Origin of the sequence: Arthrobacter sp. FX8 (genome assembly GCF_026723805.1) — a bacterium.
Classification (GTDB): Bacteria; Actinomycetota; Actinomycetes; order Actinomycetales; family Micrococcaceae; genus Arthrobacter.
This window is the reverse complement of sequence record NZ_CP113505.1, coordinates 3842207-3899877: the sequence shown is the minus strand read 5'-3', so window position 1 is coordinate 3899877 and position 57671 is coordinate 3842207. Positions and strand designations below refer to the sequence as shown.

The 57671-nt window shown below is 62.0% G+C and carries 48 protein-coding genes and 6 pseudogenes (2 of these 54 running past the window's edge); 20 read left to right on the top strand and 34 right to left on the bottom strand.

Annotated features, from left to right (window positions below):
- From OUO20_RS18255 to OUO20_RS18245, 3 genes are all read right to left on the bottom strand, one after another.
- A protein-coding gene (locus OUO20_RS18255) for an MFS transporter (protein ID WP_268002342.1) crosses the window boundary here: on the bottom strand, positions 1-7 show its 5' end (the start). Its footprint begins 1490 nt before the window's first position; only the first 7 of its 1497 coding nucleotides appear in the window; the start codon lies at positions 5-7; its stop codon lies beyond the left edge, outside the window.
- A 172-nt stretch (positions 8-179) separates the two neighbouring features.
- The gene (locus tag OUO20_RS18250) at positions 180-974 is read right to left on the bottom strand and encodes a hypothetical protein (RefSeq protein WP_268002341.1); all 795 of its coding nucleotides are present in this window, start codon (positions 972-974) and stop codon (positions 180-182) included.
- Positions 971-1816 carry a Gfo/Idh/MocA family protein gene (locus OUO20_RS18245; RefSeq protein ID WP_268002340.1) on the bottom strand — a complete coding sequence of 282 codons (846 nt, stop codon included), beginning with the start codon at positions 1814-1816 and terminating at the stop codon, positions 971-973. Before OUO20_RS18245 ends, OUO20_RS18250 begins: the two co-directional genes overlap by 4 nt.
- 299 nt (positions 1817-2115) lie before the next feature.
- Between OUO20_RS18245 and OUO20_RS18240 the strand changes: the two genes are divergently transcribed.
- Together OUO20_RS18240 and OUO20_RS18235 are read left to right on the top strand one after the other, a co-directional pair.
- Positions 2116-2418: a hypothetical protein gene (locus tag OUO20_RS18240; RefSeq protein ID WP_268002339.1), complete on the top strand. Its 303-nt coding sequence runs from the start codon at positions 2116-2118 to the stop codon at positions 2416-2418.
- Positions 2379-3377: an ROK family protein gene (locus OUO20_RS18235; protein WP_268002338.1), complete on the top strand. Its 999-nt coding sequence runs from the start codon at positions 2379-2381 to the stop codon at positions 3375-3377. Before OUO20_RS18240 ends, OUO20_RS18235 begins: the two co-directional genes overlap by 40 nt.
- Before the next feature lie 25 nt (positions 3378-3402).
- Here the strand turns inward: OUO20_RS18235 and OUO20_RS18230 are convergent, their stop codons facing one another.
- Positions 3403-3819, bottom strand: a complete 417-nt coding sequence (locus tag OUO20_RS18230; protein WP_268002337.1) for a C-glycoside deglycosidase beta subunit domain-containing protein — start codon at positions 3817-3819, stop codon at positions 3403-3405.
- A 68-nt stretch (positions 3820-3887) separates the two neighbouring features.
- Between OUO20_RS18230 and OUO20_RS18225 the strand changes: the two genes are divergently transcribed.
- On the top strand, positions 3888-4880 hold the full coding sequence (locus OUO20_RS18225; RefSeq protein ID WP_268002336.1) for a restriction endonuclease subunit R: 993 nt from the start codon (positions 3888-3890) through the stop codon (positions 4878-4880).
- 71 nt (positions 4881-4951) lie between these two features.
- Here the strand turns inward: OUO20_RS18225 and OUO20_RS18220 are convergent, their stop codons facing one another.
- The 11 genes from OUO20_RS18220 to OUO20_RS18170 all read right to left on the bottom strand — a co-directional run bounded on the left by OUO20_RS18220 (position 4952) and on the right by OUO20_RS18170 (position 15698).
- A complete protein-coding gene (locus tag OUO20_RS18220; RefSeq protein WP_268002335.1) occupies positions 4952-5956 on the bottom strand; it encodes a sugar phosphate isomerase/epimerase family protein in 1005 nt (334 codons plus the stop codon).
- Positions 5957-5970: 14 nt separating this feature from the next.
- Entirely contained in the window at positions 5971-7158 is a 1188-nt protein-coding gene (locus OUO20_RS18215) for a Gfo/Idh/MocA family protein (protein ID WP_268002334.1), read from the bottom strand.
- The gene (locus OUO20_RS18210; protein ID WP_268002333.1) at positions 7155-7553 is read right to left on the bottom strand and encodes a C-glycoside deglycosidase beta subunit domain-containing protein; all 399 of its coding nucleotides are present in this window, start codon (positions 7551-7553) and stop codon (positions 7155-7157) included. The genes OUO20_RS18215 and OUO20_RS18210 overlap by 4 nt, the downstream gene beginning before the upstream one ends.
- 8 nt (positions 7554-7561) lie before the next feature.
- Positions 7562-8620, bottom strand: a complete 1059-nt coding sequence (locus OUO20_RS18205) for a sugar phosphate isomerase/epimerase family protein (RefSeq protein WP_268002332.1) — start codon at positions 8618-8620, stop codon at positions 7562-7564.
- Positions 8621-8640: 20 nt separating this feature from the next.
- A complete protein-coding gene (locus OUO20_RS18200; RefSeq protein WP_268002331.1) occupies positions 8641-9744 on the bottom strand; it encodes a sugar phosphate isomerase/epimerase family protein in 1104 nt (367 codons plus the stop codon).
- Positions 9741-10136, bottom strand: coding sequence for a C-glycoside deglycosidase beta subunit domain-containing protein (locus OUO20_RS18195; protein ID WP_268002330.1), 396 nt, complete (start codon positions 10134-10136; stop codon positions 9741-9743). The genes OUO20_RS18200 and OUO20_RS18195 overlap by 4 nt, the downstream gene beginning before the upstream one ends.
- An 87-nt stretch (positions 10137-10223) precedes the next feature.
- Positions 10224-11783, bottom strand: coding sequence for a GMC oxidoreductase (locus OUO20_RS18190; protein WP_268002329.1), 1560 nt, complete (start codon positions 11781-11783; stop codon positions 10224-10226).
- A complete protein-coding gene (locus tag OUO20_RS18185; RefSeq protein ID WP_268002328.1) occupies positions 11780-12553 on the bottom strand; it encodes a TIM barrel protein in 774 nt (257 codons plus the stop codon). The genes OUO20_RS18190 and OUO20_RS18185 overlap by 4 nt, the downstream gene beginning before the upstream one ends.
- Before the next feature lie 139 nt (positions 12554-12692).
- Positions 12693-13529: a carbohydrate ABC transporter permease gene (locus tag OUO20_RS18180; protein ID WP_268002327.1), complete on the bottom strand. Its 837-nt coding sequence runs from the start codon at positions 13527-13529 to the stop codon at positions 12693-12695.
- A 3-nt stretch (positions 13530-13532) separates the two neighbouring features.
- A complete protein-coding gene (locus tag OUO20_RS18175; protein WP_268002326.1) occupies positions 13533-14345 on the bottom strand; it encodes a carbohydrate ABC transporter permease in 813 nt (270 codons plus the stop codon).
- Positions 14346-14546: 201 nt separating this feature from the next.
- A complete protein-coding gene (locus OUO20_RS18170) occupies positions 14547-15698 on the bottom strand; it encodes an ABC transporter substrate-binding protein (RefSeq protein ID WP_268002325.1) in 1152 nt (383 codons plus the stop codon).
- Between the two features lie 377 nt (positions 15699-16075).
- On the opposite strand from OUO20_RS18170, the gene OUO20_RS21595 reads away from it, so the two are divergent.
- Positions 16076-16543 (top strand): LysR family transcriptional regulator, encoded by a 468-nt coding sequence (locus tag OUO20_RS21595; protein ID WP_326498052.1) that lies wholly within the window; start codon positions 16076-16078, stop codon positions 16541-16543.
- Complete coding sequence (locus tag OUO20_RS21590) at positions 16495-17022, top strand: LysR substrate-binding domain-containing protein (RefSeq protein WP_326498051.1); 528 nt, start codon at positions 16495-16497, stop codon at positions 17020-17022. Before OUO20_RS21595 ends, OUO20_RS21590 begins: the two co-directional genes overlap by 49 nt.
- Before the next feature lie 57 nt (positions 17023-17079).
- Here the strand turns inward: OUO20_RS21590 and OUO20_RS18160 are convergent, their stop codons facing one another.
- Entirely contained in the window at positions 17080-18558 is a 1479-nt protein-coding gene (locus tag OUO20_RS18160; protein ID WP_268002324.1) for a C-glycoside deglycosidase beta subunit domain-containing protein, read from the bottom strand.
- Between the two features lie 32 nt (positions 18559-18590).
- Complete coding sequence (locus OUO20_RS18155) at positions 18591-19883, bottom strand: C-glycoside deglycosidase beta subunit domain-containing protein (protein ID WP_268002323.1); 1293 nt, start codon at positions 19881-19883, stop codon at positions 18591-18593.
- 116 nt (positions 19884-19999) lie between these two features.
- Here OUO20_RS18155 and OUO20_RS18150 point away from each other — a divergent pair, with 116 nt between their 5' ends.
- A complete protein-coding gene (locus tag OUO20_RS18150; protein WP_268002322.1) occupies positions 20000-20869 on the top strand; it encodes a ThuA domain-containing protein in 870 nt (289 codons plus the stop codon).
- A gap of 16 nt (positions 20870-20885) precedes the next feature.
- Here the strand turns inward: OUO20_RS18150 and OUO20_RS18145 are convergent, their stop codons facing one another.
- The 5 genes from OUO20_RS18145 to OUO20_RS18125 all read right to left on the bottom strand — a co-directional run bounded on the left by OUO20_RS18145 (position 20886) and on the right by OUO20_RS18125 (position 25929).
- Complete coding sequence (locus tag OUO20_RS18145; RefSeq protein ID WP_268002321.1) at positions 20886-21062, bottom strand: hypothetical protein; 177 nt, start codon at positions 21060-21062, stop codon at positions 20886-20888.
- 545 nt (positions 21063-21607) lie between these two features.
- Positions 21608-21742, bottom strand: a complete 135-nt coding sequence (locus OUO20_RS18140; protein ID WP_268002320.1) for a hypothetical protein — start codon at positions 21740-21742, stop codon at positions 21608-21610.
- 165 nt (positions 21743-21907) lie between these two features.
- The gene (locus OUO20_RS18135) at positions 21908-23413 is read right to left on the bottom strand and encodes a glycoside hydrolase family 32 protein (protein WP_268002319.1); all 1506 of its coding nucleotides are present in this window, start codon (positions 23411-23413) and stop codon (positions 21908-21910) included.
- A gap of 206 nt (positions 23414-23619) precedes the next feature.
- Positions 23620-24675: a LacI family DNA-binding transcriptional regulator gene (locus OUO20_RS18130; RefSeq protein WP_268002318.1), complete on the bottom strand. Its 1056-nt coding sequence runs from the start codon at positions 24673-24675 to the stop codon at positions 23620-23622.
- A gap of 21 nt (positions 24676-24696) precedes the next feature.
- Positions 24697-25929 carry a Gfo/Idh/MocA family protein gene (locus OUO20_RS18125; protein ID WP_268002317.1) on the bottom strand — a complete coding sequence of 411 codons (1233 nt, stop codon included), beginning with the start codon at positions 25927-25929 and terminating at the stop codon, positions 24697-24699.
- A 153-nt stretch (positions 25930-26082) separates the two neighbouring features.
- Here OUO20_RS18125 and OUO20_RS18120 point away from each other — a divergent pair.
- From OUO20_RS18120 to OUO20_RS18055, 14 genes and pseudogenes are all read left to right on the top strand, one after another.
- A pseudogene (locus OUO20_RS18120) lies at positions 26083-27026 on the top strand (carbohydrate ABC transporter permease).
- Between the two features lie 12 nt (positions 27027-27038).
- Positions 27039-27944: a carbohydrate ABC transporter permease gene (locus OUO20_RS18115; RefSeq protein ID WP_268002316.1), complete on the top strand. Its 906-nt coding sequence runs from the start codon at positions 27039-27041 to the stop codon at positions 27942-27944.
- 74 nt (positions 27945-28018) lie between these two features.
- Positions 28019-29356, top strand: a complete 1338-nt coding sequence (locus tag OUO20_RS18110; protein ID WP_268002315.1) for an ABC transporter substrate-binding protein — start codon at positions 28019-28021, stop codon at positions 29354-29356.
- Positions 29357-29444: 88 nt separating this feature from the next.
- Positions 29445-31637: an alpha-galactosidase gene (locus tag OUO20_RS18105; RefSeq protein WP_268002314.1), complete on the top strand. Its 2193-nt coding sequence runs from the start codon at positions 29445-29447 to the stop codon at positions 31635-31637.
- Between the two features lie 82 nt (positions 31638-31719).
- Positions 31720-32041: pseudogene (locus OUO20_RS18100) on the top strand (NAD-dependent epimerase/dehydratase family protein); the annotation flags it as partial.
- 972 nt (positions 32042-33013) lie between these two features.
- Positions 33014-33292, top strand: a pseudogene (locus OUO20_RS18095) (Mu transposase domain-containing protein); the annotation flags it as partial.
- Positions 33293-33499: 207 nt separating this feature from the next.
- On the top strand, positions 33500-34117 hold the full coding sequence (locus tag OUO20_RS18090) for a PadR family transcriptional regulator (protein WP_268002312.1): 618 nt from the start codon (positions 33500-33502) through the stop codon (positions 34115-34117).
- Positions 34118-34119: 2 nt separating this feature from the next.
- Positions 34120-35085 carry a sulfatase-like hydrolase/transferase gene (locus tag OUO20_RS18085; protein ID WP_268002311.1) on the top strand — a complete coding sequence of 322 codons (966 nt, stop codon included), beginning with the start codon at positions 34120-34122 and terminating at the stop codon, positions 35083-35085.
- Positions 34971-35909, top strand: coding sequence for a sulfatase/phosphatase domain-containing protein (locus OUO20_RS18080; protein ID WP_326498050.1), 939 nt, complete (start codon positions 34971-34973; stop codon positions 35907-35909). The genes OUO20_RS18085 and OUO20_RS18080 overlap by 115 nt, the downstream gene beginning before the upstream one ends.
- A gap of 114 nt (positions 35910-36023) precedes the next feature.
- Positions 36024-37355: an MFS transporter gene (locus OUO20_RS18075; RefSeq protein WP_268002309.1), complete on the top strand. Its 1332-nt coding sequence runs from the start codon at positions 36024-36026 to the stop codon at positions 37353-37355.
- Positions 37356-37432: 77 nt separating this feature from the next.
- Positions 37433-39882, top strand: a pseudogene (locus tag OUO20_RS18070) (beta-glucosidase H).
- Positions 39883-40175: 293 nt separating this feature from the next.
- A pseudogene (locus OUO20_RS18065) lies at positions 40176-41158 on the top strand (formylglycine-generating enzyme family protein).
- Positions 41158-41561, top strand: a pseudogene (locus OUO20_RS21585) (YidH family protein). The pseudogenes OUO20_RS18065 and OUO20_RS21585 overlap by 1 nt, the downstream one beginning before the upstream one ends.
- 4 nt (positions 41562-41565) lie before the next feature.
- The gene (locus tag OUO20_RS18055; RefSeq protein ID WP_268002308.1) at positions 41566-41904 is read left to right on the top strand and encodes a DUF202 domain-containing protein; all 339 of its coding nucleotides are present in this window, start codon (positions 41566-41568) and stop codon (positions 41902-41904) included.
- Between the two features lie 74 nt (positions 41905-41978).
- Here the strand turns inward: OUO20_RS18055 and OUO20_RS18050 are convergent, their stop codons facing one another.
- From OUO20_RS18050 to OUO20_RS17995, 12 genes are all read right to left on the bottom strand, one after another.
- Positions 41979-42833, bottom strand: coding sequence for an IS3 family transposase (locus tag OUO20_RS18050; RefSeq protein ID WP_268002307.1), 855 nt, complete (start codon positions 42831-42833; stop codon positions 41979-41981).
- Entirely contained in the window at positions 42830-43318 is a 489-nt protein-coding gene (locus OUO20_RS18045; protein WP_268002306.1) for a helix-turn-helix domain-containing protein, read from the bottom strand. Before OUO20_RS18045 ends, OUO20_RS18050 begins: the two co-directional genes overlap by 4 nt.
- A 1238-nt stretch (positions 43319-44556) precedes the next feature.
- Positions 44557-45438 (bottom strand): MFS transporter, encoded by an 882-nt coding sequence (locus OUO20_RS18040; protein WP_268002305.1) that lies wholly within the window; start codon positions 45436-45438, stop codon positions 44557-44559.
- 104 nt (positions 45439-45542) lie between these two features.
- Entirely contained in the window at positions 45543-46253 is a 711-nt protein-coding gene (locus OUO20_RS18035; RefSeq protein ID WP_268002304.1) for a TetR/AcrR family transcriptional regulator, read from the bottom strand.
- Between the two features lie 91 nt (positions 46254-46344).
- Entirely contained in the window at positions 46345-47781 is a 1437-nt protein-coding gene (locus tag OUO20_RS18030) for an APC family permease (RefSeq protein WP_268002303.1), read from the bottom strand.
- Between the two features lie 200 nt (positions 47782-47981).
- Entirely contained in the window at positions 47982-49076 is a 1095-nt protein-coding gene (locus tag OUO20_RS18025) for an aromatic ring-hydroxylating oxygenase subunit alpha (protein WP_268002302.1), read from the bottom strand.
- Between the two features lie 338 nt (positions 49077-49414).
- A complete protein-coding gene (locus tag OUO20_RS18020; RefSeq protein ID WP_326498049.1) occupies positions 49415-50707 on the bottom strand; it encodes a flavin monoamine oxidase family protein in 1293 nt (430 codons plus the stop codon).
- Positions 50704-51066, bottom strand: a complete 363-nt coding sequence (locus OUO20_RS18015; protein ID WP_268002301.1) for a cupin domain-containing protein — start codon at positions 51064-51066, stop codon at positions 50704-50706. Before OUO20_RS18015 ends, OUO20_RS18020 begins: the two co-directional genes overlap by 4 nt.
- Before the next feature lie 60 nt (positions 51067-51126).
- Complete coding sequence (locus OUO20_RS18010) at positions 51127-52584, bottom strand: aldehyde dehydrogenase family protein (RefSeq protein ID WP_268002300.1); 1458 nt, start codon at positions 52582-52584, stop codon at positions 51127-51129.
- A gap of 199 nt (positions 52585-52783) precedes the next feature.
- Positions 52784-54616: a glycoside hydrolase family 15 protein gene (locus OUO20_RS18005; protein WP_268002299.1), complete on the bottom strand. Its 1833-nt coding sequence runs from the start codon at positions 54614-54616 to the stop codon at positions 52784-52786.
- A gap of 697 nt (positions 54617-55313) precedes the next feature.
- Positions 55314-56114 (bottom strand): hypothetical protein, encoded by an 801-nt coding sequence (locus OUO20_RS18000; RefSeq protein WP_268002298.1) that lies wholly within the window; start codon positions 56112-56114, stop codon positions 55314-55316.
- Positions 56115-56293: 179 nt separating this feature from the next.
- Positions 56294-57671: the 3' portion of an ATP-binding protein gene (locus OUO20_RS17995; RefSeq protein WP_268002297.1), read on the bottom strand. Its footprint extends 959 nt past the window's final position; the window shows 1378 of its 2337 coding nt (coding positions 960-2337); its start codon lies beyond the right edge, outside the window; the stop codon is at positions 56294-56296.

The window sequence follows — 57671 nt, the reverse complement described above, 5'->3', positions numbered from 1 at the left end:
GTGGCATAGTGATCTACCCGAACGATCGGGTCGTCGACGCGACGTGGTGTGCCTCCGGTGCACCATCACGCCGGAGAACGGGTCCGGAAGGAACCCCGGCGCCACTATCCATAGTACTGCACTTTAGTCGAAAAGCAACATAAGCGTGCCGGAAACCGACGCCTAGGCCTGGCAGCGTTCTACGCATCAAGCAGCGCCTGGGTCAATGCCATGTCCTTCAGCAGCTCCTCCAGATCAGCTGGCGGTCGGTCCGACAAGCAAGCGTCGATCGCCCGGCGGAGGGCCAGACGGGCTGAGGACTCATATCGCACTGGAGTCCGAAACGCCCCCTCACCCGTGAAGCTCTCCACCTTGGCGAGCCCGGCTGGCTGGTCGACCGTCACTTCCGTCCGCACCTCCCCCAGGGCCAGCACCTGGAGCAGGCCTCCCCTGTGGTGACCCCCGATGGCGGTTGCCGAAAGGGTGGCGGGAACAGCCTCACCCGTGTACTCGCCTGAATTCAGGAGTGCGATCCTGCTGTGTGCAGTGGCCACGCTTGACTGGAGCGCCAGGGAACCGCCGGCAAGGGAGCGCATCCAGCCGAAACCGTCGCGGATGAGCGCACCAACGCCTGCAGCGGGGGCGGCACACTCAACCGTGATGATCCGGGCGGGGCTGCCGCCCCTTGCCTGGGTCGCATCAGCGACAACGTCGGGGCGCAGGCGGGGGCGTTCAACGATCACCGGGATGCCCCCGGGCCACCGCTCGGACTCAACGGTTCTCCGCGGAAGGACTGCAGGATCAGCCAGCACCACCGCTGACGCTCCGCCGGCGCGGGCGGCCAGCAGCCCCTGCCACCAATCGCCGGTTCCGGGCACCACCGCCACCGCACCACGCAAATCCTCCGTGAGTACGGCACTCACGGGCAGCTCGGCGACAGCGGCCGTGTAGGCGGGCAAAGCCGGGACGATGCTGAACGCCCGATCCTGATTCAATGCGGCGCCCCTTCAAGAACTTTCGCCGCGGCGGCATCGGCCAGGTCGATTGCATACTGTGCGTCAGCCAGCAGTTTGTCGTACTCCACGAGGGCATCCCCTTGAAGGAGCGCGGCGAGCAGGCGCCACTCAGCCACATAGCCGTCTTCGTCTTCACGCGGATACTCTGTCCACTTCCCGTCCACGCTCCGCACCCGGATGGCGGCGCTGCCAGCATGGACAAAGGCGGGCGGAAAATTCACCTCGATCCGGTCATGGGAGGTGGCGATGCTCATTCGCCACAGCGCATCCGGCCCCTCCGGGAGCATGGTGAGCGCCAGCTGGACCAGGACCCCTCCGGCCCGGTACCCCACCAGGTAGCCGATCGGGGAAACGATCCGCGCGTAGACCACTTCGTCGATGCCCGGCGCAATGTCCCTCACCGCTGGCAGATCATGGATTGCGAGACCGGTGAGCAGCTGCCGCAAAACGCCCGCCGCCTCAGCTGGGTTGCCAAGGTCCGGGCGTCCGCGCCGGGCTGTTTGCAAAGGGCCGCCTTCGCCAACCAGGCGGTGGTACCTGTCATTCGGCGGAAGCGCGAGCGTCACCGAGATGGCCTGCACCCTGCCCTCCAGCGCCACAAGGTGGTGCTTGGCGCGCCCCCATGCGGCGTCGAACAGATGATTCGTCCCCAGCAGCAGGGTGGCCCCTGCCTCACGGCATGCGGAGACAATGAGATCAGCTTCCTCCGTGCTGGTGGCCAGCGGCTTCTCGCAGAAAATGGCGCGCTTGCCCGCGGTGAGTGCCGCCAGGATTTGACGGAAGTGCTCACGGGGCGGGCTGCAGATGGCCACCACGTCCACGGCCGGATCTGCCAGCAGGTCCGCCTCCCCTCCGACCAGCGTGCACCATGCCGTTCGGCCAGGGCCCGGGCGCGCCCGCTGCCGGCATCCGCAACGTGCACCACGCTGAACAGGTCAGCAAGCCGCCCCAGTACCGGCAGGTGCAGGGCCGCGACACCCGGCCCCGCCCCGAGAATCCCTACATTCCAAGGCATCGTCGCCCCTTTCTTATGTCTTTATTATTCATAAGTACGGAATGTTTTAGCTATAGTCCCGCATAACTGTACGTTAGTGCGCCCCTCTGTGTGAGAATTGTTGCCATGACGACAGACTCCACCCTCCGCTTTGGAGCACAGACGGACGAAGTGACCAGCCTGCTGCGGATCGTCAATTTGGTGCGCACGGGTGAAGCCACTACCCGCCCGGAAATCGGAAAGGTCACGGGCCTGGGCAGGGGCGTAGTGAGTCAGCGCGTTGACCAGGCCATCTCGATCGGCTTCCTCGGCGAGGGGAATTCGGCGCTTCGTCCGGCGGCCGCGCGCCGCGCACGCTGCGCTTCCGGGCCGAGCAGGGGCGGATCATCGTGTGTGCCCTCGGGGCGGCCCATATCAGGGTGGGTATAGCGGCGCTCGACGGCGACATCGTGGACCACGAGCACCGCACCTGGGACATCGCCCAGGGACCTGAGAACACCATCGACGCCGTACTTGCCCTCGTGGACGACGTGCTCAAGAAACATCCAAAAGTGCCAACGTGGGCCGTGGTGGTGGGGCTTCCCGGGCCGGTCGACTTCGCCACGGGACAACCCGTAGCGCCGCCGATCATGCCCGGCTGGAACGGCTTCGATGTCCGGACGCCGTTTGAGGAGCGTTTCAATGCCCCCGTGTGGGTGGACAACGATTCCAATCTGCTGGCCCTTGGTGAACGCGCCCGGCGGCGAGACTCCCTCGTGGACCTCATCTACTGCAAAATCGGCTCGGGCATCGGAGCGGGCCTGCTCTCCAAGGGCAGGATCCACCGTGGCGCAAACGGTGCGGCAGGTGATATCGGCCATGTCAGGGTTTCGGATTCCGATGCCCAATGCCGCTGCGGCAAGATCGGCTGCCTGGAGGCGGTGGCCGGCGGCTGGGCCCTGGTGCGGGACGCAGAAGCGGCCATCAAGGACGGGGCCAACACCAAACTTGCCGCGGCGGCCAGGAAGGGCGGGCTATCGCTTGAGGAGATCACTCTCGCAGCGCAGGCCGGGGACGCCCTGGCTATCTCCCTCGTCCAGAAATCGGCCCGGGTAGCCGGCGAGACGATATCTGCGCTGGTCAACATGTTCAACCCGGGAGTGATCGTCATCGGCGGGGCTATGGGATCTGCCGGTGAGGTCTTCCTGGCGGAGGTGCGGCAGCGGGTCTACGAACTGTCACTGCCCCTTGCCACCCGCGATCTCACCATCACTCTCTCCGTAAATGACGAGAGGGAGCCGTTGCGCGGCGGCGCCGAACTGGCCCGCGAGCAGCTGTTCGATGTCACCTTCCCGCGCTGGTTCGGCGAGGGCCGCCCGTCACCGGAACGGGTTGCCGTTCCCGCCTAATATTCCACGGCTCGGGGCGCGCCGCTCAGGCGACGTCGCGGGAGACGCTGGGCACCGGCGCCCGGTCAAGCTCCAGCCGGGCCTCCAGATGGAGCGGCAAGACCAGGGGAGTGCCGGGCCGTGCCTGCAGGTACGGCACCATCAGCTGGAAGTCTACGGCGACAGCGTGCGTCCCGCCTGAAAGCCTGCGCCCGCCTGCCAGCACAAGCCTGTCCTGCACGAACCACCAGGCCCGCTCTTCCTGCAGCGACCCCGGGGAAACGCATCGGGACCCGAGCATCACCGCCAACTCCCCCGGGGCCAGCGGAACGCCGTCCACCTCCACCTTGAGACCGGAGGTGCTGGAGAGCGGCATTGAGCGGATCCACGGCAGGCTGATGCGCAGTTCAAAACCTTCCGGAGTGGTGGTCAGCGCATCCTCGCGCACAGCAGTTTCCAACATGACTTCCATCCTTTATCCTGAAACTGACATAAGTTTGTCATTAACAGGCATAAATGGGAAGGTGCCTTATGGCTCCCGAAATTCCAAGGAGCTGGACGCTTTGCGCCAGCTCCTTCAACTGGACTCCTGACATCATCGCCGCCCACCGGACGGCCCAGGACATCGTCACTGACATCGCGGATTCTGTGGTGAAAACGGTCGAACTGGAGCCCGGACTGGTGTGGCGGTCCTTTCCGGCCCCGCATGACGACGAAGTCGAGGGGTTGCGGGCTTCCTTGGCGGCAAAGGGCGGATCCATCAGCATTGTTGGGACCAGCCTGGACGACTTCTCCTCGCGCACGGAGCGCCGTACCCTGCAGGAGCGTTTGGACTTCCTGGTCCCCCAGATCCATGCCGCGGACCGCGTTGGAGCCAGCGGAATCCGGCTCCCGATCGGACAGGCGGGGACGGAACTGCTCACTCTGGTCCAGCCAGTCCTGCATGAGCTCGACCTGGTGCTGTACGAGGAAATCCAGGGGCGGCAGGCTCCGGACAGCGCCGCCGTCGAGCCTGCCCTCGAAACGATAGCCGCCCTCGGAGATGACCACGTACGGGTGCTCGTGGACATCAGCATGCTGATGCCCGCCCTTCCCATCACCTACCTGGACGAACTGCGCCGGGGCGGCATGCCGCAGGACTTCGTGGCGCGGCTGGAGAATGACTGGCGGGACCCATCCACCATCGACGCCGTCACTGCCCTGCTCCGCTCAGGAAAAGTTGCCCCACGGATTCACACCCTCTTTATGAACCTGCTCATCCGGTTCGGCCGCAGTGATGCCGCGGACCTGCAAGGGGTCCTTCCCCTGGTCGGGGCCTTCCACCTGAAGTTCTGGGACCTGCACGACGACGGCGGGCGCGTTTCGCAGCCGCTGCGGGACCTGGGCGCCCTCCTGGGCCGCCACGGCTTCAGCGGCACGCTCACCAGCGAGTGGGGCGGCCACGAGTGGCTGCAGGACGACCCCACGGATATGACACGGCGGCATCTTGCACTGGCGGAGGCGGCCTTGGTGTCCGTCAGTTGAGCCTTGAAGTTGAACAGCAGAACGGCCGGCCCCGGGAGTTCCCGGGGCCGGCCGTTTGGTTGTCGAAGTTGCTATTTGGTGCTGAAGGCAGCGTCGAAAGCCGCCGCTGAAGGCTCGTAACTGGAAAGCCTGCGGACGAATGCCAGAGCTTCGGGGGCGCCGTCCAGGCGGTCCATGCCGGCGTCCTCCCACTCCACGGACAGAGGGCCGCGGTAGTTGATGGAATTGAGCATCCGGAAGGCGTCCTCCCACGGCACGTCGCCGTGGCCGGTGGAGATGAAGTCCCAGCCGCGCCGTGGGTCCGCCCAGGGCAGGTGGGATGAGAGCCGGCCGTTGCGGCCGTTGGCCAGACGCTTCTTCGTGTCCTTGCAGTGCACGTGGTAGATGTGATTTTTGAAGTCCCATAGGAACCCCACGGGGTCGATGTCCTGCCAGACCATGTGGCTCGGGTCCCAGTTCAGCCCGAAGGCCTCACGGTGCCCGATCGCCTCCAGTGCGCGCTGCGTGGTCCAGTAGTCGTACGCGATCTCTGAAGGATGAACCTCGTGGGCAAACCTGGCCCCTTCCTCGTCAAAGACGTCAAGGATGGGGTTCCACCGGTCAGCAAAATCCTGGTACCCGGCGTCCACCATTTTTTCGGAGGCCGGCGGGAACATCGCCACGTACTTCCAGATGGACGAGCCCGTGAAGCCGGTCACCGTCTTCACGCCGAGCTTCGCGGCAAGGCGGGCGGTGTTCTTCATTTCCTCCGCTGCACGGCGGCGCACTCCTTCAGGATCGCCGTCGCCCCAGACAATGTCCGGCACGATGCCGCGGTGCCGTTCGTCGATGGGGTCATCGCAAACGGCTTGGCCCTTGAGGTGGTTGGAGATGGTCCACACCTTGAGGCCGTGGCGTTCCAGAATGTCGAGTTTTTCCTGGACATAGGCGTCGTCATCCCAGCGCCACGGGTCCAGGTGATCGCCCCAGCAGGCGATTTCCAGCCCGTCGTAGCCCCACTCGCCAGCGAGCCGGGCCACCTCCTCGAACGGCAGGTCAGCCCACTGACCGGTGAACAAGGTGATTGGTCGTGCCATGTACTTTCCCTTTTCTAGCCGGCCTGGACGGGGACACGGGCGGCAACGCGCGTCCAGGCGGAGTCATTTTCGGAACTGCGCTCGACGGCGTCGAGCACCCGCTGCACCCGCAGCCCGTCACCGAACGTGGGGTGGGGATCGGTACCGCTGGCAATCGCCTCCACGAGGTCCTTGACCTGGTGGGAGAACCCATGTTCGTAACCGAGCATGTGCCCGGAAGGCCACCACCCCGAAACGTAGGGATGCTCAGCCTCGGTGACCAGGATTTTCCGGAAACCCTGGCGGTCCACAGGTGCCGTCCGGTCGTAGAACTGCAAGCTGTTGAGGTCCTCGAGGTCGAAGGCCAGTGCGCCCTTGTCCCCCGAGACTTCGATCTGCAGCGCGTTCTTGCGCCCGGTGGCAAAACGCGAGGCCTCGAACGACGCCAGTGCACCGGATTCGAACCGTCCTGTGAAGATGGCGATGTCATCCACGGTTACCTGGCCCTTGCCGGCACCGGCGGTGCCGGAGAGTCCGGAACCCGAGTCAAGGAGCGGCCGTTCCTTGACGATGGTGTCGATGGTGCCGGACACCTTTTCCAGGTTCAACCCGGTCACGAACTGCGCCAGGTCGATCGCGTGGGCGCCGATGTCCCCCAGCGCCCCTGAGCCGGCATGTTCCTTCTGCAGGCGCCACGCCAGCGGCATCTCCGGGTCCACCAGCCAGTCCTGCCTGTATGAGGCACGCACCTGGTTGATGGTCCCCACAGCGCCTTCGGCGATCAGGTTCCGCAGGAACGTGACGGCGGGAACGCGCCGGTAGGTGAATCCCACCATCGCCCGGACGCCCCGGGCAGCAGCACGTTCAGCTGCCTCAGCCATGGCTTCTGCTTCGGCCACCGTATTCGCCAGCGGCTTTTCGCAGAGAACGTGCTTCCCGGCGTCGAGTGCTGCGATCGCGATCTCGGCGTGGGAATCGCCGGGGGTGACGATGTCGACGACGTCTATATCGTCCCGGGCGATGACCTCGCGCCAGTCCGTGGCGGACTCAGTCCAGCCCCACTTTTGCGCTGCGTCCGCCACTGCGTCAGCGGTGCGCCCCACCACGACGGCCATTTCCGGTTCAGCCGGCAGGTCGAACACGCGCGGTGCTGTCCGCCAGCCCTGGGAGTGGGCAGCGCCCATGAACCCGTAACCGATCATGGCCACCCGCAGGGTTGTCATGCCAGCACTACCTTGCGCTCAACCGCCACCCGGTTTCCGACGTAGCGCGTGGGCGCGATCTGCATGTAAAGCAGGCGGAGGGTAAGGATGATTTCGACGTCGATCTCCTCGCCCGCATCGGGGATGCGGTCCAGGGAGATGACGACGTCCGGCTTGTCAGCGACGAACCACAGGGTTTCCCATTGCTCGGGCAGCTCCGCGATGGGATAGGACTTCCCCTGCAGCTCGAAGCGGAGGGCTTCCTTGGAGATGGCCACCCCGTTGACCGTGGCCGCAACATCGTCCACAGCGGACAGCCAGAGGCTGCGGTACCAGGGCAGTTGCACGGACACCGAAATGCCCTCGGGGTGCCTGCGGACGTCGGCATCCTGGAACAGGGAGTTGTGAGTTGCCATGGCTTTCCTTACTTCGCAGTCTCGACCAAGGTCGGGTTGGAAACAGTTGTTTCGACGGATTCTTCGATAGCGCGCCGCATCAGGGCGTGCTGCTTTTTCACCAGGTCGATGGGGTCCGATTCGCCCAGGTCGGCGAATGCATGGCCTTCCCACTCGCTGGAGAGGAAGCCCTGGTAGCCGCCCTTGACGAACTGGCGCACGATGCGCGGGATGTCCATGGCGGGCTCGTTGCCGTTCCCGTCGATGTCGTAGAACTTCGCGTGGACGTGGAACATCTGCGGCATGATGTCCAGCCACTCCTCCGGCGGGACCAGTCCATGCATGTTGAACGCGAGCCGGGTGAACGGGCCCAGCCGGGCGGGGTCGAAGTTGTTTTCGCGCAGGTAGTCCTCGAACTCCTGGTTGCGCTCCTGCATGGGCAGGGGCTTGCGCCAGATGTCCTGCATGACAGCGAAGTGCTCCCCGGGCAGTCCCATCTGGGTCAGGGTCCGGAAGAGGGTGGGCGACAGGCTGTGCATGGTGGAACTGAAGTCTGCCGTGAAGCCCAGCCGGTCGCTGCCGAGCTCCTCATACATCTCGCGGATCTGCAGAATCTTGGGATCATTCGGACCCTGGGGCGCGTGGATCTCGTAGCCGAGCTTCTGGTCGTACTTCTCGGCCAGCGGAAGCAGCCGGCGGAGCAGCTCCTTGCCCGCGGACCGGATGACGATCTTGTTGAAGCCCAGCGTGTTGGCGGTCTTGAGCTGCCTGGCGAAGAAGTCGAACTCCTCGTCCGGCGTCATGTCGCGGTCCTTGCGGCGGCCCATGTCCAGGTTGGTGCCCACGGCACTGGGGGTCAGGCCGTAGCGGTCCATGCTGTCCCGCCACAGGCGGACGAACTCGTCGTCCACGTCCGGGTACGTGCGCAGCATCTGCGCAATGTTGAACTCCACGCCCGGCCCGAGGCCTTCATCGGCGACGGCCTTGATCAGGGTCTCAGGGGTGTAAAGCCCGGCGGCGAATTCGGAGGTGAGTGAGTAAAGGGTGATGCCAAGCTCGATGCCCGAGCCTGCGATTCCTTCTGACATGTTCTGTGATCCCTTCGGTGTCAGCCGCGGACGGGCTGGGCGAGGTGGCTGCTGAGGATGCGGCGGGCTTCGGAAGCGTCGGTGATCATGGCGGAACCGGCATTGGCCGCGGCTGAACGCTGCACGGCCTGCTCGCCGCGGATGATCTCGAACGGGTCCTGCCAGTTGTTCCAGTGCCAGCCTTCGTACTCGCTGGAGATGGCCCCGGAGTAGCCGTTCTCCACGAGCTGCCGGACCAGGCCGCGCACGGGCACGGAGGGCTCTTCGCCGTTCTCATCGATGCCGAAGAACTTGCCGTGCACATGGCGCACCCAGGGCATGATCTCCAGCCAGGTATCCAGCGGGGCAGGACCGAAAAGCCCTGTTCCGTTAATGCCGAAGTCGATGCCTAGGTCGGGCCTGCCGTTCCGGGCGGCCAAGCCGATGAAGGCACCGAAGCGTTCACCGTGAACCTTCTGGGTGTTGGGCGGGCCCTCGGCGTAGAAGCCGTCCCACAGCTCAACCACCTGCCGCAGTAGGTCTTCCGACGCGCCCCGGCGGCGATAGGCCTCGAGCAGCGAGGGGGCAAAACCGGTCACGGTGGCACCCCAGTCGGCAGTGAAGCCAAGCAGTGGGGAATCGAGCTTTTCGTAGCGGTCACGGAGCGCGAGCACCCGTTCGTGCGCGCCGTGCTGGTCCGCATGGACTTCCAGGGCCAGGGTCACACCGTACTTCTCGGCCACGGGCAGCAGGCTCTCCATGGCGTCGGGCGTCAGCGAGATCTGCACGCGGGCGATCGGGAAGCCGAGGCGGGCGGCCACCTCGATCTGCTTGCGCATATATTCGACCAGCTCGTCGTGGTTCATCAGCCGGTCCCGCCGGATGCCGGTGTCCACGTTGACCGCCAGCGAGGTGGGGAGGAGGTCCACCTCTGCCACCAGGTCCCGGAACTGCCCAACAAAGGTGTCATCGATGCGGTCCGGAAAGCCGCGCAGGCTGGAGAAGCCAATAACCTCAAGCCCCGGACCGAATCCTTCGGCCGCCACCTTTCGGATGAGGCCGTCAAGGTCGTACTGCCGGGCATGGAAGGCGCGGGTAAAGCTGTAAAGGGTGACGCCCTGGATCGGCGTGCCAAGGCTGGTCATCGCTGTGCCACCTTCATGGTCTTGGTGTCGTGCTCTTCGATGTGCAGCACGCCGTGGTCGGTGATGATGTACGGGATGTAGAGCTTCAGGTCCACCCGGACCTCATGCTCGGCCTGGCCGTCCTCGATGGGAAGATCGCCGGACAGGACGGCCGAGTCCAGCGGGTACCACCATTCGCCGGTCTCATCCACGAGATCTTCAAAGCTGAACGTGCGGTCGTTCATGGTCCACCGCAGCGAATCTTCGGGTGCGGCCACGCCGTCAACAGTCAGTGCCGCCCCGGCGATGCACGAGCCGGGGAGGGCGCGGTACCACGGGATCCGGACTTCGACGGCCGCCCGGCCATCCCGGATGGTCAATGTTCCTTGCTCGATTATGCGGTCGGCAATCATCGAGACCTCCTTGTCTACGGCATGCCCTGCCGGTGCTATAAAAATGCTTGTACTTGAACAGAATGACCTGAGCCGGACACTTCGTCTCTATTTGCTCACTTTATTGTCTGATTCAGACATAAGTAAAGAGCTTTGGAGCTTTTCTGCAACTTTTCGTGCTCCGCGCACGGCGAGCGCTACTGCCGTCAGCGTGGGATTGCACGCCGTGGCGGTGGGGATGACGCCGTTGCCGGCCACGAAGAGGCCGGGGACCTGCCATACCTGGCTGTCGGGCGAGCAGACACTCTCGCCGTCGTCCGTCTGCCCCATGCGCGTGGTGCCCTGGTAGTGCAGGGACGCTCCGGGTGGCAGGACGAAGGGCCGCTCGTCCAGCGGTTCGCCCACAGCCTTGCCCAGGCGCACAATCTCCTGCCTGGCACGCTCCAGTACCTCGTGGTCCCGCTCGGTGAGGCGGTAGTGGATGCGCATGGCGGGCATCCCGTAGGAGTCACGGGTATCGTCGTCGAACGCCACCCGGTCCTCGCGCTGCAGGTCCTTGGCGCAGAACAGGCCCAGCCCCACGATGGAGCCCGGGACAACGGGATCGTCGTCAGCCAGGGGAACCGGGGAGGCATCCAGCTGCATGATCTGGCCGTGGAAGGGCGCCTCGTCCGTGTAGGGAACCCAAGCCACTCCGCTCTGCTCACTGAGCGCGCCGCTGGCGGCTGCCGGCGCGTCCTCAGGTTGGACATCGCGCAGCCTGCTGGCGAACACCACCTGCGCTTGGTCGTTGAGGTAGCGGCCCAGGGCGTCGGGCCGGATCCCGGAAGCCCACAGCAGCTGTGGCGTGCGCAGGGCGTCCGCCCCCACCACAACAAAACGGGCGGCCATCTGATAAGTTTCACCGCTGCGGCGGTCCCGGACTTCGATGCCGGCAGCCATGCCGTCCTCCACCAGCACACGGGTCACCAGCGATTCATCAAACAATTCAAACTGCGGGTTTTCGCGGGTGACCCCACCCATCACGACGTCGGAGCCGGACCACACAAGGGCGCCGTCTTTCCGCCGGTGGACAGCAAGGGGCATGGGCCGGACGCGACAGGCAGGCTTCCGGCCATGATCCACGACGGCGGCGAGGCGTTCGCGGACCAGGTCCGAGAAAGGTGCGCCGTCGAAAGCGGAGGTGGTGACGCCGAGCAAGCGGTCAGCGTCGTTCAGGAGCTCTTCGAGATCGGGCAGGAAGGGGATGCGTTCCTTGCCGCCCGGGCGCGGGCAGGCGGCGGTCCAGTGGGCGGCCATGCCGCCCACGTTGCTGGACATGGCTGCCACGGGCATTCCGTCCTCGCCGGGCAAGGCGTAGCCGTCCTGCAGAAGATACGTTCCCGGACGCGCCCGGCGTTCGCCGCTCTTGACGGCGCCCGGCGAGTTCACTGTTACGGCGCCGGCCCCGGGACCTTCCGATGCACGCTGGGCGAGGCTTCTGCTTTCCGGATCCTCGATGTTCTTGACGTGGGCGCCGGGTGGGTTGCTGACGGTCGGGCCGACTTCGAACATCGCAATAGTGGCGCCCGGTGCTTCCTCACTAAGGATCCGGGCGTAGGCCGACGCCGTGGGGCCGCTGCCAACGATGGCAACGTCCACGGAGTCGGGGTAGCGGCTGCCGCTCACCGTCCTGCCACCAGTTCCTGAATCCGGCGGACGGACTTGGCCGAGTCGATGGTCGGGTAGTACTCCAGGCCGACGGGGCCGGCGTAGCCGCTGGTCCGCAGGTCGGCGAAGCGGGCAAGCCAGTCGATGGAGCCGGACCCGGGCTCCCCGCGCCCTGGGGCATCGGCGATCTGGACGTACTTGATAAGGTCGCCGGCATTGGCAAGCTCTGCCGCCACATCCTCCCCCTCAATGGTGGAGTGGTAGAGGTCGTAGAGGACGCCAAAGTTGGGCGAGCCGACGCCCTTGGCAACGTAGACCGCTTCGGAAGTCCGGTCCAGGAGTGCCCCGGGGTGGTCCACCCTGATGTTCACAGGTTCAAGGACCAGCGTTATGCCGGAACCCTCGATGTGCGCGACGCCGCGGGTGAAAATATCGATGAGTTCATCCAGCTGGTCCTGGCGCTTGCGACCGCCGAAACCGGTGCCGCTGCCCACCACGATCCGCGGGCAGCCAAGCTGTCGGGCCACCTCGACTCCGGCGTCCAGGCCTGTGTAGAAGGGGGCGTGGTCCTTGGGCGGGATCATGAACTGCATCCGGGGCTCGGCCAGCTGTGCGGTGAGCTGGACCCCGGTTTCCTCAAGTGCTGCCTTGAGGGCCGGGATGTCCTTGCCCGTGGGGCCCCACATTTCCACGGCATCGAAGCCTGCGGCAGCAGCGGCGCGGACGCGGTCGGCGGCGTCCCCGGCCTCGGTGAACAGCAGGTCGATGTTGGGCGCGAGTTGGTACATGCGTGACTCCTGGGTAGTTGAGGTGTTCAGTAGGAATTGGGTGGCCGCAAGGCCCGACTTGGACCGGCTTTTGGGCGCGACGGACCATGGCAGGTCAATCGTGTGGTTCAACGCCCCGTGGTTCTCCAGGTGTAGAGGCTTAGCCCTTCAGGCCGCCGGAGAAACCCTGGATGAAGCGCTTCTGAGCGAAGAGGAACAGCGCCAGGATGGGGATCATCGACACGATGACGATGGCGAAGATGGAGTTCCACTTCGATACCAGTGAGCCGATGAAGTAGTACATGGCTACCGGCAGGGTCTGGTTGGCGGATCCGCCCAGGAAGATCAGTGACGTGAAGAAGTCGTTCCACACGATGAGCCCGGCGAAGATGGTGACCGTTCCGGTGGCTGGGGCCATCATGGGAAACACCACCTTGGAAAAGATCTGCGTCTTGGTGGCACCGTCGATGGTGGCCGCTTCCTCGTAGTCCGTGCCCAGGCCGCGGAAGAAGTTCGCGTACAGGAAGATCGACAGCGGCAAAAGCATCCCGGTATACAGGACAATCAGGCCCCACGCGGATCCGGTCAGCCCGAGGGCACGCGCGCCCATGTACAGCGGCACGGCTCCGAGCTGGCCGGGAAGAATAATGGCTACAAGGAAGAGGTAGTAGGCCGCCTTGCTCCAGCGGCGGGTGCTGCGGGAAATGACGTAGCCGGTAATCGACCCCAGCGCGATCAGCCCGACGATGCTCCCGGCGGTGATGATGAGGCTGTTGACCAGGCCCGCGACGACGTTTGAGTTGCCCGTGGCCGTCAGAACCTTCACAAAGTTGCTGAAGTCCGGATTGGCGGGAAGGGCCAAGGCCGATGTGGTGTACATTTCGCTGTCCGGCTTCAGGGCGGTGGTCAGCAGGAAGTAGAACGGGGCGAGAAAGACCAGGGCCAGGGCCCAGAGGCCGATTTCCCGGAGCAGGGTCAATTTGGTGTAGCGGAACATGGGTTAGTCCTCAGGGTTCGATCGCGTCAGCCGCTGCTGGAGCACGGCGAAGATCAGGATGATCGCGGCAAGCACCAGGGCCAGTGCGGCGCCGCCGCCAAAGTTGCCCAGTGCAAACGCCTGCTTGTAGACCTGGGTGGCCAGCGTCTCGGTTGCACCGGCGGGACCACCGCCGGTGAGCGCCATGATGGGGTCGAAGACGCGGAGGCCCTGCACAATGCCGAGTGTCGTTGCGATGGCGACGGCGGGACGGATGGCCGGCAGAGTGACGTTCCGGAAGCGCTGCCACAGGTTGGCGCCGTCGATGGCCGCCGCTTCCTCCACTTCCACCGGAACTCCGGCAAGGCCCGCCATGAAGATCACCATGGCGAACCCGGTGGAGGACCAGACCAGCACCACAAGGACGGTCCAGATAGCCCACTGCGGATCGGCAAGCCATGGCTTGGCCTGGCCGCCGGCGCCGATGGCCTTCAGGAAGGCATTGAGCGGACCCTCGAAGTCGAAGATGTACTTCCAGATGTAGGCCGTGGCCAGCGGGCTGAGCACCACCGGCATAAAGAAGAGTGTGCGAAGGATGTAGCGCGTCTTGAGGACGCGGTTCAGGCCCAATGCGATGACCAGCCCGGCGATGTTACCCAGGAGAACCGAGCCAAAAGCAAGGAAGAGGGTGTTGGAGAGGGCTCCGACTTTTGTTGGATCCTTGAAGATTGCTTCAAAGTTGGCCCAGCCCGTGATCTTGAACGCGCCGATGCCCGTCCAGTTGGTAAAGGCGAAGAAGCCGCCGATTCCGGTTGCCACGTAGTGGATGGCAAACACCAGGGCGATCCCGGGCAGGGCCCACCACCAGTGTCCGAACTCCAGGCCGCGGCCGCGGAGCGGGCCTTCTGGCCCGCTCCCGGGGTGCGCCTGCCTCGCCGGGGTGCTTCTGCTGCTTCGCTTTTGGGTTGCATCGTCGCAGTCATGGTATTTCCTTGCTTGTCCCTTTGAGTGGTTGGAACGGTGATGGTGGAGAACGGTCTACTGTCCCCAGGCGGCGTCCATGGCCTGCAGGACCTGGTCGGGGCTCTTCTGGCCCGTGATGATGCCCTGGACCCCTGTGGCCAGCGCGTCGTAGACCGCGGAGTTGGGCCACTGGATGTTCGGCAGGGGGCCGTACTTTCCGTCCTTGATCAGGTCGCCGACGTTCTTGTAGGCGCCGCTTCCGAAGTCGTACTTGTCCAGGCCGGTCACCGGCAGCGCGCCGTCGATCTCGGCGAATGCCTTGGTCTGCTCAGGCTCAGCGGCCCAGTCAAGGAATGCCTTTGCGGCATCCTTGTTCTTCGAGGCTGCGTTGATGGAAAAGGCGTAGTTTGCGCTGGCGAAGACGTAGCTCTTGCTCGTGCTTTCGGCCGGCAGCGCCCGTACAGCGAACTTGGCACCCCCGGCAGCGGACTCCAGCTGCTTCCAGCTGGGAGCCGGGATGAAGCCGCTCACGGATGTTCCGCCGGCAAGGCCCTTGGTGATGGCGTCGAAACCGCCGCCCGCAGCACCTTTCTGGAAGCAGCCCGCATCCTTCAGGGTGTTGACTGCTTCGAGGGCTGACTTCCAGCCGGCGGAGCCGGCGAAGGTGGTCTCCTTGGCGGCACGCTTGTCGTTCCACTTCGGGTCTTCGGCGTAGACGCGCGACGCAGCCAGCGACATTGCCATCAGGCCGGTGTTGGGAGGCGCCGCTCCGGCGAGGGCAAAGAGGGACTTACCGGTCGATTCCAGAGCCTTGCACTGGTCCTGGAGGCCGGAAAAATCCGAGGGGAAGCCGCCTGCTGCCTCTGCGGCAGTCTCATTCGAGACAAGGGCAGCGACAGTGATTTCCGTGGCCTGGCCGTATACCTTCCCATCGTGGCCGAAGGTGGTGGCGCTTCCCTCGGGAAGCAGTTCCTTGGCGGCGTCGTCCAGCGGCTCAAGGAAACCGGCCTCGGCCAGCGGCAGGATGCTGCGCCCCGTTCCGGAGCCGGGTGAGGTCACCACGATGTCTGAGGCGTTGCCTGCCTGGAGCTGGGTGCGCAGGGTCTGGTCATAGGAGTCATTGGGCTGCGGGTTGAAAGTGATCTTCACATCGGAGTGGGACTTCATGTAGTCCTCAGCGAGCGTCTGGAACGGGCTCTCGATGGTGTTCGACGTGGCGAATGACAAGGAAAACTCCTTGGACCCATTCGACGGTGCGGTGCTGCCAGCGGAGCTGGAGCAACCGGTGAGAGCAAGGGCGGCGATGGTTGGGACGGCGAGAGCGCCGATAACCTTCATAGCCGCAGAGTGGCGATGCTGTGCCATGTTCAGCCTTTCAGACTTCGTTGTCGAAGAACTTCCGGGGGAACGGTGACCCCGGTCACTCACCAGTATGTAGTAGATGTGCAGGAAAAGCACATAAGTCTTTGCTATGACAGACATAAGTCAGGCAGTGGTGCGCAAACCACCTCTTGCTATATCGCGGAGCGTGATGTTGCGGTAGTGGTCATTGGTCGCGCTGATATGCTGACGTAACGTACTTCACCATTCCGAAGGACCTGTCCGTGACCAACTACTTCCTGCTCTCCCGGCTTGACCTCAATCTGCTGATCTCGCTCGACGCGCTCATCACGGAGCGCAGCGTGACGAGGGCGGCGGAACGGCTGCACCTAAGCCAGCCGGCCCTGAGCGCGTCGCTGGGACGGCTGCGGTCACACTTCGGCGATCCCATCCTGGCGCGGAGGGGCAACGCGTATGAGCTCACCCCCTTCGCCTTGCGGCTTGCCGAGCACACCACCACCGCGCTGGAGGCGGCCCGCCGGGTTTTTGAAAGCCAGGCGACATGGGAGCCGTCGGAATCCGAACGTGAATTCTCGATTTACGGTTCGGACTATGGCTTCAGCACGATCGGACGAGTCGTTTCCGAGCTTGCCGCCGAGCGCGCTCCGGGGTCCGGTTCCGGTTCATGCTACACAATCCCCTGGTGGTGGAGGATGCCGCCAACCGGCTTCGCTCCGTGGACGGCATGGTGATCCCGCACGGCTTCCTAAACGGGCTGCCGTACCAGGATTTGTGGCGGGACGGCTGGATGGCCGTTGTCTCCTCGTCCAATGATGCAGTAGGCCAGCAGATCACCATGGAGAACATTGCAGAGCTCACCTGGGTAATGACCTTTCAATCCCGGTCCGCGTTCACTTCCGCCCAGCGCCAAATCCAGCAGCTAGGGATCGAGCCGCGCGTGGACGTCGTGGTTGAAAGCTTTCTCTCCCTCCCGCACTTCGTAGTGGGCACGCAGCGAATAGGGCTGATCCAGGCCGCCCTCGCACCGTTTGCCCTTCAGTTGGGCGGCGTGCGCATCCTGCCGCTGCCGTTTGACGCCACTCCCCTGGTCAACGCCCTCTGGTGGCATCCAGTACACGACCGGGACTCTGAACATGAGTGGATGCGGGACCTTTTCAAGGAGGCCGCGGAGATTGTAGCCGCCAGGGACGCCCCTCAAGTCCCCGCTTAAAGCCTCAGTGCCCGGCCGGGCGAACGGACGGGCACCGAAGACTCTAGCGCTGAGGGGTCAGGCCGATGCCAGCGCGGACCGCATGCTCTTGCGGATAAGGTCATGCTGCTTGCGGACCAGCAGCAGCGGATCCACCTCGCCGAGTTCCGCGAAGGCGTGGCCCTCCCACTCGCTGGACCAGTACCCGGGGTAGCCGCCCTCGACAAAGACGCGGACCAGCTCCGGATAGTCGATTGCCGGTTCCTTTCCGTCGTCGTCGATGTCGTAGAACTTGGCGTGGACATGCATGATCTGCGGCATGATGTCGGCCCACTCGGTCGACTTGACGTGACCATGCATATTGAAGGCCAGATGGGCGAACGAACCGAGGCGTCCGGGGTCGAAGCCCCGGCTGCGCAGGTAGCCGATGAACTCCTCCTGCCGCGCGCGCATCGGGGCGTCGGTGGCCCAGATGGCTTGCAGCTTCTGGACGGCTTCGTCATCGAGCCCGGCACGGCGGACTGCCCGCAGGAGCGTGGGTGACATGCTGTGCATGGTGGAGGAGAAATCGGCCACGAAGCCCAGCAGCGGTGAATCGAGTTCCGCGTACACCTCGCGGACCTTCATGATCTCCGGGGAGTTGGGGCCCAGCGGTGCGTGGATCTCGTAGGCAAGCTTGAGCTCCAGGTCCTCGGCGAGCGGCAGCAGCCGGCGAAGCAGCTCCGGCTTGGCGCTCTGGATGCGGACCAGCGGGAACCCGAGTTTCTTTGCGCCGTGGAAGAGCGTCTCGCTGAACTCGAACTCTTCGTCGGGTGTCATGTCGCGGTCGCGGCGCCGGCCCATGTCCAAGTTGGCGCCGAAGGCGCTGGCGGTGAAGCCGTATTTGTCGAAGGCCTCCTGCCAGGAACGGGCGAAGTCATCCGAGACGCGCGGATACGTCGGCAGGACCTGGGAGGCCACGATTTCGATGCCGGGGCCGATGCCCAGCTCTGCCACACGGCTCAGCAGGCCGTCAAAGTCATACCAGCCAGCCCGGAACTCGGCGCTTGCCGAGTACAGCGTGAGCCCGAGCGAGAAGGGATCGTCCTCAGTCTTTGGCGGAGGCGGGGTCACCGCCGTCGTCAATACAGGAGCCGCAGCGGCCCTGTCCGTGACGGTCAGCTCAAGTGTCTGGTTCACGAAGTTGGGGACATACATCCCGGGGCTGCCGTCCTGGCCCGGGGCGATCTGCATGTAAGGCAGGCGCAGCTCCCCGATGAGTTGGACGGTGTGCTCCTCGCCCAGGGCCACCGGGGTATCCCGCTTGGCGATCAGCAGGGGGTGCTCCTGCAGGTACCAGAGGGTTTCGCTCTGCGCCGGGAGTTCGGCGAGCGCGTAGCGGACGCCGCCGAGTTCCAGGGCCAGGTCCTCGGCGGGAACGTCCTGCCCGTCGATGGTCAGCCGCAGGCTGGAGACCGAGGAGAGCCACAGGCTCCGGTACCACGGCAGGGTCAGGGCCAGGGCCAGACCGTCCGGGTGGGCGCGGAGGCTTGAATCGTCAAGAAGTCCGTTTGGCATTGTCTGTTCTCTTTGCTGGAAGGTGGGAAGGGTCAGGTAAGTTCGGAAGTTACGCGGCGGATCAGGGCATGCTGGCGGCGTACCTGCTCGATGGCCCGCCAGGGTGTGCGTTCGCCTTCGTATTCGCTAGAGAGGTAGCCGGTGTAGCCCGCGTCTTTGAGCGCCTTGAGTACGGGCAGCCAGGGAATCTGCTGGTCCTCGAGTTGGTCGTTGATGTCGTGGAACTTGGCCTGGACGAACACCACATACTGCGCAATCGCTGCGAAGTCGGCCGGGTCGACGCCGATGCCGTCCAGGAACGCGGGCCGGGTTTCGCGGGTCTCGCCGTCACGCAGCGGAATGGGGCGGTCCTGGAAGATACCGGTGTCGATGAGCAGGCCGAAGTTCTTGGTTCCGGTCCGCTCGATGAGGCTGATGTAGTCCTCGACCACGGGGTGCTGGATCGGCGTGGGGGAATGGATTTCGGGGCAAATGATGATCCCCAGCTCGTGGGCCAGGTCAAGGGAACGCTCCACCGATTTACTCCAGATAGGGTCCGGGACCAGGTCGCTCGACACCACGCCGATTTTGGGCCGCACGAAGCCGAAGCCCATCCGGTGGGCCAGCCGCAAGTCCCGCTGCAGCGCCTCGGCCCCTTCGGCGACGGTCATGGATCGGCCCGGGTGCAGCCGGGTATCGATCCAGGACCCGTAGTTCGTGGGCTCCAGGGAGTACTTCTCCAGCAGGCTGAACCAGTTGTCGATCCACGCGGAAGTGGGTTCGGGGTAACCGGGGATATGGCCCTCACCGAGGATCTCGACGCCGGTCGCCCCCACGTCTGCGATGGAGGCCAACGCAGTCTCCAGGTCCATCACCGTGCCGTAGTCGCCCATGTAGCTGTAGAGGGAAACGCCGTAACGGAAGGTACCCGCACCACCCTCCGGAGCCAGCGTGACCGCACGGCTGACGCGGTGGACGGTGGGTTGGTGCTCCACGGGAATATAGGACATCCGCAGCCGCAGTTCGATGGTGAGCTCATGGACGCCCTGCGGCAGGCCTCCGTCGAACGGGACGGTGACCACCGCGGCTTCATCGACGGGCCAGCGCACGCCGTCGCTTTCCCACAGCTGCTGCAGGGTGTAGGTCCGTCCGCCGAAGGTCCACAGCGGAACGGCAGGGCCGACGTCGACGATGTTGCCCAAGCGGACTGCGATGCCGTCGATCAGCGACGCGGCCATGCCGCGGTAGGAAGGCATCCGGACACGGAACTGGAAGCCGGTCACGGGCCCGCCCTCAATGACGTTGCGGAAGCCGACGGACTGGATGAGGTCTCTTTCGAGAAGCATCGTTGCTCACTCTCTCTAGGTGCACACCTATCGTAGCATCCTTATGTCGTTTTCGTACTAAAGTATGTAAACTTTCCCCCTAACCACCCTTGACGAATAAAAGGAGCTCAGAGCACATGGCCGAAGTGCTGAACGCACTCATTCTTTCGGGGCATATGACCTGCGAGCACGACAACGAATTCCGCAGCTTCCGGGCCCACAACCAGTGGCTCACTGCCGTGCTTGAGGACACGGGCCGGTTCCGCGTCCGCGTCATCGAGGACCCGCGGGGGCTCGGTGCGAAAGTGATAGACAGGTACGACGTGGTCATCATCGTGTTCGAGGGCCGCGACGAATACCACGAGAGAGCTGTCGGTTTCGGCGCTGAAACTGACGCGGCCCTGCTGAAATTTGTCCACGACGACGGGAAAGGCATCGTCTGGTTCCACGGCTCCGCGGTGCAGGAGGACGACTGGGGTTACCCCGAGGAGTACAACATCATGCGGGGCGCGAAGCTCAGCGTTCCCACCGGGCTGCGTCCGCGTCCCTGGGGTGAGGCCCGGCTGCAGACGGCCCAGCCCTGCCACCCCATCACAGAGGGCATCAGCGACACGTGGACGGTGACGGGCGATGACATCCTGACGGGTGTACGGCTGAACGAAGGCGCGGAGGTGCTTCTTTCAGTGTTTGACGACCTGGAATCATACGAGCAGGCACCGATGTGGCCGATGTCCCACTATCCGGTGGCCATCCCGGCGGAGGGACTGAGCGGCCTTCCCGGCATCAACACCCTGCAGCCGTTGGCCTGGATCAACAACTACGGGGAAGGCCGCAGCTTCACCATCACCATCGGGCACGACATCGACACCTTCCGGCGGATCGAGTTCATCCGGATGTTCCCCCGCGGCGTGGAGTGGGCGGCCACTGGCAAAGTCACCCTGGAAGGACCGGACCGGCGCGGTGAGCGTCGCTTCCTGCCATGGCCCTACTACAACCAGGAGAGGTAACGAAGGGTAATCCGGCCTAACTCTCCCCCGGGGCCCCGTTCAGCTCCGCTCCAGTGGGCGGGTCGGCCGCCTCCCGGGCCGCATGTTCCAGGAGTTCGGGCAGGCCTTCCGCCGGCAGGTCCCGGAGTTCCGCGCCTGGCTCGCGGACCGCGCCGTTGCCTATCCTCAACCCGGAGCACGCACTGCTGCTCAAATTCACTGCCCTCTAGCCACTGGACGAAGGTCCAGGACGGGAACCACATCAGAGGCCTGTAATGCCCAGGTGAATGGATGCTCAACGTCCGGGGCCAGCGTCGGCTGTTACTGGCTGGGCTGCGTTCAGGGCCCATTGATCCGGACGGCGTAGAGAGCAGCATTTGACGTTGACCAAGGCATTGGAGCCGTGTGTCTGCTTTGGCTACACCCCAACCTGACACGGGGACCTTTGGGCCCCAGTGTCAAGGGCTCCCATCCAAGTCCGCCAAGAGGCTGGGCCCCGCCCCCGCCCACAGCCAGGGAAAATTCTCATGAGTTACCCACCACTACTGCTGCTCTGGGAGCTAAACGAGGCTCCCAATATCCAGCCGTAGATAACCCGCATTGACCCCAACTGTGGACGGAAAGAGTCACTTAGCGCAGCTGTCCGAGCCTGGCCAAGACGACGGAATATCAACTATCGCCTTTGGGATGGTCAGGAGAGTGGCCCCCAAACGGGCTGTTTCGGCATCGATCGTGGTGCTCTTCCCCGGACACGGAACATCAGAAGTGCTCAGTCAGCGCCCGGTTCACGGCGGGGATGTCCGCGAAGGCAGGGTCAAAAGGCTCAGCGGAGCCGGTCAGGTCGGTCACCCAGGCGGCACGTTCTGAGTTTTCTGGATGCGATGAGTCGAGCATGGCATCCAGGTTTTACTCGTAGCCGGGAAATCCCCCGGGAGTCTTCCGGCGGGCCCCGCCGTTCAGTCGGGTCGGCGCGAAACCAACACTGGGCCTGGGGAAGCCCTCTTCGTGGGTAATTAAACGCCAGGTCGGAACCAGTGGCTCTGCGATTCGCACTGGCGGCTACCCGAGTCGCGCTACTTTCAGGCTGGGGGCGGTGGCGGTCCCGCCTTTGGCATAGAGCGAGAGGCAGGTGCTGTCGGGTCCGGGAAATATAAGGCCTGTCATGGTGACCTGGCCGTCTTGAGCGAAGACTTCCACTGAGCAGTGGTCGACGAAGATCTTCAAGCTGTATGAACCGTCACGGGCTGGCCTCAGCGGGGCTGTATCGATGGATGCGAAGCTCTCATGGAATTCTGTGTTGCCGGAGCTTGTCCGGTCGGTGATGATCCGGTTCTCGGAGGGGCGGATGCCGATGCGGGTTCCGTCCGTGCCGTTGCCTCGAATGATGAGTCCAAATTCCTCCGCGGAGCCCGGCAGGAAGGTCACATCGATTATCTCTACCGGCGCCCCCGGGTGCAGATGGCGCATCCCTTCATCGATCGCAAGACCAGACCAGGTGTTCACCGACATTGAGCCACAGTTTCGATATTCGTCGGCAACCTGTTGGGATAGTCGGGGCTGGCCTTGGTCTGTCACGAGGGACATTTCACGTACGAGTGACATCGAACTGCGCCACGGCCAAGTCGGGATAGCGGCCCCATACTGCCAGTTGTTCATCCAGCCGACCATGAGACGGCGCCCATCGGGTGCGTTGTTGAAAGACACGGCCGCGTAGTAGTCACGCCCCCAATCGAGCCAGTGGTATGCGTCGAGCTCGGCCGTTTCGCTGCTACCGTCGGTGACGGTTGTTTCGGACGTGAAGGCAACGCCGTCGAAGTGGCCGACAAAGTATTGACCCCCTGACCCGCCATTGGGGCCGCCGGGGTTGAGATTCACGGTGAGGATCCACTTGGTCCGCTCTTCGTCGCCGTCCAGTGGCAACGGGAAAAGGTCAGGACACTCCCACACACCGCCGGTGGCGTTGGCGGGTCCGAAGCTGCTGAGGTAGTGCCAATCCCGAAGGTTATCGGAGCTATAGATGACCACCTTGTGATCGTTTGCTTCGACGGCCACCATGACCCAATAGCTGCCAGGGGGCCCGTCGTAGCGGAACACCTTCGGATCGCGGAAGTCTGCGGAGTTCCTGTCGAGGACGGGGTTGCTGTGGTGCTTCGTCCAGGTGTAGCCGCCGTCGGAACTCCACGCGAGGGACTGGGCCTGTGTACCCCGTCGGGCTGAGCTGTCTTTGTAGGCGCTGGTGTACATTGCCACCAGCGGGGCGGTCTGCCCGTTGCCGAGGCCACTGGTGTTGTACTGGTCGATGACGATGCTGCCGGAGAAGATGTCCTCTTCGGCGTCGCAGGCGATGGCCACGGGCTGCTCGTCCCAGTTGACCAGGTCCACTGAGGTGGCGTGGCCCCAGGACACGTTGCCCCAAACGTTCCCGAACGGGTTGTTCTGGTAATAAAGGTGATAGATGCCCTCGTGGTAGACGAGTCCGTTCGGGTCGTTCAGCCAGGTGTTTTTGGCCGTGTAGTGGAGGGCTGGCCTGAAGATGTCATCCTCGTGGGCTGAAATGGCAGTCATGACGTTGGGTGCCTTAACGGGTAGTCGGTGGGGTCGCCGCGGGCAGGTGGCAGCCGCGGCGGCTGCCGGGTGGCTTGCGGGCAGCAGACAAACGCACTCGCCGGTGCAGACGAACGTCTGCCGCGGAGGGGTTCTCCCAGTGCCGGGAGATGCCGTCCCTTCACTGGCAGGTTGTCGCCTTGGCGCAGCCGGAGAGGCTGTGTGTTTCAGTGGCAGCCGCAGGAAGTGCGCAGTACGAGTTCGGCGGGGAAGATATTGGTCTGAGTATCTTTTCCGTGCGGCGCCAGGAGCGCATCCAAGGCGGCTTGGGCCATGTCCTTGACGGGCTGGGCGACTGTGCTGAGCCGGGGCCAAGTGTATTCAGACTCGGGTGAGCCGTCGAAGGAGAACACCGCGAGGTCCTCTGGCACCCGCAGGCCACCCTCCTGGAGGGCGCAGAGCAGAGCAACAGCCTGTTGGTCGGAGCTGACGAAGACCGCGGTCGGTCGGTCGCTGCGGGCCAGCAGCTCCTGCCCGGCACGGTACCCGCCCTCGCGGGTAAACGGAACCCGAACGATCGGGCCCGGGGTGAGGCCGGCGTCCTGGACGCCCTGGCGCCAACCGAGCTCGCGTGCGTCCAGGTCGCCGCCGGCAGTGTTGCCCATGACCAGCCCGATGCATTTATGGCCGTGGCTGATGAGGTGCTCTACCGCCATGCGCGCTCCGTCCTGAAAGGCGACTCCGACAGAGTTGGCACCGTGGTCGCCCGCGCTGTGTTTCATGACGGCGGGACTGGCGGCTGTGGCGAGGTCGGTGCTGTGGTTCAGGAGCACAACGGGAATGTCTGCCTGTTCGAGGTCCATCAGATCGGGATCGGACAGTTCGCTCCAGAGGAACATTCCGTCCACCTTCCGGGCGGCAAAGTTCTTGATAAGGCGCCGCTCTGTGCGCAGCGAACCCTGGGAGTCCGCCAGCAGGAGGGAGTAGCCCCGCTCGGCCGCGGCGTTTTCGACGGCGCGGGCGAGCGAGGCGAAGAACGGATTCAGGGCATCGGGGATGATCATGGCGAGCATCTCACTGGAACCCAGCGCAAGTGCCCGGGCTGCCGGATTGGGCCGGTAGCCCAGTGCCCTGATTGCCTGCCGCACCTTGGCTTCGTTCGCCGGGGAAACGGCCCGGGGCCCGCCGTTGACCACGTAACTGACGACGGCGCTGCTGACCCCTGCGAGCCGGGCGACGTCGTCGCGGGTGATGGGCTTGGCCTGTGAGGTCGGGTGCGGCATGGCAACCATGCTAGCGGCGTTTCACTTGGCTGACTCGCGCTGTGCCGGGCCGGGCAGCTCTGCCGGGGCGTCGCCGAAGTCGGGCACCGGCAGGCGTTCGCCGCCGCGCAGGGCTGACTGGTGTGCCACGATGCCGGGAAGCGTGTAGCGGGCCGCTTCCCAGGCGTTGACCGGAGGCAGGGTGCCGGTGTTGATGGCGGTGACGAAGTCGTCCACGAGGAAATGGTGGCTGCCCTCGTGGCCGTTGGGCAGGCCCCGGAACTCCGCCGGCAGTCGTCCGGCGTCGTGCACGGAGGCCATGCCGGAAATAAACGCATCGCGCAGTGCGGGAGCCACGTCGGCCAACACAGGGTCATCAGCGTCCATGGTGGCCTGGGTCTCGAGCTGGTCACTGATGTCGGTCACGGCGTGCTTGTCCTGCCAGACGCTGACGAGGGCGAGCTGTTCGAAGCTGGCCTCCGTGCCGAAGTAGCGGAAGCGGCTCTCGCGCAGGTGGGAAGGGTAGCCCACCCTGCGGAACTCATTGATGCGCATGGACCCGCCGCCGGCGAGTTCGAACAGGGCGCTGGCGTTGGAGAAGTCGTTGGCGAACATGCTTACCTCGCGGTCAAAGACGCCGTCGCCGCGCTCATCCCGGACCCCGACGCAGCTGACGCTGACGGCGTGACCGCCGGTGGCTCCCAGCACCCCGCCCACGGAGTGGGTCGGGTAGAGCATGGGCGGGTAGCTGGCGGTGCGCTTCCAGTTTTCTCCGCCGCTGTACTGGTAGGCGTCGTAGAAGCCGAGGTCCATGTCGTGGACGTAGTCGCCCTCCGCGTAAAAGATCCGACCGAAGGCGCCCTCGGTATTCTTTTTGCGGGCAAACACGGTTGCCGGGTTGTAGTAGCTGGTCTCACCCATCATGTAGGTCAGCCCGGTCTCACGGACCGCTTCGATAATAGCCGCGATTTCCGCTTCGGAGATCGCCATCGGCACGGCGGAGTAGACGTGCTTACCGGCACGCAGCGCCTGCACCACCAGCGGTCCGTGGGTCCAGCGCTGGGTGAAGATCGCAACAGCGTCTACGTCGCTTTCAAGCATTGCCTCGAAGCTGTCGAACGTCCCCGCAGCCCCCACGCTGCTGCTCTGGGCCTCGGCACGCTCAGCGATGAGGTCGGTGAAATATATGTCTGAGATTCCAGGGTGGGCAGCAAAGAGCTTGGCGAACACGCCTGCGAACTGTCCCGCACCAACGATTCCAATTGAAGAAGTCATGAAAAGAGTATGCGCACCAAATCTACGCGCGTCAAGATTGTTGTTTCATCAGCCTACAAACATTTATTTTTCAAGAACAGTCTTGCCTTTTTCTCTGCTACGCGCGTAGAGTGGCGGTCAATTGTTAGCTACCTCACAGGAGAGGGATCAAAAATGACTACCATTACCAAGCACCCACCCGGCGCAACGCACAAGATGCCGCAACGTTCAAGCCGGGGGGCCGCAGGGCCAGAGTGCGTGACCTCAGGATCGCGCTGCTGTTCATCCTCCCGGCGATGATCGGCCTCGTGGCCTTTTGCTTGGTTCCCACCATCCGCGGCGTCTACCTGAGCTTCACCGAGTACAGCATCCTCGGAGAGCCCACCTGGATCGGCGTCGACAACTACACGGCGATCTTCAAGGATGAGCTTTTCTGGAACGCGATGGCTGTGACCATCCAGTACGTCGCAATCAACATCGTCTTCCAGACAGTCATCGCCCTCGGCCTGGCGCTGCTGATCCACCGCGTGGCCAAATCCACGTTCGTCCGCGGTGCGTTGCTGCTTCCGTTCCTGGTAGCCAACGTGATCGTCGCCCTGCTGTGGTTCTGGATGCTCGACTACCAGATCGGCATCGTCAACGAAATCATCAGCTGGTTGGGCCTTCCCCGCGTCGCCTTCTTCGGCAGCGAGCAATGGGCCATCCCCACCATCGCCTTCGTCAACGTCTGGCGCCACATGGGCTACACCGCCCTGCTGATCTTCGCCGGTCTCCAGGCCATCCCCCACCACGTCTACGAAGTGGCCTCCCTGGACGGGGCATCCCCCACACGGACCTTCTGGAGCATCACCATGCCCCTCCTTCGCCCCGTCCTGGCACTGGTCCTGGTGGTCACCGTCATCGGATCGTTCCAGGTCTTCGACACCGTCGCGGTCACAACGCAGGGCGGTCCGGTTAACGCCACCCGCGTCATCCAGATGTACATCTACCAAAAAGCCTTCGGCGAATCGGACTTCGGCTACGCGTCCGCCCTGTCCGTCATTCTCTTCCTCATCCTCGCCATGGTGGCCTTCATCCAGATGAAGTTCCTCAAAGGCAACGAATCGGATCTGGACTAAGGAACCCCAGCCATGACCACTCAAACACTCAGCACCCGCAAGAAGCCCGTCAACTGGCACCGCATCGGTGCGTGGGCCGTCATCGCCGTCGCCCTCGTTGTCACCATCTTCCCGTTCCTCTGGATGCTCCGCACAGCCCTCTCGAGCAACCACTCGCTGGCCTCCAACTCCGGGAACCTCCTGCCGGCTGACTTCTCCTGGGGCGCGTTCAAGCGTGTCTTTGGAATGCAAACCACAGAGGAGGCCATCGCCGAAGGAGGTTCAGGGGCAGCCATCGACTTCTGGCTGTACCTGCGCAACTCGATACTCTTTTCCACCGTGACAACCGCAGCCCAGGTCTTTTTCAGCGCACTTGCCGCCTACGCCTTCGCCCGCCTCCGCTGGCCCGGGCGTGACAAGGTCTTCTCCGTGTTCCTGGCCACCATGATGATTCCGGGCATCTTCACCGCGCTGCCCAACTTCCTTATGATCAAGAACCTGGGTCTGCTGAACACGTTCGCCGGACTGACACTGCCCTTCCTGTTCATGTCTGCGTTCGCCATCTTCTTCCTGCGCCAGTTCTTCCTAAGCATGTCCCGCGAAGTGGAAGAGGCAGCCATGCTCGACGGTGCCAAGCACCTGCGCATCTTCTTCCAGATCGTCCTGCCCAACGCCGCCGCACCCATGGCCACCCTCGCGCTGCTGACGTTCATCGGCCAATGGAACGAATACTTCTGGCCTCTGCTGGTCGGCAACGACGAAAACGTCCGCGTCCTCACCGTAGGCCTCAGCGTCTTCAAGTCCCAGTCCCCCCAGGGCGCCCCGGACTGGTCCGGACTCATGGCCGCCACCATCGTCGCGGCAGTGCCCATCCTCATCCTGTTCCTCGCCTTCGGCAAAAAGGTGGTCAACTCCATCGGATTCTCCGGCATCAAATAGACCGCCAATCCCAACCGCTCACCCTCACCAAAATCCACCCCGGGCAACCCCATGCCCTCTTCGAAAGGTCCATCATGAAAAAGACTCTCGGTGCCGTCGCCGCCGCCGCAGCGATCGCCATCTCCCTCTCCGCCTGCGGCGGCGGATCCACCTCCACCGAGGCCAAGGGCGAAATCAACTATTGGCTGTGGGATGCCAATCAGCTGCCCGCGTACCAGCAGTGCGCGGAAGACTTCACCAAAGCCAACCCGGACATCAAAGTCAAAATCACCCAGCGCGGCTGGGGCGACTACTGGACCACGCTGACCAACGGATTCGTGGCCGGAAACGCCCCGGACGTCTTCGCCGACCACCTGTCCAAGTACCCGGAGTTTGCCTCCAAGAAGCAGCTGCTGGCCCTCGACGATTCCGTAGCCAAAGATCACGTCGATCTCTCGATCTACAACAAGGGCCTGGCCGATCTCTGGGTGGGCCAGGACGGCAAGCGCTACGGCCTTCCGAAGGACTGGGACACCGTGGGCCTCTTCTACAACAAGGCCATGACCGACGCCGCCGGCATCACGGCCGAGCAGATGGCCAAGCTGGACTGGAACCCCAAGGACGGTGGCAGCTACGAGAAGACCATCGCCCACCTGACCGTTGACAAGAACGGTAAACGCGGAGACGAAGCCGGCTTCGATAAGAACAATGTGGTCGTCTACGGCCTGGGTTTGGAATCCTCGGGCTCGGGCCAGGGCCAGACCCAGTGGAGCTTCCTGACGGCCACCACCGGGTGGATGCACACGGACAAGAACCCCTGGGGCACCAAGTTCAACTACGACGACCCCAGGTTCCAGGACACCATTGCCTGGTGGGCCGGGCTGGCAGACAAGGGCTACATGCCCAAACTTGAAACAACGGTAGGCGCCAGCATGCAGGACAACTTTGGCGCCGGGAAGGCCGCCATCAACACCTCGGGCGACTGGACGATCGGCCAGTACACCGGCTACAAAGGAATCCAGACCGGCATCGCACCCACGCCGACGGGACCGGAAGGCAAGCGCGCGTCCATGTTCAACGGCCTGGCCGACTCAATCTGGGCCGGCACCAAGAACCCGGCCGCATCCGTGAAGTGGGTGGAGTACCTCGCCTCCTCAGCCTGCCAGGACGTCGTCGCGTCCAAGGGAGTCGTCTTTCCCGCCATCAAGTCCTCCACCGAAAAGGCTGCCGAGGCTTTTAAAGCCAAGGGCGTCGACGTCACCCCCTTCACCCAACAGGTGGAGGATGGAACGACGTTCCTGTTCCCTATCGCGGACAAGGCTGCCAAAGTTGACGGCATCATGAATCCCGCCATGGACGCAGTGCTCTCCGGCAAGGCCCCGGCCAGTTCCCTCACCCAGGCCAACGAAAAGGTCAACGCCCTCTTCAAGTAGGGCCCCCTACCGACGACGCGCCGCGGGAATCGTCTTACCCGCGGCGCGCAGCACACCCCTTACTTCCACACCGCAAAAGGACACCTTTATGGACCCCCTCCACCTCCGTTCCGCCGGAACCAGCCTGGTGATCAGCTTCGACGGCAGAGAGGCCGAGATCATCCACTGGGGCGCGGATCTTGGCAGCACGCTGCCCGATCCCGCTATCCTCGCAGCCGCTATCCCGCCGTCGTCCATCGACGCCACTGTACCCACGGGCCTTCTGCCTCAGGCTTCAGCCGGATGGCGGGGCCGTCCCGCCCTCCGCGGCCACCGCATCGCCGACGGCGTCTCCGGCCTTGACTTCTCCACACGCCTTCGAGTCGAGTCAACGAGCGCCGAGGGCAACTCTGCGGTCATTGTCCAGTCCGATTCCGACACCGGCCTGACGGTCTCGTCTTCACTCACCCTGCACGACGGCGGCCTGCTGGAGCTGCGCCACACCCTTACTAACGACGGCACCACGCCCTACCAACTCGACGAACTGGCAACAGTCCTTCCAGTTGCGCCCGACGCAACCGAACTCCTTGACCTCACCGGCCGGTGGTGCCGGGAACGCCACCCGCAACGGCAACGCATCCAGCAGGGCACCTGGGTCCGTTCCGGCCGGCACGGCCGCACCGGACACGACTCGTCACTGATCTTCGCCGCAGGCACCCAGGGCTTCGGCAACCGCCACGGCAAGGTGTGGGCAACGCACCTGGCCTGGAGCGGCAACCACGAACAATTCGCGGACACCATCGGCGACGGCCGCACCATGATCGGCGGCTCCGAACTCCTGGGACCGGCCGAGGTCATCCTTGCGCCAGGTGCCAGCTACACCACTCCGGCGCTCTTTGCCGCGTACTCGGACCACGGCCTGGACGGCATCAGCGAGGCCTTCTACAGCTGGTTCCGTTCCCGGCCGCACCACGTGCTTCCCGCCCCGTCTACCGGCCTGCCGGCCGGAAAGCCGCGCCCGGTGGTGCTGAATGTCTGGGAAGCGGTTTACTTCGACCACAACCTAACCACCCTGATCGAGCTGGCTGAGTCAGCCGCGGACCTCGGCGTGGAGCGCTTCGTGCTCGACGACGGCTGGTTCCGCGGGCGCCGCGACGACCGCGCCGGCCTGGGCGACTGGTACGTCGACGAATCACTCTGGCCCAACGGCCTGACCCCGCTGATCGACGCCGTGACCTCCCGCGGCATGGAGTTCGGCCTGTGGGTGGAGCCGGAAATGGTCAACCTGGATTCGGACGTGGCCCGCGCGCACCCGGACTGGATCGTGGGTCCGTCCGCCGCTTCGTATAAGGACGGAGGCCGGCTGCCGCTCGAGTGGCGGCAGCAGCATGTCATCGACCTCGTGAACCCCGAGGCGTGGCAGTACATCTACGATCGCATTGACGCTCTCCTGTCCGGCAACAACATCAGCTACCTGAAATGGGACCAGAACCGGGACCTGCTGGAGCACGGCCACGCCGGACGCTCCTCCGTCCATGCACAGACCCTTGCCGCCTACCGGCTGTTCGATGAACTCCGCAGAGCCCATCCCGGCGTCGAAATCGAGAGCTGCTCCTCCGGCGGCGCCCGCGTGGACCTGGGCATCCTGGAGCGGACCGACCGCATCTGGGCCTCAGACTGCAACGACGCACTGGAGCGGCAAACGATCCAGCGCTGGACCGGCGTCGTGGTCCCGCCCGAGCTGGTGGGCAGCCACATCGGCCCCACCACCTCGCACACCACCGCCCGCACCCACGACCTGTCCTTCCGGGCCATCACCGCACTGTTCGGCCACTTCGGGATGGAATGGGACGTCCGCGGCGTCCAGGGCGTCGAAAGGGAGGAACTCAAACGCTTCATCGGCCTTTACAAAGAACACCGGAACCTGATCCACTCCGGCAGCATGGTCCGCGCCGACGTGCCCGACGATTCCCTCATGCTGCACGGCGTAGTGGCCCCCAACGGTGCCCCACAGGGCACGACGGCGGCACTATTCGCCGTCGTGAGTATGCGCACCGCGGTCGCTGAACAGCCGGGACGAATATCCGTTCCCGGTCTGGAGCCGGCCCGTGAGTACCGTGTGGAGGCTCTCTTCCCGGCTCCGGGTGACGCCGACTACTCGCATACATTCACCCAGGTGCGGCCTCCGGCCTGGCTGGCGGACGGCGCGGTAGCCAACGGCCGGTTCCTGGCTGAGGTGGGCTTGCCCATGCCCGCCCTCAATCCGGAACACGCACTGCTCCTCGAAATCACCGCGTTGTAATCGCGGAATGGCCACCCGACGTTCCCCGCTCTCCAGAACCGCCGGAACGTCGGGACAGCCTTCGCTCAGTTAGAGGATGCAAATGAAAATTCTGGTCACAGGTGGCACCGGTACATCGGTTCGCACACAGTCTTGTACCTGCAGGAAGCCGGCCACGAGGTGGTGGCGATCGATAACCTGATGAACTCCAGCGAGGAGTCACTGCGCCCGATAGCCGAACCGCGCGACGAGACTGTCGCCCATACGACCGACGCCGTGGTCCACTTTGCCGGGCTCACGGCCGTGCGTGAGTCGGCCTCGAACCGCTCAGGTACTAGTACAACAACCTTGTGGGCACGCTGAGCTTGATTCAGATTCGGACAGCCCACCACGTCCGCGTCATCGTCTTCGGCTCGTCCGCCACCAGGTACTGCGAGCACAAATCCCATTCCTTATGTGGAGACCATTGAGCTCAGCGCCAACCGCGGGTGCCGCAACCCGCGGTCCAACTCCTGGACGGCCGTCCTTTCGGCATGTCCTCGCCATCAATCTCTTTTCCAGACAGTCGACGCAATCTACGGTGCCGCAGGCTTGAAACCATGCCCCTGACAGAAATTCCGTGCCACACCGGCCTCTTCCGGCCATTTTTTTGGATGCATGCAAAACAGTTTGAGCTAGGAACACATCATGGAAATCGAGACTTCAGTTTTGGAAACCCCGGGCATGCTGGAAATACATTTCACATTTGTGAACATCGCATGGGAAGCGTCGGCCGTGGGACCGCTTACTGCTGTGCGTGCGGCAAAGGGGAGAGCGCTCGTCAGGGGAAACGAGGCTCTCTTTGACGAACCCGACAAACGTCACCGCGGGGTTCCTGCTCCAGCTCCAGCACGATCTTTGGTTCGCGCGTGACCGCTACCCGTAGGTCGGGGCCAGTCCGATACGTCTCCGGTGCTGGTGATGACGTCGGCGTTCTCGGGATTTATCCAGGCGCGGATGCTGCCGTCGCGGACGACGCCGGATCTTTCTGGGTGGAATGTGGACTCTGCAGCGGGACGCGCAGGCTGGGGGTGGAGATCAAGCTGCTTTCGCCGCGGGGTTCGGGGTCCGGAGTCAAAGGGCATAGTCGAGCGGATGAACAGGTTTTTCCGGCAGCGCTTCATGCCGTGCCGGGAGTTCCGATCACCAGCGGATTTCAACGGTCAGCTGGAGGACTGGCTGCCGAAGGCTGATCACCGCTATTCGCGGTCCCGCCACGGCCGCCGCCCTGATGGGCTGATTGTTCTGGGCAGAGAAAGGATGATGGAGCTGCCGCCGGTTAGCCCGGAGACAGTGTTCCGCAACGCCGTGCGGCTCCCGCCGGACTAGCACCTTCGCGTGTTTTCAACGACTATTCCGCGGACCCGTCGTTTGTCGGGCGGATCGTGGATGTCATTGCTGATCTGGACACCATCTGTGTGACCCTCGGGGGTGTCATCATCGCCACCCATGTCCGGGCATGGGGCCGCCACCTGGTTCTGACCGATCCCGCTCGCGTGGCCCGGACGGCGGTGATGCGCAGGGACTTCCGGACCCAAAGAGTGCGCCGCGCTGAACCGTTGGAGTCCGTGGAGGTGCGGGATTTGGCCGCTACGACGAGATCTTCGGAGTTGATCTGGGCCAGCAGCCGGACCTGATCCTCGAGGCGGCCTCATGACGCTGCTGGCTGCCGTTCGTCACATGGACGAACGTCAAACCACGCCAAGATCGCTGCCAAATTGAGCGTAAAGGCCGGCGGACCGGTTCGCGCTCCGCTGCTCACTTGACCGACGTCACATTCATCGCTAATCTATTTTGCATATAGATGCTTTTGCACCTAGCGCTAGCTATCTCAATGGAGAGTCATGAAATTAGAATTTCCCCTGCTCGGTCTCCTGGCCGCACGCCGCATGAGCGGTTACGACATACGCCGCTGGGTCGATGTTGAGGGCAAATTTGTTGGTCTTGATCGGCATCCCAGCCAGATTTACCGTGAGCTCAACAGGATGGAAGCCGACGGCCTCGTCACGCACGAGATCGACGCGCGTGACAACGCTCCTGATGCCAAGGTGTATCAACTCACTGATGATGGCTTCTCCCGCTTGACCAAGTGGATCCGCGCTGCCTACGTTCCGCCGGCCCGTTTCCAGGATCCCGCTTTCCTGTTGCGGCTCCGCATGACTGTGATGCTCGACCCCGCACTTGCGCGTTTGCTCGTCGAGGAGGAGCACGCCGCCCGTCTGCGTCAGGTAGCAGAGAACCGCGGTCGTGAACGTGCGTTGGACCATCTGGTTGATGGGCCAGCGCGCCCGGAAATCAATACGAAAGACCTCGCGTTGGTGGCAGATTTTATGAATGAGTACGGCGAAGACGCCATTGATGCGTGGATCAACTGGCTCGAAAGGTTGATGGGCCGCTTGGACGGAATCATCGCAGATCAGTCCGAAACGGTCACTACCCACACTGACCATGGGAAGGCCTGAGCGTGAAGGCAATTATGGTGTTGTTCGACAGCCTCAACAGGCGATTTCTGCCTCCTTATGGGGGAGATTGGGTACACGCGCCAAATTTCGAGCGTCTGGCCTCCCGGACGGTTGCGTTCGAGACGTGCTACGCGGGCAGCATGCCGTGCATGCCGGCCCGGAGGGAACTGCATACCGGGCGCTACAACTTCCTGCATCGGTCATGGGGCCCTCTTGAGCCGTTTGACGACTCGGTTCCGGAAATGCTGTCCCAGTCAGGTGTTTACTCGCATCTGGTGACCGATCATCAGCACTACTGGGAAGACGGCGGCGCAACCTACCACAACCGGTTTGACAGCTACGAGTTCTTCCGCGGCCAGGAGGGAGACGCATGGAAGGGCCATGTGGACGACCCGGAGGACGTCCCCGGGCCACGGGTGCTGCGTCACCAGTTATGGCGCCAGGACCTGATTAACCGGCAGTACCTTACGCGGGAGGAAGATCACCCGCAGACCAAAACCATTGGAGCTGGACTCGAGTTCATTGAGACCAATCATGCCTCGGACAAGCCGTGGTTTCTGCAGATTGAGTGCTTTGACCCCCATGAACCGTTCTTCTCGTACGCGCAGCACAAGGAACACTACGCAGCTCCTGCCCTTGAGGAGGGCGAACGTTTTGACTGGCCGGATTACAAGCGTGTAGCCGAGTCACCGGATGAAGTGGAACATGCACGCAACGAGTACGCCGCTCTCCTGAGCATGTGCGACGCGAACCTCGGCCGGGTCTTGGATGCCATGGACGATCACCGCCTGTGGGATGACACGATGCTTATCGTCTGTACTGATCATGGGTTCCTGCTGGGCGAACACGGCTGGTGGGGAAAAACGTCCAACCCTGGTACGACGAGAACATCCACACGCCCCTCTTCGTCTGGGACCCGCGGACCGGCAGTGCCGGTGCGCGACGGACGGAACTTGTGCAGACGGTAGATCTGGGCCCCACTCTGTTGGAGCACTTTGGTCTCCAACCAACGCCGCGGATGCAGGGCCGTTCAATTGCTCCTGTCCTCCGCAGTGACGAGCCCATCAGGTCAGCGGGGCTTTTCGGCACTTTTGGTGGCCATGTGAACGTCACTGATGGCCGTTACGTTTACATGCGATCCTGCGCGACTCAGGAGAACATGCCACTCTACGAGCACACTCTCATGCCCACCCACATGGCATCCCGCTTCGCCGTCTCGGAACTGGTGGATGCTGAACTGGTCGAGCCGTTGCCCTTCACGCAAGGAGTGCCCGTCCTCCGGCTGCCGGGGAATCCTTTCGGGAATCCGTATTCGTTCGGCACCTTATTGTTCGACCTGGCTATGGATCCCGAGCAGCAGAATCCTCTCATCGACGACGATCTTGAACTGCACATGATGCGCCTGCTCGTGAACCAGCTGCGTGAGGCCGACGCCCCGGTATCACAGTACGAACGCCTCGGCCTTCCGGTCTCCGGTGATCCCGGACCTGAGCAACTGCTCGCTGCCTCACAACGCCACCTGTATGAGGATGCGCGCCTGCCTTTGGCGGGGTCGAGCGAATTCCGCGATGAGTTCCCCGGCGTCAACACCAGGCTCGCAGACCTGGCGGCCGACCCGCTGACGAAAGCGGTTCTCGTCGATCACCTCGGACCCGTTGTGGACTTCCTGATAACCAACGCCGCCACAAGCACCGTCGTCGACATTGCCGCCCTCACTCCCGGGCTCCGTTATGACCGACTGAAGGCTCTCGACTCGGCCCTCGCCGCAACATGTGAGCCCGCCGCCAAGTGACCGTAACCACATCGGTCATGACCCCGTAAAACCCGCACTGTTTCCCATTTTTGATGAAGGTTCAGCGACAACTCAATGAGGAGAACCATGTCCCACCCGTCCAACACGGCGCCCATGCCAACGCCTGCCGCGCCGGCGAACCAATCGGGAATTGTTCCCGGCCGTTGGCGCAAGCTCACCATTATCGGTATCCCGCTTTTCGCGGATAACAATGAGGTTTCCGTCCTCAGTACCCTTGCTCCAGTCATCATCGCAGCGCTGGCACTGCCTCTTCAGGCTCTCGGGCTCCTGGTATCGCTGGCTAAAGGCATCAGTATCGTCGCCGGGCCCATGTGGGCGGTGATCGCCCGCAAAACCAACCGCAAAATGGCCTTTGGTTTCGCATCGGTGATGACCGGCCTTGGCACGGCGGCGTGCGGGCTGACCCAAAACTATGCGCAGCTCGTTATCGCTTGGAGCCTCACGGCGGTGTTCGTCGCCGCTGCCCTGCCGATCGTCTCCGAGATCACCATGGACCTCTTCGACGAGAAGTCCCGTGGCCGTGCAAACGGCTACACGTGGGGCGCCGTCTCGCTGATCGGTTCCATCGCCGGTCCTCTCACCGGCCAGCTCGCCAACGTCGAAGACGGCTGGCGCTACGGCTTCTTCATTTGGGGTGCGATCACGGTCCTGGCCGGGCTCGTACTCATGGCCTTCTTCAAAGACCCCGGACTTGGCGCGAGCGAGCCGACCACAAACATGATGACGGCAGAGCAGAAAGCCGGGAATTCGAAACTGACCTGGGCGAAGACGCGCCAGCTCCTTGCCATCCCGACCTTCGTTGTAATGCTTCTGCAGCGCATCCTGAGCGGACATCTGCTGATCGCATCTTTCGGCATCGTCTTCCTGGTCAAGACATACGGCTTCAACACCGCGGTGGCAGCCGTCATCCTCCTGCCATTCGGCCTTTCCTACGTCGCCGGGACCATCATTGGTGGAGCCGTCACCGATGCCCTGCATGTGCGCAATCCCCGCTTCGGCCGCATCCGTGTGCTGCAGTTCGCCCAGTTCGGCTTCGGCATCGCCGCAATCATCGGTACACAGTTCAACTGGGGCAGCATCTGGGTCTTCGCCGTCTTTTGGGCGCTCATGGGCTTTATGCAGGGTCTAAACCCGGGTGTGAACCGCCCCATCGTGGCAGCCGTCGTTCCCCCGGAGATGCGCGGCGCTGCCTTCGCGCTCATGCTGTCAGTATTCGAAGCGCTCGGCTTCGTGATCTTCAACCTGCTGGCCGGATTCCTGGGCGAAACGATCGGTCTCACAGCCGTCATGTTCTGGATCCCAGGTGTCCTGATGCTCGTCAACGGGGCGTTTTGCACCATCCTGTACCGCACCTACCCGCGCGACACGCACCGGCTCGAGACACTGCTGCAGACCCGTGCAGGACAGACCGCCGGAGCCCAATAAATAGGCGCATGGCCCGTTCACAGGCCCATGTACTCACTCATCCGAACCGCCGCAGAAACCGCTGATAGGACGACCGCATGCCAGCCGAACAGGACAAAACAGCCGAACGCCTCGATGAACTTGTTGCCCAATTGACCCTCGAGGAGAAAGTCAAGCTCCTCACCGGGCGGGACTTTTGGACGACATGGCCGATCGAAAAGATCGGGCTCCGCCGCCTCCTGATGTCGGACGGCCCCTCCGGTGTGCGCGGCGAGGCGTGGGATGAACGCGATCCTTCGCTGAACCTGCCCTCGGCTACCGCCCTGGCGGCGTCATGGGATCAAGACATCGCCCGACGCTATGGAGCTGCGGCCGCCGTTGAGGCTCGGGCCAAGGGCGTCGACGTCGTCCTTGGCCCGACCATCAACCTGCACCGCTCGCCCCTGGGTGGACGGCACTTCGAAGCGTTCAGCGAGGACCCGGTGCTCACCTCCGATCTCGCTGCGGCCTACGTGAAGGGCGTCCAGGAACATGGCGTCGCGGCGACGCCCAAGCATTACATCGCCAACGACTACGAAACGGACCGTTTCACCGCCTCGACCGAAGTTTCGGACCGGGCGCTGCGCGAGCTCTACCTGCTGGCCTTCGAGAAGTCCGTGACGGAAGCGCATGCCTGGGCCATCATGTCCTCCTACAACTCCATCAACGGCGTCACCGCTTCCGAGAATCCGCTGCTGGAGACTCCCCTGAACTCCGAATGGGGCTTTGACGGGATCGTGGTCTCAGACTGGACAGGCGTCCGGTCGATAGAAAGCGCCCGGGCCTCCCAAGACGTCGCCATGCCCGGGCCGGATGGTCCCTGGGGAGCAGCCCTAGTCTCCGCCGTCCGCAATGGAGAGGTGCCAGAAGCTGCTATCGATCGCAAAGTGCGGCGCGTCCTTCTCCTGGCAGCTAGGGTCGGAGCGCTGGAAGGTTTCGAGCCCGCTGTTACAACGCAGCCCCTGGCCGAGGACGGCGTCGCCTTCGTGCGTGAAGCGGAGGCCGAGGGCACAGTCCTGGTGCAGAACAATGGCATCCTTCCGCTCGTCGAGACTGTTTCGCGGATAGCAGTGATCGGCCACAATGCCGATCAGGCCCGATCCCAGGGGGTGGGTCAGCCACTGTGCTCCCTGAGTACGTCGTCACCCCGCTGGAGGGAATCAGGGCCGCATTCCCCGACGCTAGCGTTGAGTACGCCTTGGGGGCGGTGGTTCAGGAAGGCATTGCCGAACTACCACTCGGCTGCATCACAAACCCTGATACCGGAAACCCCGGCGTCCGTGTACGCTTCCTCCAGGATGGACGGGAGATCTTCGGCGAAGACCGCCGCACCACCACTCTTGTCTGGTTCGGCGGCGACGCTCCCATCAGGGACGCCGAAACCCTGGAAATTGTCACCCGCTACGTGCCCGAGACTTCCGGCTCCCTGAAACTAGGGGTTGGTGCTGCAGGGGTTTCCCGGATGTGGGTCGATGACACGTTGATTCTCGACGTGAACGTCCCGCTGGAATCCGACGATTTGGGAGCGGCGTTCCTCAACCCGCCCTCGGAGGGCACCACCATCGAAGCAGTCGCCGGATCACCCATCGCGATTCGTGTCCAACACGACATCGCGAAAGAATCAGCCTTGGCCGGCGCACTGTCGTTTGGCTTTGGCTTACTGCCGGGCGACATTGACCCGGAGCAGCTAATTGCTGACGCAGTCGCAACCGCCAGCGGCGCAGACATCGCCGTCGTCGTGGTCGGAACCAATGCGAAGGTCGAATCCGAAGGCTACGACCGGACCTCACTCGCTCTTCCTGGACGGCAGGATGACCTCGTGGCAGCCATCGCCGCTGCCAACCCAAACACAATCGTGGCAGTCAATGCGGGTTCACCAGTAGAGCTGCCCTGGCGCGAGGATGTCGCAGCCGTGCTCCTGACCTGGTTCGGCGGACAAGAGTACGGCAACGCCCTGGCAGACGTCCTCACGGGCCTACGAGAACCAGGCGGACGTATGCCCACCACCTGGCCGATCAAGCAAGAGGACGTACCCGTCATCAACGTAACCCCCGTCGAGGGCAAAGTGCGCTACGACGAGGGGATCCACATCGGTTACCGCGCCTGGCTCAAATCGGGTGTAAAACCAGCCTACGAATTCGGCTACGGCCTCGGCTACACGAATTGGAATCTCGACTCCGTAGAAGCCCCCGAAGCCGCCACTCCGGATGAAGTAATTCCAGTCACAGTCACCGTCACCAACACCGGCGCCCGTGCCGGCAAACAAGTAGTGCAGATATACGCTGAAGAACCTGGCTCGGCCGTCGACCGGCCTGTCAGGTGGCTTGTGGCGTCCTGCCCCGTGAGGGCGGAAGCAGGGGAAACGGTATCCACTGTTCTCAACGTTCCTTCCCGCCTCCTCGCCTACTGGGACAACGGCTGGACCTATGAACCCGGAGAATACCTTTTGAGAACAGGCTTTTCGGTATCAGACCTGCCGTCCACTGCCACGATTGTCCTGAAATCATGACGGCCACAGCCCCCTGGCAAACATCCCCCGGAGTTGTCGAAGTCCGCATCGAAGATGCGACTGACGTTGACAAAGCGCTGGACGAGGCAGTGGCGGCGGTCCTAGACTCCGCAATCCGCCACCATACGGGTATTTTGGTGACGAAAACCGGCCCCGGCCGGTACACCGTCCGGGCACATCCCGCCGTGCCCTTCGGACTCACACGGCAACAATATAAATAGACCCACCCTTCATGGCACGGCCGTCGGGTTCGGCCGCTGCCGCCGAACCACTAATTGAACGATCAAGGCCCCATGACTGACAAGACTCCCCTCGATAGGACGCCCCGGCTTCCTGTCGCAAACTGCTGTTTACCGACACGAACGGATCGCCCGAGCCGCGAAGACCCGGGCTGGCCCGATACGTTGCATGCAGAGGCAGGGGCCGGGCATCTTGACGTGGAGATCCCGGCCGGAGTTTTCCTCATGGGAGATTCCTTCGATGAGGGCTACGCCACTGACGGGGAATTGCCGGTCCATGAGGTGGCGCTGGGCGCATTCCGGATGGATGCGACCGCGGTAACTAACCGGCAATTTGCAGCGTTCGTAGACGCGACCGGATATAGAACTGAAGCGGAAAAGTACGGCACCTCGGCCGTTTTCCACCTGATCGTCCAAGCGGACAGGAAAGACATCCTTGGAGCCGCATCCGGAGCACCCTGGTGGCTCACAGTTAAAGGAGCCGACTGGGCACACCCGACCGGTCCTGGGCAGCACTGGTCCGATGTCCCCGATCACCCGGTCGTTCAGGTTTCCCATGATGATGCTCTGGCCTATTGCCGTTGGGCCGGACGCCGGCTGCCCACCGAGGCCGAATGGGAGTACGCCGCACGTGGGGGCCTGCAGCAGCAGCGCTACCCCTGGGGCAATGAACTGCTTCGGGCTGACGGGGCCCATAACTGCAATATCTGGCAAGGCACCTTCCCCGAAGTGAACACCCAATCCGACGGTTACCTTGGCACGGCCCCGGTCCGCACTTTCCCCCGAATGGCTACGGACTCTACGAGGTCAGCGGGAACGTCTGGGAATGGTGTGCCGACTGGTTTCTGCCCAAGTACTACCGAAATTCGCCGGCGGCAAATCCGAAAGGGCCCACAATCGGCAAGGGCCGTGTCATGCGTGGCGGTTCCTATCTGTGCCACGATTCCTACTGCAACCGCTACCGGGTAGCAGCCAGAACATCCAATACACCAGACTCTTCCAGCAGCAACTGCGGCTTCCGAACGGCAACTGTTTAATGATCGACGATAAGACCACCACTCAGGATTCCGTTCCCCCAAGGAGGGGGAAGGTCGCCGAACTGCTGCTTCCGGGGGAACCGAACCAGATCCCCGCTTCACACTGGCTAATGAACGGACCTTCCTGGCCTGGATCCGTACCTCTCTTGCTCTGCTGGCGGGTGGCATCGCCATCGAAGCGTTTACCTCGGGCATTTTCTTCGAGCCTGTCCGCAAAGGCTTGGCCATTGTCCTGCTCCTGCTCGGAATGCTGCTCAGTGCCGGCTCCGCTGTGCGATGGCTCCGGGTAGAGCGCAGCATGCGTAATAAGGTGCCCCTTCCGCTACCGCTCGTTGTTCCCCTCCTGGCCGGATCTGCAGCGCTGGCAGCCGCAGTTGTTCTGGTCTTTATCCTCTGGCGCTGAACCCATGACGACATCCCCGCACCCCGCCCACAGCCACGGAGACCCGGGTCTGCAGCCGGAACGGACATCATTGGCCTGGGGCAGGACAATGATGTCCCTGATCACGGTCAGCGCCATCTTCCTTCGATGGCTCCCCCACCACGGGTTCCCCATCCTCACGCTGCTCGCCATCGCGGTCGCCGCAGCCGCAGCCATTTACCTCACACAACGCCGACGCTACAACGCCAGCTCCCACGGCATTTCTCATGAAAAGGTTGATGCAGAAATCCCCGCGGTATTATGGACAGCCTTCGCCGGTGTCGTGCTGGGAGCGCTTGGAATCCTTGTCGTCCTCGCTGGCTAGCTCCTTGCTGTCCTTCCCAAGGAGGGACCGCGAACTGAACTGGTCCCCGAATGTTGGACTGGCTAAGTAAGAGCCTAAGCCGCGAGGGCCTGAGCACGGTATTGCACCGGGCTCAGGCCCTCGAGCTTTGTCGAGATTCTTTCGGTGTTGTACCAGCGGATGCACTTGTGCAGTGCCGCGGTCAGTGCTTCGGTGTTGAGGAACCGGACCCGGTGGAAGAGCTCTTCTTTGAGGTGTCCGAAGAAGTTCTCCATCACTGCGTTGTCGTAGCAATTGGCTTTGCGGGACATCGATGGGACCGCACCGGCTCCCTCGAGGAGAGCCCGCCAGGAGGCGTGCTGGTACTGGAAGCCCTGGTCCGAATGTACGAGCGGATGCTGACCGTGCTCAAGGCAGCTGAGGGCCTCGCGCAGCGAGGCGTTGGTGAGCTCCAGGTTCGGGGAGAGGCCAACGCGGTAGGAGATGATCTGCCTGTCGAAGAGGTCCATGACCGGCGAGAGGTAGAGCTTGCGGCCGTCGACGCTGAACTCAGTTACGTCCGTTACCCATTTCTGATTCGGGGCATCCGCGTCGAACTCCCGGTTCAGCAGGTTCTGGGCAACTCTGCCCTGCTCGCCCTGGTAGGAGTTGTAGCGCTTCTTCCTTCGGACCATGCAGACCAGCCGCAGCGAACGCATCAGCTTCAGCACTGATTTCTTCGCAATCGTCCACCCCTGCTTGACCAGCTCGGTATGAAACCGGCGGTGCCCGTACCGGCCATGGTTCTTCTCGAAGATCTCCGTGACGGTGGCCTTGAGTGACTCCTGCGGATCGGGGACCTGGAGACGGGCCTGGTGATAGAAGAACGTCGACCGGGCAACGCCGGCGACCTGCAGCAGGACCGACAGCGGAAAATCAGCCTTGAGGGTGATGAGGGCCTTGACCTTCACCGTCGTTCCTGCGCCCTCAAGGCCCGCAATTTTCCCAGGTAAGCCACTTCCGCCCGCAGCCGCTCGTTCTCCCGCCGCAGACGTTCCAGTTCAGGCAGCTCGGCAGGCGGCGGCGCGTCGGGCTTCCTGGGTCGGCCTTTAGACTTCGGTTGCAACGCATCCGCACCCTCGCGGCGATATGCCCGCACCCACGTTTCGAGCAGGCGAGGTGAGGATAATCCGGCCTCTGCAGCGAGATCCGGGGAAGTCTCGCCCGCGATGAACCGTTCGACCAAGGCGATCTTGAATTCGTACGAGTACATACGTTTTGTCGACTTTGCCACCAACGCTCCTCGACCATGAATCCTCCACCGCCGATAGAGACGATTGACCGGCCCGCGAGACACGCCCAGCAAGCTGGCCGTCGCCTTATCTGCGGTGCCCTTCTCGAACCACGCTACAGCGGCCTCGCGCTGACTTTCGGACAACGAACTACGTGCATGCATGAAAATACTCCCCGGAAGTCAGAACTGAATTTCTCAGTCCAACTTCCGGGGAGCAGTTCAAACTCGCTGGCGGCCCTTTTCAACGCTGGGCCTCGCTGGAGACGGTCCCCGCGCCATACGAAGAGCCGCTTCGTGAGGTCGCCGAGAAAATGCGGAGCAATCAATCCAATCTGAAGTACACCCCAGCCTGACGTCGGGGCGCCTGACGTGGGACGACTTGCCCGTCGGTGGAGCTCCGGTGTGGTTCTTAGACACCTGACGAACCGCAGGAGGTGACATCGCCCACCCCTTCGCTAGCGACTTCCATCAAGACCCGATTCTTCGGTCTATTTTGAAAGTTCTCGGGCTACCGCAGCTCGGTTTCCTGCCCCTCCAACTGTCAGGGTGGGATCTGAGAACATCATGAGCCACCGTCAACAATGCGTTATTTCGCGCTATTCTGACGCCAGACCGGCGCCCGCAAGTTGCCCGCGCTCCCCTGCCACCCTGTCCAACGTTGTTCTGGGGAGAGGCGACCTTCGAGAAACTTTAAAGGGCAAGGCGTGCGGGGAACCCTCACACGGCTCCTGCTTCCTGGCATCACCGGATAGCTACTTGACCGAATATCCGTTATCGGCTCTTTGAAAGGGCACGGGGAGGATCTCCCGAAGGCACCTCTGAACTAAGCTCTGCGGTGTCCGGTTCAGCCCATTCGAGAGCCGCGACGAGATGTCCCTCGTTAGGCAGAGCTTGCTGTTCCGCGCAGGAAGCTTGTCACGTGTAGAAGTAGCTGTCGGCAGTGCCGTCTTCAAAGGATAGGGTCCGCAGGCATGTCTGTTCGCGATGGGACTTCATTGGATGGACTGCACAGACAACCTCCAGAGGCGAATGTTCCGGCTTCCGAATTCTGGCTAAGTCCATATGGCGCCAGCGAGACTAGGCTGAAGCCTTAATCACTTGGTTCCGTCCGACAAGCACACCCGTCACCGCGAGAATCGCCATGATGCCCGCGGTTACAAGGAGAGGAAGCGTCCAGTTTCCGCTCACGTCCCGGAGGCCGCCGACTATTACTGGTCCCAGAGCACCCAGACCGTAGCCGACGGATTGCGCCATGCCGGACAACGAGGCTGCCTGCGGGTAATTTATGGTTCGGAGGCTGAACAGCGACAGCGCAATGACGATAAGGCTCCCACACCCGATCGCTCCAAGAACGACCCAAAGCACAATGAGGTCCCGCCCCAGCGCTAGCCCCAAAAACGTTACGAACATGAGTGCACCGCTTGTGAATGATACGAGCCGTTGGTCTGAACCCCAGTGAAGGATTCCCCCGCGGCAAGGCTGGCGAAGACGCTGATGAGCAGGAATATGGACAAATGGAGGCCAGCAGTAGTTGCGGGTATCCCACGGCTTTGCTCGATGGTGGGCAACCATGCCATGAGGACGTAGAAGGCGATCGATTGCAGCCCCATGAAGATCGTTACTTGCCACCCTAAAGCTGAGGTCCAAGGTGACCGGTAGGAGTGCTCTGTCGTGATCGTCGCGGTGTCTACCCGGTGCCGGCGTAGGAACGGTAGGAGGATCGCCATGGCGATGAGAGCAAGTCCTACCCAGATTCCGAGGGAAAGCCGCCATCCCGCTGGTGACGTTTCTGCCACGGGAACGACGATGGCCGCCCCCACCGCAGCGAAGGCGGCCTGTGCCGCGGTGTAGTTGCCGGTTACCTGGCTGACTTTTGTTGGGAAGTCTCTCTTCACAAGTGAGGGCACGAGTACATTGAGAAACGCGATGGCCAGGCCGATAAGTGCAGTGCCCGCCCATATGAAGCCGGAAACGGGCAAGGACCGAAGCACGATACCCACGGCAAGGACCAATAGAGAGGTCCAGAGGGCTCTATCAAGCCCCAGACGGGAAGCGAAGGCCGGCGCTACAGGTGAGAAGACCGCAAAAGCAAGAAGAGGAAGACCTGTGAGGAACCCTGCTGCTGCATTGGATAGCTCCAGATCGCTGCTGATGTTCGCGAGTACTGATCCCACGCTGACGAAGGACACCCGAAGGTTAGCTGCGATGAGCAGCACGCCGATGAGGGCAAATCCGAACCTGGCAGTGCGGTCAGTTTTACTCCGGGTGATAGCAGGCATCATGTGTCCTTCCATTCTTTGGGCGGAGACGAACGCTTGTAGCGTCATACGGCTCCACCCCTGTCGGATCACGGGCTTGAAAAGGAGACGTCTAGATTTCCGACAAGCTACCGCATAGAGCATTTGCCCGGGCAGCACACCCTGTTACCACCCTCAAGGGCCTGGGAAAGAAGGACGGCGGCTCTTACGATGTGCTCACGACGGTGCTTCATCCTGTCCGGGTGGGGGTTCGTGAACAGCGCGTCCACTTGCGGGAGAACGCCCCAAGCGCTGCATAAGGTCCAGATACTCGTCAGCAGGTCTCCTGCGTCGGTGGGATCAATGCCTGGCAGCGCTTGGAGAAGGCTTCGCAGAAGGTTAACTGCGTTATGACCGCGGGCGGGCGAAGTATTGGACTCCTGGCCCATTTCTAGGCCCTCCCAGAACAAGAGGCGGGCGGTCGCGGGTTCATAAACGTGAAGATCGAAAAGCCGTCCTGCGTATTCGCCGACTGCGTGAGGCCCTTGGCCTTCCATGGTTAGCTCGACAAAGGGTTTTTGCAGTTCCGAAACAAGTACGGCATTGAAGAGTGACTCCTTCTTACCGAAGTATTGATAGATACGTTCCTTGTTGACGCTTGCCGCTCTGGCTATCTCATCGATGCGCGCGCCCGCTGCGCCTTTTACTGAACTCGCTAATTGCTGAGCTGAGTAATGAGGCCTTAGTCCTAGCCGTATCCCACGCCAAAATTTTGGTCTTCCTGCTTTGTCCTGGGCACCTCGCTTCCCACGGGCGGTTATCGTCGACAGGCGAAGTGGCGGGCCGTCACGGCTCGCCACTTCGCCTGTCAGTGGCCGTCCCCGGGGCTGCCTTGGGGACGGGATCAGCTTTCAGGCGGGCGCTATGGCCTAGGACCTGACAGCTGATGGTTTAGGAGATGTCGTCGAAGCTCAGTTCGCGATTTCGCTGACGTGACCGCACGATGAGGCCGATGACTGCTGAGAGAGGGACTAGCACCCAGAGCCATTCAGCGAATCCCTCGCCGCCGGAGAGGAAGGAGAAGTTCAGGATGGTTAGAACAATTGCGACTACGAATGCAATGGCAGCGATTACGGGAGCTATGGTGGCAGTCCAGACGTTCTCGCCGTCAGGTGACTTTTTGAAATACATCACGACTGCGATCGAACTGGCGCACATAAGGAGCAGTACGCCCAGTGAGCCGACCGCGATAAGCCACGCGTAGAGCTGGTGAAACGGATCCGCGCTGGCGAGGATAAAAGCTCCGACCACTACGAGCACGGTAATCGCCGTGACAATGCTGCCTATGTGGGGTGACTGATGCTTCTTGTGGCTTCGGCCGACAGCCGCGGGCAGGATGCCGGCTCGTCCCAAAGCAAAGACATAGCGGCTCATGACGTTGGCAAAGCCGAGAAGGATGGCGAAAAAGCTCGTAACAACAAGAACATTCAAGATCTTGACCCAGATGGGCCCGACATACGCCCCGGCAACATCGAGAATGAAGCCGGTCGGGTTCTCGGTTGCTACGTCCACGATTTTGTCGCTGCCCACGGCGTTGCTGACCATAAAAGTGCTGAGGACATAGAAGACGCCCAAGACGATGATGGTGATGTACGTGGCTCGAGGAACGGTCTTCTGCGGTGTGCGCACTTCTTCACTGAAGACGGGTGTGGCTTCCACGCCAACGAACGATCCCAGGGCAAAAAGTGCTGCCAGGCCGATCCCTGGCCCGAATACCAGCTGAGGGGAAAACCCTTCGAACGTGAATCCACCACCCGCGCCGCCCTGAACCAGGATTGCAACGTCAAGAACAAGGATCGCAGCCACAGCGAGCACCAGCAGGACGCCCATGATACGGGCACTGAACTCGACACGGTTGTAGGACAACGGAGTCAGGATGGCCAGTGTAATAATGGCCCAGAATCCCCAAGGAAGATCGATGCCGAACAACTCCATGGCGGCTTGCTGCAGGAATACCGCGTGAATTCCGTAGAGACTGCTCAATACTGCCACGTAGGTCAACAGAGTGACATAGGCAGCCGCCACACCTGCTCTAATACCCAGGCCTTTGACGATGAAGGCAATCAGCCCGCTGGCGGTCTTGGATCGGCGAGCCAGCGCCACGTATCCTACGGCGAATATGAGAAACAGCGCCGTGGCCAGAAGATAGACGCCGGCTGTTCCCGCGCCACTCAGCATGAAGACCAACGGTGTCGCACCCAAGAAGGCCGCCATCGGCCCAATCATGGCTACAACCGTAAAGACCAGCCCTCCAGTGCCCATTGCACTTGACCGTAGCTTGGACTGATCAATTCCTTGGACGGCATTGTCCGGAATTACATTTGACATTTAATTCTCCTGTGGAGATGAATTCGATAGGTTTTGTCTGCTCTTATCCTTGTAAGGGAAGAAGCAGGAGGGGATGTGCGCCGCATGTTTGGCGGCTTTACGGTTGATAGATGCCAGAAGTTACGTGAATCAAAAAATCTCGTCCAAGGTGATGCGCCAACATCGTTGGCGGAAGGCTTCATTCTGAAGGTCCAACGTAATCAGCGGCATGTCCGGGCCCGAATCCAGGATTCGAAGAAAGCAATGGCATTTTCACTTTCAGGAAGCAGACGTCCGTGAGGGACGGCGCCTGACGCGAAGCCCGCCTGCTGCCGTTCGACAGCCTCAACGTCTTCTTCGATGGTCTTGGCGTAGTAGACGGAAACCCACTCCTCCATCGCGTCCGCCGGCATGGACTCGTCGACGTACATGTCGGACACCACGTCACAGGTGGTCGGGCTGGTGGGCACGACTCTGAGAGCGTACATTGCGAAGTCGTCGATGCCGATCAGCGAGTTTGGTGGCATAAACAAGAAGTGGAAACCGTTGGCGTTACGACCATTGGGCAGGTCGGCGGGAATTACTTTCGCCTCCCCGTGCTGGGTAGCGACATTGGAGTGGACTTGGCTGATGTATTCACCGTTGCTAACTTTGAATGCCTTGGCGAACGTCTCGGAGTGTATGAGCGGGCAGTGGTAACACTCAATAGCGTTCTCGACAAACAGTTTCCAGTTTCCGCGGATCGGAGAGATTGTCTGGCCACGAAATGTGAAGCGCTTTGAGTTTTGTACCATTTGCCGCACGAAGTCTTTGCAGTCGTCCAGGAGGCCTATCAGCGGGGCGGCGTGAACATCAAGGTTTGCGAAGACCCAGGGGCCCAGCGTCTCTACTGCCATAGGCACTAATCCGTGTTCTGCTTTGTTCAGGCGCAACTCGTCGCGGCACCTTGGCGCGTTTAGTAGTGAGCCGTCGAGCCTGTAGCTCCAGCCGTGGTAGCGGCACTGCAAAATCTTCGAAGAGCCGTCCTCGAGGGCAACCGGGTGGAGCCTATGACGGCATATGTTCACCATGCCTTTGAGCACACCGTCCACATTGCGCGAGACCACAACTGAAGTGCCGCCGAGAGTTGCGACGATGTGGTCGCCAGGATTTTGAAGCTTTTCAAGTGGGCCTACATACTGCCAGGTATCTGAAAAAACTTCGCGGATTTCATCTTCGAGTGCCGATCTCGTAACGTAAGCGCTGTGGTGCAGGGTGTAGCTGTCCACCGGCTCATCGGCGGAAACCGTAGGATGAATGCCGCTCGAAGTCGTCATGCTAATTCTCCCTGATTTTGCTTCGGTCATACCTATGGTTCGGCGTGAAGGCTGTATTAGCACTGGCCCCGACATCGGTGCGTGGGCGGTTTGGCGGCTAGCTGAGCAATTGCCTAATGCCAAATCCAGGGATCTTTTTCGTGAGTGAGTCCGTACTCCACTTGCCGGAGTAGGAATACCGGGCCAAGTGCTGCCGGTGAACTCTTAGTTTTAGTCCCTCAGCAAATCTGTAGGTATCAACGGTGCGTATCGTCGGGTGGCCTGAAGCGGTTGTGGGGCAGGCCACCCGACAGTTGGCACATGAACGTCAGCGTAGGAGGTTGGGTTTCAACCTGGGCTTAGCTGACTGCGGCAGCGTCTCGTCCCGCGCGGATTCCTGTCGCGAGAGCGCCGTCGATGAGGGCGTAAGAGCCACTGGCTATATCGGCTCCGGCTAGGAGAACGCGTCCGTCGCGGGCCTCGACTGCATCCAATTGCTCTACGAGTTGTCCAGGCCCGGGCACGGCCCACGTACCGCGGTATAGGGCGTCCTTGGTCCAGTTATGGGTGGCAACCTCCAGCACCTCGACGTCGGGGAGCCAGGTCCGCAAGACCTTTTCTACTTCCGTAATCGAGGAGCCGTCAACTGCGCTGGCATCGGAGCCGAAGGCCACTGCAATATGGTCACTGTCGATAGGCCGGTCGTACTGTAGGAGTACGAAGGGATGGCCTTCCGGCGCGAAGGCCATATAGGGAGTCCTATTTCCCTTGATCCGGCAGACTACCTTTTGTCCGCCCGAGATTTGACCCGATGCGCCCAGTTTTTCTGCATGCTGGTGAGGCGGGTTGAAGGTAATGCGGGACAGGACGTTCACCGGCACGGCACAAACAACGGCGGCCGCCGAAATCATTGTGCTGTCCGAAAGAGTCAAAGTCACGTGGGATTGGGCCTCGGAGACCTCGGTAACGGCTTTGCCCATGATGAACTCGGCATGGGTGTCGGAGCGGATTCCGTCCGAGAGAAGACCCATACCGCCGACGATTTTATAGCGGGAGATGACGTCCAGCATGAGACGCCAGTCCCAGCCCGAAAGTGCGAGCCATCGCAGCGGGAGGGTGAGCCCGGCCTTTTCCAGAGGAGCTTGGCAAGCTGCAGCCCAGAAGGACGAGGTCATATCCCGTTCCAGTTTGGACATCGGCACTCCGTCGAGGAACTCGCCCAGGGTCAGCTTGTCGTGTTCGATGGCGGCGTTCGAGAATCGAGGTTCGTGGGGGCGCTCGTATAGAGCTCGTGCTAGGTCCGCCAGCGCGGTCATGCCTTTGTCCATGAGTCCGAAAACAGCGTCCTCAGAGCCCTCCCGGACTTCTCCGTTGTCCAGGTACAGGAGTTGTTCTGGCGGAGTGAATTCCTCGAGGCTCAACTGGTAACGCTTGATCTCTGACCACACGTGGGGCTGCAGCCAGTGGACATCTGTTCCGCCGAGTTCGATGCGGGTGCCGAGACGGGTCTCTGTCCAGGTTCGTCCTCCGAGGCGTTCTGACGCTTCGATGAGAACTACGGATTTTCCTAAGCTGCTGGCTTCTCGTGCGGCTGCCAGACCTGCGAAGCCACCTCCGATGACTGCGACGTCATAGTCATAGTTCTTGGTCATGCTAGAGCCTTCGGGATTTCGACGGAAAACTTGCGGAAGGGAGCGTGGAAGGTCCAGGTGGATTCGCTTCCCTGGGGGAAGAACGCAGAGTCGCCGGCACGCAGAACGACTGTTTCTCCGTCGGCTGACGAAATGTGGACCTCTCCTTCAACGACCAAGATGTATTCGTCAGTTTCGAAAAAGTATGGCACTGGTACCCTGTCCGGGTATTGGCCCTCGAGGACTCGGAACATTCCGGTGCGTACGTCGTCGCGGCCCGGAATTTCGGAGAGCTCCCCGGTGACTTCACCTTCGACGATGAAGGGTTTGTATCCTTCCGACAGTTGGTCGGCATGAATCAGATGGCGTTGGGCTGTCATGGCAGTTCTTTCCTAATGGTGTCTAGCTTTAGCGTGATCCACGGGGAGGCACAAAGGTGCTCACTGGTAGGGGTAGTTCCGGCGCCCGTGGTTGACGGAGATCCACTTGAGGCTGGTCAACTCGTCAATGCTTGAATGGCCGTTGAGCCGGCCAACGCCGGATTGCTTTTCCCCGCCGAAGGGTACGATTGGCTCATCTGCGATAGTGGCGTCGTTGACATGGATCATGCCGCTCTGAATCTCTTTGGCAATCCGCATCCCGCGCGCGATATCGCGGGTATGAACGGCACCGCTCAGGCCGAAATCGGTGTCATTGGCGATATCGATCGCTTCCTGGTCATCGTTGAACTCAAGCACGATGATGACGGGCCCGAACAGTTCGTCGTGTGCAATCGGGGAATTTCGGTCGACGTTCTCAAGAACCACGGGCGGGAAGATGTTGCCATCAGGTTCTCCGCGCAGTACGGCCTTGGCTCCCGCTGCGACGGCGGCAGTCACCTTATCGTCCAATGCTGCAACCTGCCGTGCGTTGATGAGCGGTCCGATGATGGTGCCGGGGAGGGACGGATCACCCGTAGGAAGGGCCGCAACCTTTTCAATGAACCGGCTCTTGAACTCTGCAGCGATGCTTGAATGCACGAGCAGGCGGTTGGCCGACATGCAGATCTGTCCCTGATGTGTGAATCGGCTAAAGACAGCTGCGTCCACGGCGTACTCAAGGTCGGCGTCTTCGCAGACAATGAAGGCGCTGTTTCCGCCAAGCTCGAGGATTGACTTTTTGAAATGGCGGGCTGCAACCTCGCCGACGTGCCGGCCCACACCCGTGGATCCCGTAAATGCGATGACCCGTGGAGTTGGATGTTCCAGGAAGTAATCGCCAATGACCGGGATTTCTGTCACGGTGACGTTCAGCAGTCCGGCAGGTAGGCCGGCCTCTTCGAAGATCGAGGCCAGGAGGGTGCCACCTGTAATCGGTGTTTCCTCATGGGGTTTGATGACCACGCCGTTGCCGGTAGCCAGAGCTGGCGCCACTGACTTCATTGAAAGGAAGAACGGGAAGTTGAAAGGGCTGATGACCCCGACCACGCCGACCGGGACACGGTAAACGAAGTTTTCCGTATCTTCGACCGGCGACGGGTAGATCCGGCCCTCGATCCGCAGCGGCAGGGTTGCTGCCTCCTTGAGAGCGTCAACTACTAGGCCAATCTCAAATGCCGCTTTGAGGGCCGTACCGCCTACTTCCGCCGTGATCAATTCGCTGATCTCTGCCCGGCGTTCTTCGACGATCCTTGCTGCCGACTCGAAGACGGTCCGCTTCGCATATGCATTGACCTTGTTCCATGCCGTTTGCGCTACGGCGGCAGCAGCATAGGCCTCATCAATGTCGTCGGTGGTTGCGACAGGGAACTCACCCAGGGTCTTGCCCGTGAACGGGTTCAGGTCAACCAGTATCTTTTCGCCTGAACCGGCACGCCAAGCGCCCCCGATGTACTGCTGTGCAAGTTGCGCAGTGTCCATGTGTGTCTCTCTACCTTTCGGGCTCACTTCGAAGCCATACCGAATTTATTTGCCAACGATGACATGGGTCACACAGGTGGCGCGTCCGTATTTACACGGAGGTGCTTACGGATCTTTGGGTTGTGGTCCTCAGTGCTTACGAATTTCTGGAAAAGCCGATGAGGCCTTACAGCGCGGGCAGCTGTACGACGATGGATAGTCAATGACCGTGTACTGGACTTGTCACTGCCAGAGAGAGTTTGTCCACTCCGTGCATGGCGTCGGCGGCACGAACTAGAGCCAAATGCGAAAACGCTTGAGGAAAGTTGCCGGCCAGGCGATTTGTCGTTGGGTCGAATTCCTCGCTAAGCAGCCCCAAGTCATTGGCGGTGCTCAACAGCTTGGACATCAGGACCCTGGCTTCGTCCCTGCGTCCGCTGTGGGCATACTGCTCAACAAGCCAGAACGAACAGGCAAGGAACGGGTTTTCGCCTGGCGCCAGTCCGTCGACTCCGGTATCGGTCTGATACCGGAGCAGGAGTCCGCTTTCTGTTAGCAATTCCGTTTCCAGCTGAGCCACGGTACCAAGCATGCGTTCATCGTCGTAACGCAAAAAGCCCACCTGCGGCAAAGCCAGCAATGCAGCGTCTAAGTCTGGTCGGCCATAGGTCTGAGTGAAGGAGTTCAGATTTCGGTCGAAACCGCGGTCCAGAATTTCCAGCCTCAGCCGTTCACGAAGGTCAAGCCAGTGCTTCAGTGGGCCAGGGAGCCCGTGATCACGGACGGCGCGGATCCCGCAGTCGAAGGCGACCCACATCATGAGCCTGGAATGGGTGAAGTACCGAACCGGACCGCGCACTTCCCATAAGCCAGAATCCTTGTCGTGGTAATGCTTTTCCACGAAGTCCAGCAGGGTCCGCTGGAGCGTCCAGGAGAAGCTGTCTTCCTTCCCGCCAGCGAGCCGAAGCTTCTCGAGTGCCACCATAACCTCGCCGATTACATCGGCTTGGTACTGGGAGACGGCCGCATTGCCGATGCGCACGGGACTCGCGCCCTCGTAGCCCGGAAGATGAGGGAGAACTTTCTCTGGCAGGTCCCGTTCGCCTGCTATCCCGTACATGATTTGAATGTCCTCCGGGTCCCCCGCCAGAGCGCGCAAGAGCCAGTTCCGCCACTTGAGGGCCTCTGCTTCATATCCATGGGTCAGCATGGACTCAAGAGTCAGGGCGGCGTCACGAAGCCAGCAATATCGGTAATCCCAGTTTCTGGAACCGCCGAAATCCTCCGGCAGTGAGGTCGTGGGTGCCGCGACAATGCCGCCCGTTTCGAAATTCGTCAGCCCACGCAGGACAAGCAGTGATCGTTGTACCGAGTCGCCATAAATCCCGTCCGAGCGGCAGTGACCGCCCCACTCGGCCCAGTAATGGATGGTCTCCTGAAGGTTGTTGTCGAAATCGAGGCCCGGAGGAGCGTTGCGATAAGAAGGGAACCAGGTCAGCTCGAAATCGAGGTGTCCATCCGCTGAAACCGTGAACTCGCCGAGGTGACGATTACCTTCCGCCTCCGGAAGACTCCCACCCCTCAGCGCCCAAGCATCCGGTCCTGCCATGGCAAGTAGCACTTCCCCGCTGCCGGCAGGGGTATTTTCGCGACCACGGCTTACCCACGGTAATGCTGCACCATAGCGGGGACGGATCCTCAATTCTTGACGCACACGGACACTGCCGCTAAGGCCACTGACTCGACGCAGAATAGAGGACAGGCCTCTTCCAACGGGCATGAAGTCAATGACGCGGATTTGCCCCGATCCAGCCTCCCAGATCGTCTCCAGGACAAAGGTTGACTCCAAATATCGTCGGCTTACGACCTGGGCGTCCGCATCAGCCGGAGCAAGCAGCCATCGGCCATGTTCCTCGGTGCCCAAGAGCGACGCAAAGACGGATTCGGAGTCAAAGCGGGGAAAACAAAGCCAATCGATACTCCCGTACCGGGAGACGAGAGCTCCGGTGGAGAGATCTGACAAGAACGCGTAGTCCTCGATCAGGACTGACATAAACACACTAAATCACAATGAGGAACGCTGGGAAAGATACGCCGCGGGGGGCACAACGAAGTCCGGGCGAATTCCCGCCTCTCGCGAAATCGGTAGAACCACCCAGGTTCTAAATCCAGTAGGAAACCAGGTAGATTCCCCCACGCGAAAGCAGACCCTCCGCGACATAGTGATGGAGAAGCAGCCGCCGGTATAAAAGTGGAAGGAGCACCTAGGTGACCCGCGAAGAAGCATATTCTCACTGCCCCCCTGACTCCTATGTGGAGTATTACAGAAGCCAGTGGCTTATCGTCCCGTTCGCGCCCGTCGAACAGCCAGGATTTTTCGTGTGTGCTCCCAGCACCGGACGATCGCTGTCGGGCTCTACCGGTAATTGACGCCTTCCCGAGACATCAGCAACTTTTGATTTTTTGCGGGCTCGGGGGTAGTGACCACCAACAGCATAATGAGCCTGGGGGCGGTCGACTTCTCGTGGTTGTCCGCTAATAAGAGGCCATATCCAGCCTGTCGTTCTGCTTTTCGCTGAAGTTGCCAAGGCTTGAAGGTCCTACAACCCGTTCCAGTCAAACGTGCTGCACGGAGGACTAGAGGACTTGGTGAACCTATACCTTCCCCGGAGCATGGGGGTCATCCTTGGGGCTGGAGTCCTGCGAAGCCTTGGGAAGCACATGCAGTCGGGTTCCGCGGCCTCGTGACGCTAGAGTCGCGTCAGTACTTCCTGCGTCGAAAGCAGACGGAACGTCTGCACACGTACCGACTGCCCCGGCCCTCTCCTATTCTCGATCGATTCCCTGGTGCTGGCCGACGTTTCATTCATACGGTTCTTTAAGGTTTCAAGCCACTGCTGCAGGTCATTTTCGGTGCTCGGGCCGATCTGCATCGTTTCCACAAGTTCACTAGGGGACATTGGTGCGTACCGGGCGAAGGTCTTTTCAGGCGTGAGCGCCCATGTGGACATGCGTTCCAGTTCGTCGGCGGAGGACTGGATACTCAAATCGTAGGAAGCCACCCTTCCACCGCTGTCATAAGCCCAGGCAGAGGCCAGGTTCTCCAGAAGGAATGATTCATCAGACCAGCCAGTTAGAGCCGCTTTGAGAAAATCAGTGCTGTGAGGCGGAACATCGGGCAGGGCCAAGCGAGTTATTGCGCGATCATTAATTGCAGCCAGGAGGGCAGCGGGATCATCTTCAACCAGGATCTCGTGCCGGGGTGGCCAAACGTCGAAGCTACTGTGATCTCCGTGCATTTGTCCTACGTGGAAAACGTAAATCTGAGGGTACTGTGCTGACCTCGCTCGTCTGTCTGGCCGCGCTTCATAATGCAATAGAGCGCCAAGCTGCATCAGGAGGCTCGCACCGAGGGACCCCCAGGGTTCACGAACGACAATTCCAAGCCGGTCCCGCAATGACCAATCAGGGAGAATCTCATCGGTACTGACACGATTGCCGCGAACGGAAATAGTAAACATGTCTTTGCGGATGTCGGTAGCGACGTGCATCTTTCACTCCACTCAAATCACCTAGCGGTCCTTGTCCGCGGCATGATCGGAACGGACACGTGCTTAAACAGTGGCACGCGATAAACGACTGGCGCGTCCGTATAAACACGGATCTGGCTACTGGGTTTCGGCACGAGACCTCTGGACGAGGAGCAGATCGCTGCCCCGCGGCGGGCGGGTCAAGATCCTGTGGGGTTAGGATGCAGGCGCGCCCAAGCGGCGGCCATTTGCGCACGGTTCTCAAGGCCAAACTTCGCGAGGATGTTCTCTACGTGCGTTTCTGCAGTTCGTGGAGAAATGGTCAGCTCCGACGCTATTTCGCGGTTACTTAATCCCCGACCTAACAAGGCCGCCACTTCCTTTTCGCGGCGTGTAAGGCGGACGGCCGTTTCAGGTTCGGGGCCGGTGATTCCATCCTGACCTGCGGCCTCCTGCAGAAGAAGGTCGCTGGCGTCGGTTTGAAAACCTTCTGCGTAGGCCATGTCAAATGCTTTTTGCCCGAGGGCATCACGGCAGCGTTCGAAGGATTCCTGGCGTTGAGCCCCGATGTTGTGAAAGCCTGAGAAATGTCCACCCATGAACTTCCAGAGCCGGTCGGCGCCTCCGAAGAGGATCGCCGCTCGCGTATTTTGCTCGCCTTGTTGGGCGCACCATGCGAGAAGTTCGATGCAGTGTGCCAGCAGCAGCTGGTCGTGGACATAGCCCGCAACCTTCAAGGCCAATTCGCGTGCATGGGTGGGTTCATTTTGAATCCAGTCATGAACGGCAAGGGCGTATTCGATGTACCCGCGCCACATGAAGTCATCGGAGTCGTCGCAAAGCTCCAGCCCAGTCCTGCTTAGGTCGGCTACTCGACCGTTGTCACGATCGAAGGCAGCGAGCAGCACCGCGATGCCGATTGCATCCATCGTGAAGATTTCCGCCGCAGGCTGCGGGATGCTTTTGTAAGTTGCGATAGCTTTGTCCAGGAGCTCACGGGCTAACGTAACCCGGCCATGTCCTGCCTCTACGACGCCGGAAACCTGAAGCGCTAAGGCACGGTTCAGGGCATCCCCGGTAATTGCCTGACTTGAAGCGGCTAGTTCAAGAAGTTTCTCGGCGGACCGCAATTTGCTTTGTAAAGCGCACAGATAGGCATGAATGCAGAGGGCGTACTCGCGCTCTCGCGGGTATGCGTCCGTATTCGCCGAAGCCAGCACCCGCCCCAGGGTGGAACGCCCCTCAGAGAGTTGGCCTACCGTGAACCAGAAAAACCATAGTCCCGCTGCCATGCGAAGGCTCCCGGCACTGAGGTCCGGGTCCTGCAGACCATAGTCGATGGCGGCCAGGATATTGGGGTACTCCAGGCGTAAACGCTCTATGCGTTCCCGCTCACTACTTCCGGGAAAAGCAGTGGTGAGGCGATTGAATGATCCTTCGTAGTAGGCGAGGTGCTTGTTGTGCAGTTCCTGCCTCTCACCGAAGTCATCCAACCGGGATTCACCATAGTCTCGGATGAGACGCAGGAGACGATATCTCACCTCGTCACCGATGTTTTCCGCCATAACAACTGATTGG

What these genes read in the sequence shown, in the direction of transcription:
- OUO20_RS18230 (WP_268002337.1), bottom strand. Translation starts at nt 3,819, where the DNA reads ATGTTGGAAACTGCTGTGCGCGAGGATGCGCTGACCACCACTCCGGAA.
- OUO20_RS18135 (WP_268002319.1), bottom strand. Translation starts at nt 23,413, where the DNA reads ATGACTGCCATTTCAGCCCACGAGGATGACATCTTCAGGCCAGCCCTC.
- OUO20_RS18220 (WP_268002335.1), bottom strand. Translation starts at nt 5,956, where the DNA reads ATGGCACGACCAATCACCTTGTTCACCGGTCAGTGGGCTGACCTGCCG.
- OUO20_RS18180 (WP_268002327.1), bottom strand. Translation starts at nt 13,529, where the DNA reads ATGTTCCGCTACACCAAATTGACCCTGCTCCGGGAAATCGGCCTCTGG.
- OUO20_RS18200 (WP_268002331.1), bottom strand. Translation starts at nt 9,744, where the DNA reads ATGACCAGCCTTGGCACGCCGATCCAGGGCGTCACCCTTTACAGCTTT.
- OUO20_RS18040 (WP_268002305.1), bottom strand. Translation starts at nt 45,438, where the DNA reads ATGATGCCTGCTATCACCCGGAGTAAAACTGACCGCACTGCCAGGTTC.
- OUO20_RS18115 (WP_268002316.1), top strand. Translation starts at nt 27,039, where the DNA reads ATGACCACTCAAACACTCAGCACCCGCAAGAAGCCCGTCAACTGGCAC.
- OUO20_RS18240 (WP_268002339.1), top strand. Translation starts at nt 2,116, where the DNA reads ATGACGACAGACTCCACCCTCCGCTTTGGAGCACAGACGGACGAAGTG.
- OUO20_RS18030 (WP_268002303.1), bottom strand. Translation starts at nt 47,781, where the DNA reads ATGTCAAATGTAATTCCGGACAATGCCGTCCAAGGAATTGATCAGTCC.
- OUO20_RS18130 (WP_268002318.1), bottom strand. Translation starts at nt 24,675, where the DNA reads ATGCCGCACCCGACCTCACAGGCCAAGCCCATCACCCGCGACGACGTC.
- OUO20_RS18205 (WP_268002332.1), bottom strand. Translation starts at nt 8,620, where the DNA reads ATGTCAGAAGGAATCGCAGGCTCGGGCATCGAGCTTGGCATCACCCTT.
- OUO20_RS18005 (WP_268002299.1), bottom strand. Translation starts at nt 54,616, where the DNA reads ATGTCAGTCCTGATCGAGGACTACGCGTTCTTGTCAGATCTCTCCACC.
- OUO20_RS18045 (WP_268002306.1), bottom strand. Translation starts at nt 43,318, where the DNA reads ATGCATGCACGTAGTTCGTTGTCCGAAAGTCAGCGCGAGGCCGCTGTA.
- OUO20_RS18090 (WP_268002312.1), top strand. Translation starts at nt 33,500, where the DNA reads ATGAAATTAGAATTTCCCCTGCTCGGTCTCCTGGCCGCACGCCGCATG.
- OUO20_RS18110 (WP_268002315.1), top strand. Translation starts at nt 28,019, where the DNA reads ATGAAAAAGACTCTCGGTGCCGTCGCCGCCGCCGCAGCGATCGCCATC.
- OUO20_RS18020 (WP_326498049.1), bottom strand. Translation starts at nt 50,707, where the DNA reads ATGACCAAGAACTATGACTATGACGTCGCAGTCATCGGAGGTGGCTTC.
- OUO20_RS18000 (WP_268002298.1), bottom strand. Translation starts at nt 56,114, where the DNA reads ATGCACGTCGCTACCGACATCCGCAAAGACATGTTTACTATTTCCGTT.
- OUO20_RS18215 (WP_268002334.1), bottom strand. Translation starts at nt 7,158, where the DNA reads ATGACAACCCTGCGGGTGGCCATGATCGGTTACGGGTTCATGGGCGCT.
- OUO20_RS18010 (WP_268002300.1), bottom strand. Translation starts at nt 52,584, where the DNA reads ATGGACACTGCGCAACTTGCACAGCAGTACATCGGGGGCGCTTGGCGT.
- OUO20_RS18210 (WP_268002333.1), bottom strand. Translation starts at nt 7,553, where the DNA reads ATGGCAACTCACAACTCCCTGTTCCAGGATGCCGACGTCCGCAGGCAC.
- OUO20_RS18185 (WP_268002328.1), bottom strand. Translation starts at nt 12,553, where the DNA reads ATGTACCAACTCGCGCCCAACATCGACCTGCTGTTCACCGAGGCCGGG.
- OUO20_RS18055 (WP_268002308.1), top strand. Translation starts at nt 41,566, where the DNA reads ATGACGACATCCCCGCACCCCGCCCACAGCCACGGAGACCCGGGTCTG.
- OUO20_RS18225 (WP_268002336.1), top strand. Translation starts at nt 3,888, where the DNA reads ATGGCTCCCGAAATTCCAAGGAGCTGGACGCTTTGCGCCAGCTCCTTC.
- OUO20_RS18150 (WP_268002322.1), top strand. Translation starts at nt 20,000, where the DNA reads ATGGCCGAAGTGCTGAACGCACTCATTCTTTCGGGGCATATGACCTGC.
- OUO20_RS18015 (WP_268002301.1), bottom strand. Translation starts at nt 51,066, where the DNA reads ATGACAGCCCAACGCCATCTGATTCATGCCGACCAACTGTCGGAAGGA.
- OUO20_RS18155 (WP_268002323.1), bottom strand. Translation starts at nt 19,883, where the DNA reads ATGCTTCTCGAAAGAGACCTCATCCAGTCCGTCGGCTTCCGCAACGTC.
- OUO20_RS18105 (WP_268002314.1), top strand. Translation starts at nt 29,445, where the DNA reads ATGGACCCCCTCCACCTCCGTTCCGCCGGAACCAGCCTGGTGATCAGC.
- OUO20_RS18125 (WP_268002317.1), bottom strand. Translation starts at nt 25,929, where the DNA reads ATGACTTCTTCAATTGGAATCGTTGGTGCGGGACAGTTCGCAGGCGTG.
- OUO20_RS18075 (WP_268002309.1), top strand. Translation starts at nt 36,024, where the DNA reads ATGCCAACGCCTGCCGCGCCGGCGAACCAATCGGGAATTGTTCCCGGC.
- OUO20_RS18140 (WP_268002320.1), bottom strand. Translation starts at nt 21,742, where the DNA reads ATGCTCGACTCATCGCATCCAGAAAACTCAGAACGTGCCGCCTGGGTG.
- OUO20_RS18160 (WP_268002324.1), bottom strand. Translation starts at nt 18,558, where the DNA reads ATGCCAAACGGACTTCTTGACGATTCAAGCCTCCGCGCCCACCCGGAC.
- OUO20_RS18025 (WP_268002302.1), bottom strand. Translation starts at nt 49,076, where the DNA reads ATGACGACTTCGAGCGGCATTCATCCTACGGTTTCCGCCGATGAGCCG.
- OUO20_RS18195 (WP_268002330.1), bottom strand. Translation starts at nt 10,136, where the DNA reads ATGATTGCCGACCGCATAATCGAGCAAGGAACATTGACCATCCGGGAT.